The 56,175-nt window shown below is 50.7% G+C and carries 58 protein-coding genes and 1 pseudogene (2 of these 59 only partly in view); 44 read left to right on the top strand and 15 right to left on the bottom strand.

Annotated elements, in window-relative coordinates; all coding sequences use genetic code 11:
• Positions 1-308, top strand: the end of a protein-coding gene (gene argH, locus ABIE48_RS26715; RefSeq protein WP_192717111.1) for an argininosuccinate lyase. The gene continues 1,204 nt to the left of window position 1, outside the view; the window shows 308 of its 1,512 coding nt (coding positions 1,205-1,512); its start codon lies beyond the left edge, outside the window; it ends in the stop codon at positions 306-308.
• Complete coding sequence (locus ABIE48_RS26710; RefSeq protein ID WP_192717110.1) at positions 305-1,351, top strand: N-acetylglucosamine kinase; 1,047 nt, start codon at positions 305-307, stop codon at positions 1,349-1,351. The genes argH and ABIE48_RS26710 overlap by 4 nt, the downstream gene beginning before the upstream one ends.
• 248 nt (positions 1,352-1,599) lie before the next feature.
• Here the strand turns inward: ABIE48_RS26710 and ABIE48_RS26705 are convergent, their stop codons facing one another.
• Positions 1,600-1,983, bottom strand: coding sequence for a RidA family protein (locus ABIE48_RS26705; protein WP_145028532.1), 384 nt, complete (start codon positions 1,981-1,983; stop codon positions 1,600-1,602).
• Positions 1,984-2,088: 105 nt separating this feature from the next.
• Here ABIE48_RS26705 and ABIE48_RS26700 point away from each other — a divergent pair, with 105 nt between their 5' ends.
• The 6 genes from ABIE48_RS26700 to ABIE48_RS26675 all read left to right on the top strand — a co-directional run bounded on the left by ABIE48_RS26700 (position 2,089) and on the right by ABIE48_RS26675 (position 7,319).
• The gene (locus ABIE48_RS26700; protein WP_192717224.1) at positions 2,089-2,433 is read left to right on the top strand and encodes a winged helix-turn-helix transcriptional regulator; all 345 of its coding nucleotides are present in this window, start codon (positions 2,089-2,091) and stop codon (positions 2,431-2,433) included.
• A gap of 85 nt (positions 2,434-2,518) precedes the next feature.
• Complete coding sequence (locus ABIE48_RS26695; protein WP_354519978.1) at positions 2,519-3,439, top strand: GNAT family N-acetyltransferase; 921 nt, start codon at positions 2,519-2,521, stop codon at positions 3,437-3,439.
• Between the two features lie 177 nt (positions 3,440-3,616).
• Complete coding sequence (locus tag ABIE48_RS26690) at positions 3,617-4,192, top strand: dihydrofolate reductase family protein (protein WP_145028539.1); 576 nt, start codon at positions 3,617-3,619, stop codon at positions 4,190-4,192.
• A gap of 213 nt (positions 4,193-4,405) precedes the next feature.
• Positions 4,406-4,780, top strand: coding sequence for a hypothetical protein (locus ABIE48_RS26685; protein ID WP_354519976.1), 375 nt, complete (start codon positions 4,406-4,408; stop codon positions 4,778-4,780).
• Between the two features lie 200 nt (positions 4,781-4,980).
• The gene (locus ABIE48_RS26680) at positions 4,981-6,201 is read left to right on the top strand and encodes a multidrug effflux MFS transporter (RefSeq protein WP_145141166.1); all 1,221 of its coding nucleotides are present in this window, start codon (positions 4,981-4,983) and stop codon (positions 6,199-6,201) included.
• Between the two features lie 215 nt (positions 6,202-6,416).
• Positions 6,417-7,319 carry a helix-turn-helix domain-containing protein gene (locus ABIE48_RS26675; protein ID WP_192717107.1) on the top strand — a complete coding sequence of 301 codons (903 nt, stop codon included), beginning with the start codon at positions 6,417-6,419 and terminating at the stop codon, positions 7,317-7,319.
• Between the two features lie 73 nt (positions 7,320-7,392).
• Here ABIE48_RS26675 and ABIE48_RS26670 read toward each other — a convergent pair whose 3' ends face one another.
• Complete coding sequence (locus ABIE48_RS26670; protein WP_192717106.1) at positions 7,393-8,346, bottom strand: SDR family NAD(P)-dependent oxidoreductase; 954 nt, start codon at positions 8,344-8,346, stop codon at positions 7,393-7,395.
• A gap of 207 nt (positions 8,347-8,553) precedes the next feature.
• Between ABIE48_RS26670 and ABIE48_RS26665 the strand changes: the two genes are divergently transcribed.
• A complete protein-coding gene (locus tag ABIE48_RS26665) occupies positions 8,554-9,531 on the top strand; it encodes an AraC family transcriptional regulator (protein WP_354519973.1) in 978 nt (325 codons plus the stop codon).
• Positions 9,532-9,586: 55 nt separating this feature from the next.
• Entirely contained in the window at positions 9,587-10,132 is a 546-nt protein-coding gene (locus tag ABIE48_RS26660; RefSeq protein ID WP_192717105.1) for an HAD-IIIA family hydrolase, read from the top strand.
• Between the two features lie 151 nt (positions 10,133-10,283).
• Here the strand turns inward: ABIE48_RS26660 and ABIE48_RS26655 are convergent, their stop codons facing one another.
• On the bottom strand, positions 10,284-11,129 hold the full coding sequence (locus ABIE48_RS26655; protein WP_192717104.1) for an alpha/beta hydrolase: 846 nt from the start codon (positions 11,127-11,129) through the stop codon (positions 10,284-10,286).
• Positions 11,130-11,312: 183 nt separating this feature from the next.
• Here ABIE48_RS26655 and ABIE48_RS26650 point away from each other — a divergent pair, with 183 nt between their 5' ends.
• The 6 genes from ABIE48_RS26650 (at position 11,313) to ABIE48_RS26625 (ending at position 15,402) form a co-directional block, all read left to right on the top strand.
• Positions 11,313-11,534 (top strand): AbrB/MazE/SpoVT family DNA-binding domain-containing protein, encoded by a 222-nt coding sequence (locus ABIE48_RS26650; RefSeq protein WP_192717103.1) that lies wholly within the window; start codon positions 11,313-11,315, stop codon positions 11,532-11,534.
• Between the two features lie 462 nt (positions 11,535-11,996).
• Complete coding sequence (locus ABIE48_RS26645; protein WP_152399066.1) at positions 11,997-12,308, top strand: rhodanese-like domain-containing protein; 312 nt, start codon at positions 11,997-11,999, stop codon at positions 12,306-12,308.
• 126 nt (positions 12,309-12,434) lie between these two features.
• Entirely contained in the window at positions 12,435-12,818 is a 384-nt protein-coding gene (locus ABIE48_RS26640) for a rhodanese-like domain-containing protein (protein WP_192717102.1), read from the top strand.
• A gap of 59 nt (positions 12,819-12,877) precedes the next feature.
• A complete protein-coding gene (locus tag ABIE48_RS26635) occupies positions 12,878-13,261 on the top strand; it encodes a DUF302 domain-containing protein (RefSeq protein ID WP_105444174.1) in 384 nt (127 codons plus the stop codon).
• Positions 13,262-13,477: 216 nt separating this feature from the next.
• A complete protein-coding gene (locus ABIE48_RS26630) occupies positions 13,478-14,560 on the top strand; it encodes a Gfo/Idh/MocA family protein (RefSeq protein ID WP_145164888.1) in 1,083 nt (360 codons plus the stop codon).
• Complete coding sequence (locus ABIE48_RS26625; RefSeq protein ID WP_145028555.1) at positions 14,557-15,402, top strand: Gfo/Idh/MocA family oxidoreductase; 846 nt, start codon at positions 14,557-14,559, stop codon at positions 15,400-15,402. The genes ABIE48_RS26630 and ABIE48_RS26625 overlap by 4 nt, the downstream gene beginning before the upstream one ends.
• 417 nt (positions 15,403-15,819) lie before the next feature.
• Here ABIE48_RS26625 and ABIE48_RS26620 read toward each other — a convergent pair whose 3' ends face one another.
• On the bottom strand, positions 15,820-17,016 hold the full coding sequence (locus ABIE48_RS26620; RefSeq protein WP_192717101.1) for an acyltransferase family protein: 1,197 nt from the start codon (positions 17,014-17,016) through the stop codon (positions 15,820-15,822).
• 94 nt (positions 17,017-17,110) lie between these two features.
• Here ABIE48_RS26620 and ABIE48_RS26615 point away from each other — a divergent pair, with 94 nt between their 5' ends.
• The 8 genes from ABIE48_RS26615 to sigJ all read left to right on the top strand — a co-directional run bounded on the left by ABIE48_RS26615 (position 17,111) and on the right by sigJ (position 26,530).
• Positions 17,111-18,037 (top strand): helix-turn-helix transcriptional regulator, encoded by a 927-nt coding sequence (locus ABIE48_RS26615; RefSeq protein WP_145028559.1) that lies wholly within the window; start codon positions 17,111-17,113, stop codon positions 18,035-18,037.
• Between the two features lie 134 nt (positions 18,038-18,171).
• On the top strand, positions 18,172-19,485 hold the full coding sequence (locus ABIE48_RS26610; RefSeq protein ID WP_145028561.1) for an ABC transporter substrate-binding protein: 1,314 nt from the start codon (positions 18,172-18,174) through the stop codon (positions 19,483-19,485).
• Positions 19,486-19,561: 76 nt separating this feature from the next.
• The gene (locus ABIE48_RS26605; RefSeq protein WP_145028563.1) at positions 19,562-20,512 is read left to right on the top strand and encodes a carbohydrate ABC transporter permease; all 951 of its coding nucleotides are present in this window, start codon (positions 19,562-19,564) and stop codon (positions 20,510-20,512) included.
• Between the two features lie 3 nt (positions 20,513-20,515).
• Positions 20,516-21,349, top strand: a complete 834-nt coding sequence (locus tag ABIE48_RS26600) for a carbohydrate ABC transporter permease (protein ID WP_145028565.1) — start codon at positions 20,516-20,518, stop codon at positions 21,347-21,349.
• Positions 21,350-21,524: 175 nt separating this feature from the next.
• A complete protein-coding gene (locus ABIE48_RS26595) occupies positions 21,525-23,246 on the top strand; it encodes an outer membrane protein assembly factor BamB family protein (protein ID WP_192717100.1) in 1,722 nt (573 codons plus the stop codon).
• 197 nt (positions 23,247-23,443) lie between these two features.
• The gene (locus ABIE48_RS26590; protein WP_145028569.1) at positions 23,444-24,136 is read left to right on the top strand and encodes an aspartate/glutamate racemase family protein; all 693 of its coding nucleotides are present in this window, start codon (positions 23,444-23,446) and stop codon (positions 24,134-24,136) included.
• 200 nt (positions 24,137-24,336) lie between these two features.
• A complete protein-coding gene (locus ABIE48_RS26585) occupies positions 24,337-25,647 on the top strand; it encodes a phytoene desaturase family protein (RefSeq protein ID WP_483312669.1) in 1,311 nt (436 codons plus the stop codon).
• Positions 25,622-26,530, top strand: coding sequence for an RNA polymerase sigma factor SigJ (gene sigJ, locus ABIE48_RS26580; protein WP_192717098.1), 909 nt, complete (start codon positions 25,622-25,624; stop codon positions 26,528-26,530). Before ABIE48_RS26585 ends, sigJ begins: the two co-directional genes overlap by 26 nt.
• A 188-nt stretch (positions 26,531-26,718) precedes the next feature.
• On the opposite strand, the gene ABIE48_RS26575 is transcribed toward sigJ, so the two are convergent.
• Entirely contained in the window at positions 26,719-27,357 is a 639-nt protein-coding gene (locus ABIE48_RS26575; RefSeq protein ID WP_145028576.1) for a TetR/AcrR family transcriptional regulator, read from the bottom strand.
• A gap of 184 nt (positions 27,358-27,541) precedes the next feature.
• On the opposite strand from ABIE48_RS26575, the gene ABIE48_RS26570 reads away from it, so the two are divergent.
• The 6 genes from ABIE48_RS26570 (at position 27,542) to ABIE48_RS26545 (ending at position 32,686) form a co-directional block, all read left to right on the top strand.
• Complete coding sequence (locus ABIE48_RS26570) at positions 27,542-28,300, top strand: glucose 1-dehydrogenase (protein ID WP_145948460.1); 759 nt, start codon at positions 27,542-27,544, stop codon at positions 28,298-28,300.
• 89 nt (positions 28,301-28,389) lie between these two features.
• Positions 28,390-29,274 carry an SDR family oxidoreductase gene (locus tag ABIE48_RS26565; protein WP_192717222.1) on the top strand — a complete coding sequence of 295 codons (885 nt, stop codon included), beginning with the start codon at positions 28,390-28,392 and terminating at the stop codon, positions 29,272-29,274.
• Positions 29,275-29,562: 288 nt separating this feature from the next.
• Positions 29,563-29,742, top strand: coding sequence for a hypothetical protein (locus ABIE48_RS26560; RefSeq protein WP_192717097.1), 180 nt, complete (start codon positions 29,563-29,565; stop codon positions 29,740-29,742).
• Positions 29,735-30,334, top strand: a complete 600-nt coding sequence (locus ABIE48_RS26555; protein ID WP_192717096.1) for an ATPase — start codon at positions 29,735-29,737, stop codon at positions 30,332-30,334. Before ABIE48_RS26560 ends, ABIE48_RS26555 begins: the two co-directional genes overlap by 8 nt.
• A 62-nt stretch (positions 30,335-30,396) precedes the next feature.
• Positions 30,397-30,912 carry a DUF4241 domain-containing protein gene (locus tag ABIE48_RS26550; RefSeq protein ID WP_192717095.1) on the top strand — a complete coding sequence of 172 codons (516 nt, stop codon included), beginning with the start codon at positions 30,397-30,399 and terminating at the stop codon, positions 30,910-30,912.
• Between the two features lie 355 nt (positions 30,913-31,267).
• Positions 31,268-32,686: an N-acetylmuramoyl-L-alanine amidase family protein gene (locus ABIE48_RS26545; RefSeq protein ID WP_192717094.1), complete on the top strand. Its 1,419-nt coding sequence runs from the start codon at positions 31,268-31,270 to the stop codon at positions 32,684-32,686.
• A 322-nt stretch (positions 32,687-33,008) separates the two neighbouring features.
• Here the strand turns inward: ABIE48_RS26545 and ABIE48_RS26540 are convergent, their stop codons facing one another.
• Positions 33,009-33,539 (bottom strand): GNAT family N-acetyltransferase, encoded by a 531-nt coding sequence (locus ABIE48_RS26540; RefSeq protein ID WP_186326142.1) that lies wholly within the window; start codon positions 33,537-33,539, stop codon positions 33,009-33,011.
• 531 nt (positions 33,540-34,070) lie between these two features.
• Between ABIE48_RS26540 and ABIE48_RS26535 the strand changes: the two genes are divergently transcribed.
• Positions 34,071-35,198, top strand: a complete 1,128-nt coding sequence (locus tag ABIE48_RS26535; protein ID WP_192717093.1) for a beta-ketoacyl-ACP synthase III — start codon at positions 34,071-34,073, stop codon at positions 35,196-35,198.
• A gap of 118 nt (positions 35,199-35,316) precedes the next feature.
• On the opposite strand, the gene ABIE48_RS26530 is transcribed toward ABIE48_RS26535, so the two are convergent.
• The 3 genes from ABIE48_RS26530 to ABIE48_RS26520 all read right to left on the bottom strand — a co-directional run bounded on the left by ABIE48_RS26530 (position 35,317) and on the right by ABIE48_RS26520 (position 42,052).
• Positions 35,317-39,810: a glycosyl hydrolase gene (locus ABIE48_RS26530; RefSeq protein ID WP_192717092.1), complete on the bottom strand. Its 4,494-nt coding sequence runs from the start codon at positions 39,808-39,810 to the stop codon at positions 35,317-35,319.
• Between the two features lie 362 nt (positions 39,811-40,172).
• Positions 40,173-41,123, bottom strand: a complete 951-nt coding sequence (locus tag ABIE48_RS26525; protein WP_145028604.1) for an aldo/keto reductase — start codon at positions 41,121-41,123, stop codon at positions 40,173-40,175.
• Between the two features lie 107 nt (positions 41,124-41,230).
• The gene (locus tag ABIE48_RS26520) at positions 41,231-42,052 is read right to left on the bottom strand and encodes a helix-turn-helix transcriptional regulator (RefSeq protein WP_192717091.1); all 822 of its coding nucleotides are present in this window, start codon (positions 42,050-42,052) and stop codon (positions 41,231-41,233) included.
• A gap of 170 nt (positions 42,053-42,222) precedes the next feature.
• On the opposite strand from ABIE48_RS26520, the gene ABIE48_RS26515 reads away from it, so the two are divergent.
• Complete coding sequence (locus ABIE48_RS26515) at positions 42,223-42,639, top strand: hypothetical protein (RefSeq protein ID WP_192717090.1); 417 nt, start codon at positions 42,223-42,225, stop codon at positions 42,637-42,639.
• A 122-nt stretch (positions 42,640-42,761) separates the two neighbouring features.
• Positions 42,762-43,274, top strand: coding sequence for an EVE domain-containing protein (locus tag ABIE48_RS26510; RefSeq protein ID WP_354519962.1), 513 nt, complete (start codon positions 42,762-42,764; stop codon positions 43,272-43,274).
• Between the two features lie 73 nt (positions 43,275-43,347).
• On the opposite strand, the gene ABIE48_RS26505 is transcribed toward ABIE48_RS26510, so the two are convergent.
• The 3 genes from ABIE48_RS26505 to ABIE48_RS26495 all read right to left on the bottom strand — a co-directional run bounded on the left by ABIE48_RS26505 (position 43,348) and on the right by ABIE48_RS26495 (position 45,246).
• Positions 43,348-43,797 (bottom strand): VOC family protein, encoded by a 450-nt coding sequence (locus ABIE48_RS26505; RefSeq protein WP_192717089.1) that lies wholly within the window; start codon positions 43,795-43,797, stop codon positions 43,348-43,350.
• 22 nt (positions 43,798-43,819) lie between these two features.
• Positions 43,820-44,146 (bottom strand): helix-turn-helix domain-containing protein, encoded by a 327-nt coding sequence (locus ABIE48_RS26500; RefSeq protein WP_354519959.1) that lies wholly within the window; start codon positions 44,144-44,146, stop codon positions 43,820-43,822.
• Positions 44,147-44,673: 527 nt separating this feature from the next.
• Complete coding sequence (locus ABIE48_RS26495; RefSeq protein WP_192717087.1) at positions 44,674-45,246, bottom strand: TetR/AcrR family transcriptional regulator; 573 nt, start codon at positions 45,244-45,246, stop codon at positions 44,674-44,676.
• 291 nt (positions 45,247-45,537) lie between these two features.
• On the opposite strand from ABIE48_RS26495, the gene ABIE48_RS26490 reads away from it, so the two are divergent.
• Positions 45,538-46,314, top strand: coding sequence for an SDR family NAD(P)-dependent oxidoreductase (locus ABIE48_RS26490; protein ID WP_145028615.1), 777 nt, complete (start codon positions 45,538-45,540; stop codon positions 46,312-46,314).
• 234 nt (positions 46,315-46,548) lie between these two features.
• Here ABIE48_RS26490 and ABIE48_RS26485 read toward each other — a convergent pair.
• Positions 46,549-46,766: pseudogene (locus ABIE48_RS26485) on the bottom strand (transposase domain-containing protein); the annotation flags it as partial.
• A gap of 159 nt (positions 46,767-46,925) precedes the next feature.
• Between ABIE48_RS26485 and ABIE48_RS26480 the strand changes: the two are divergent.
• Genes ABIE48_RS26480 through ABIE48_RS26470 form a run of 3 tightly spaced genes read left to right on the top strand, consistent with a single transcriptional unit; the run spans position 46,926 to position 48,253 of the window.
• Positions 46,926-47,486 (top strand): TetR/AcrR family transcriptional regulator, encoded by a 561-nt coding sequence (locus ABIE48_RS26480; RefSeq protein ID WP_192717085.1) that lies wholly within the window; start codon positions 46,926-46,928, stop codon positions 47,484-47,486.
• Positions 47,487-47,493: 7 nt separating this feature from the next.
• Positions 47,494-47,817, top strand: coding sequence for a DMT family transporter (locus tag ABIE48_RS26475; protein ID WP_145028619.1), 324 nt, complete (start codon positions 47,494-47,496; stop codon positions 47,815-47,817).
• 1 nt (position 47,818) lies between these two features.
• Positions 47,819-48,253, top strand: a complete 435-nt coding sequence (locus ABIE48_RS26470; RefSeq protein WP_192717084.1) for a YvaD family protein — start codon at positions 47,819-47,821, stop codon at positions 48,251-48,253.
• A gap of 16 nt (positions 48,254-48,269) precedes the next feature.
• On the opposite strand, the gene ABIE48_RS26465 is transcribed toward ABIE48_RS26470, so the two are convergent.
• Positions 48,270-48,596 (bottom strand): GNAT family N-acetyltransferase, encoded by a 327-nt coding sequence (locus tag ABIE48_RS26465; protein ID WP_354520712.1) that lies wholly within the window; start codon positions 48,594-48,596, stop codon positions 48,270-48,272.
• A 347-nt stretch (positions 48,597-48,943) separates the two neighbouring features.
• Here ABIE48_RS26465 and ABIE48_RS26460 point away from each other — a divergent pair, with 347 nt between their 5' ends.
• From ABIE48_RS26460 to ABIE48_RS26445, 4 genes are all read left to right on the top strand, one after another.
• The gene (locus ABIE48_RS26460; RefSeq protein WP_145141097.1) at positions 48,944-49,447 is read left to right on the top strand and encodes a GNAT family N-acetyltransferase; all 504 of its coding nucleotides are present in this window, start codon (positions 48,944-48,946) and stop codon (positions 49,445-49,447) included.
• A 188-nt stretch (positions 49,448-49,635) separates the two neighbouring features.
• The gene (locus tag ABIE48_RS26455; protein ID WP_105444201.1) at positions 49,636-49,914 is read left to right on the top strand and encodes an ArsR/SmtB family transcription factor; all 279 of its coding nucleotides are present in this window, start codon (positions 49,636-49,638) and stop codon (positions 49,912-49,914) included.
• 93 nt (positions 49,915-50,007) lie between these two features.
• Positions 50,008-51,084 carry an LLM class flavin-dependent oxidoreductase gene (locus tag ABIE48_RS26450; RefSeq protein WP_192717083.1) on the top strand — a complete coding sequence of 359 codons (1,077 nt, stop codon included), beginning with the start codon at positions 50,008-50,010 and terminating at the stop codon, positions 51,082-51,084.
• A 105-nt stretch (positions 51,085-51,189) separates the two neighbouring features.
• The gene (locus tag ABIE48_RS26445; RefSeq protein ID WP_192717082.1) at positions 51,190-52,338 is read left to right on the top strand and encodes an MFS transporter; all 1,149 of its coding nucleotides are present in this window, start codon (positions 51,190-51,192) and stop codon (positions 52,336-52,338) included.
• Positions 52,339-52,435: 97 nt separating this feature from the next.
• Here ABIE48_RS26445 and ABIE48_RS26440 read toward each other — a convergent pair whose 3' ends face one another.
• Complete coding sequence (locus tag ABIE48_RS26440; protein ID WP_192717081.1) at positions 52,436-52,603, bottom strand: hypothetical protein; 168 nt, start codon at positions 52,601-52,603, stop codon at positions 52,436-52,438.
• A 265-nt stretch (positions 52,604-52,868) separates the two neighbouring features.
• Here ABIE48_RS26440 and ABIE48_RS26435 point away from each other — a divergent pair, with 265 nt between their 5' ends.
• The 3 genes in view from ABIE48_RS26435 to ABIE48_RS26425 are tightly spaced (at most 28 nt apart) and all read left to right on the top strand, a layout consistent with a single transcriptional unit that may run on beyond the window.
• The gene (locus ABIE48_RS26435; protein ID WP_076174015.1) at positions 52,869-53,597 is read left to right on the top strand and encodes a hypothetical protein; all 729 of its coding nucleotides are present in this window, start codon (positions 52,869-52,871) and stop codon (positions 53,595-53,597) included.
• Positions 53,598-53,607: 10 nt separating this feature from the next.
• The gene (locus ABIE48_RS26430) at positions 53,608-55,293 is read left to right on the top strand and encodes a vWA domain-containing protein (RefSeq protein ID WP_192717080.1); all 1,686 of its coding nucleotides are present in this window, start codon (positions 53,608-53,610) and stop codon (positions 55,291-55,293) included.
• 28 nt (positions 55,294-55,321) lie between these two features.
• Positions 55,322-56,175, top strand: the 5' portion of a protein-coding gene (locus tag ABIE48_RS26425; RefSeq protein WP_192717079.1) for a toxic anion resistance protein. Its footprint extends 286 nt past the window's final position; only the first 854 of its 1,140 coding nucleotides appear in the window; its start codon is at positions 55,322-55,324; its stop codon lies off the right edge, out of view.

The raw sequence follows: 56,175 nt of genomic DNA, 5'->3' as shown, positions 1-56,175 counted from the left end.
CCGTCGCCGATGGACTTGCCGCGAACCAAATTACGCTGGATCTGGTCAATGAAATCGCGCTGCAGGTCATCGGTCGGAAGCTCTTGCTGACGGAGGAGCAGCTGCGAATGGCGCTGGATCCGGTTCATTTCGTGGATATCCGTACACTCCCCGGTGGGCCGGCTCCTTCGGAAATTCAAAGCGTGATCACGAAGCGGAAAGGGGCCCAGCAGACTCAGGAGCAATGGCTGAACGCAGCCCGCAAACAGGCGGAAGGAGCCTTGAAGAACCTGGATGACATCCTGGCCGGCTGGAGCGGCAGCCGATGAACATGGCAACCATTCCTCTGCTGGCCGTAGACGGCGGGGGGACGAAGTGTTTGGCCGTGCTTGCGGATGCCGAGGGCCGGGTGCTGGCGAGCGGGCGTGCGGGATCATGCAACTACCAGGGAGTAGGGCGCGAAGCCGCGGCGCTTGAGCTTACACGTGCGATCAAGAAAGCCAAGAGGCAGCTGGCGGATCTGGATGTTCAAGGGATTACGCGGTCTGCGTTTGACGGAGATGCTGCTCCTCTCCCTTCTCAGGCCGAAGATCCTTCACCTGCCGTAACAGTAGAGTCACCGCTGCATGTTGCCTGCGCGGTGTTCGGCCTCGCCGGCCTGGATACTGACTATGACCGTCAGGTGATTGAGGAGCTTGTCCATGAAGCGCTTCGAAACACGCAGGTGCAGGCCGACCGCATCATCGTGGAGAATGATGGCGTGGCCGCTCTACTAGGTGCCACGGGCGGCGCCCCCGGCATCCTGATCATCGCCGGTACCGGCTCAATCGTGTACGGGATCAATGCGAGCGGGGAAAGCGCCCGTGCCGGCGGCTGGGGCCACCGTGTCGGCGATGAAGGCAGCGGCTATTGGATCGGTAAGCAGGCCATCACCGCCGCACTGCGTGGATATGACGGAAGGAGTGGCGCCACGGCGCTGACGGGTAAGCTGCTGCATCATCTGAAGCTGCATACGGAAGAAGAACTGTTCAACTGGGCCTATTCCGCTGAATACAGCGTGGAGAAAACAGCCGGGCTCAGCAAGCTCGTGAGTGAAGCGGAGCAAGAGGGAGACGCGTCTGCACGCATCATTCTCGAGGCTGCTGCCGACGAGTTGTTTCTAGGGGCCCGGGCCGTGATCGAAAGAATCGGATTGGCTGAAGCGGAAGAGCCATTTGCCCTGATTTTGCAGGGAGGCGTGCTGCAGAATATTCCGCTTGTGCGAAGCCGATTGGCGGAACGAATCCGTTCCATTTCGCCTCTGGCCAGCGTTGACGAGGCAAAGATGGAGCCGATTTACGGGGTGATTGCGCAGGGGATGCGGCTGCTCTAGACAGCCGGGGAACGATCTGTCCCCTACCCTTCAATAAAAACCAATGGCTTAGCTTGAAGCGCCTTTGCTAATGCAGTCACTGTTAGCATAGAAGGCGCTTTTTCCCCGTCTCTAGTTCACCGACGCTCCGCTTACTGCAATCCATACTTTGTCGATCGTCAATAAAAGACTGAGGCCCGGAATAGAGCGTTCAGTCTTTTTTCGTAAATGCTGCGCCCCTCGCAGTCGGGCCAACCACGTTAGCCGAGTTAGTCCGTGTGTGCGACGGCTCTGATTTCGATCAGCTGCTCGGGAGAAGCCAGATATGTTACGCCGATGCAGCTGCCGGCCGGCCTGTGTTGTCCGATGTATTCCTTGAACAGCCGAATGCAAAGGTCGAAGTGCTCTTGCGCGTTTGTCAGATAGATCTCAACATAAGCCAGGTTCGACTTTGTGACACCGAATCCCGCCAGTACTCGATCCAGATTTTCCAGCGTCTGCCGGGTCTGTGCCTCGATATCTCCCTCGCCAACAAACGCTCCCTCTGTATCGTGGGAAAATTGTCCCGAAATGTAAATCGTGCCGTTGACGCTATAGCCCTGGGTGATGCCGTGATCCCAAAGATCGTGATTGTAGGTTTTCACTGTAGTCATTTTTTTCTCTCCTTTACTTCAAAGTAAGGCAAGTATAAGATGAGAAAAAATAAAAATATAGTACGCACTTTATTGATAGGTACTATCAGAAAGGGTAGTGCAAATATGAGTATGGCTGAGTATAAAGGCAAAGTTAAAAATGTTCAGGATACACCTTTTGGATACACATTATCTGTTATTGGCGGCAAATGGAAAATGGTGATTATCTACCTCCTGGCAGAAAATCAACCGGTTCGCTTTAATGATCTGAAGAGACAGATCGGGGCGATTACTTTTAAAACATTGAGTTCACAACTTAAAGAATTAGAAGCGGATGGGATGGTGAAACGGAAAGAGTATCCTCAGGTTCCTCCAAAAGTCGAGTACAGTCTTACAGAGAAAGCGGAGACACTCTTACCCGTTTTGGAAGGGTTATGCGAGTGGGGAGTAAAAAACCAACCGAAGACATGAGCGGCTTTCAATTAACGGGAAACGTTAGTTCAACGCCGGCAGCATTGTTATAAATCGTAAATATCCATTGGAGGAAAAATACGGAATGAAGCTTTCGGATGATGATTTGGTAATTCGCCTGCATGAACGGTCTGATACAGCAAACATTGTATCCATGATCAATCGTGACCCATTTCATATGTTGAACGGGCTAACGGCCGAAGCGTTTGAGCAGGATTTAGATGAACCCGGGGAACGAATTCGGGATAACACGTTCGTTGTTGAGCTTGGACAGACAACCGTCGGTTATTTTTCATTATGTTTCGTGGAACGGACTACACACATTTCCGTGTATTGTTACGGGACGGTGGACGTGGATTGGCGCAGGCGAGGCATTGGTACGGCAATGTTTAAGTTCATTTTCGCTCGACTGGAAGCAATCGCAAGGCAAGAGGCAAAACAAATCCACTTTATTCATCGTGCACTCACGAGCATTTCTGGAGAAACCACTCTTGGTTCCAATTTTGGAATGCAGGAGCAAAACAGCCTGGGTATTTTGTGCTTAAACGACCTAAACCACATCAAAGTTTCGAGCCCTCCATCAGAATTTGAATTCCGTCCCCCTACGCTAGAAAATGCTCCAATTTGGGCAGAGATATATAACAATGCATTTGGTGGTAGCAAAACGGTCGAGAGTGTCATTCACGAATTTCAGGGAACTGGTTTTTTACAAAACCTGTATATGCTATGTGAAAATAAAACGGGGACAGCGGTTGGCCTCCTCTGCGCTACACTTCGAGAAATTCACGCCAGAATACCGACCCTTGCAGTAAAGCGTGAATGGCACAGACGGGGCATTGGGGAAGCGATGCTATCCGAAATACTGCAAAGGCTTCAGGTTTCAGGTGCAGTTGATGTTCGGTTAAGCGTAGACAGTAGAAACGATGCGGCTAAAGGGCTCTATACAAAATTTGGTTTTCAGGAGGAATATCAAAGAATTCATTATGAAGCGATCTTCTCACCGTAGCAGATTACCCGTCACGGTCAAGGAGTGGAGGACGCGCCTCCACCGCTTAACCAAAGAATAGGTGCAGCATTATCCTTGGATGGCTTAAATTAGCAATCCATAATAAACGGACTGAATTGAAATGCTGTAAAGTGTAGTCAATGGAAGCACATCACATCAACAATAGGAGAACTGAAAATGAGAAAACTTGTTTTATTTTTGCATTCATCGCTTGACGGATTTGTAGAAGGGCCAAACGGCGAAATGGACATTGGCTGGGTTTCCTACGATGCTGATTTGGAGAAACTCGCGAAAGAAATTCTGAGTACTGCCGACACTGTCATTTGGGGACGTGGGACTTATCAGATGATGCACAGTTACTGGCCATCCGTGCCATCGAACCCATCAGCTTCGCAGCATGAACTGGATCATGCCGAGTGGATCGAAAAGACAAATAAAATCGTTTTTTCCACAACGCTGGAGAAAGTCGAGTGGAACAATTCCAGACTGGTGAAAAATAATGTAAAAGAAGAGATCATGAACCTTAAACAGCAGCCAGGAAGAGATATGGTCATCCTCGGCAGCCCTAGGTTCGCGCATTACCTTATGGAGCTTGATTTAATTGATGAGTATAAGATTACGGTTTCTCCAGTCCTGATCGGCAGCGGGTTACCGTTATTCCAAGGCATCAAAGAGAAGATCAATCTTAAACTTATCGAAAACAAAACTTTTGATTCTGGGGCCATTGGTCTCTTTTACCAGGCGGTTAGATGACGTTGCTTTCGCAGATTAGAATGCGTAGATGAAGAAAATAGCTCAATCAGACAGAACGGCAGCCGGCGAAATTGCTCGGCTGCCGTCGTTCCATAAACGGGCAGTTAAACATGAATAAAACAGGCACCATGAGTGCATGTTTGCCTATTCTGAACGAACTAAACATGTAGAGTTATGTGTCATTGATTATTATGAAAAACCGAGGTGATGATTGTGGAAGAGTTACTTTCACGAATGAAACATATACACGGAAGGATGATTGACGGAAGGCATCATTTCTGGGACGTGGAGAAACTATGGGAGTTATCCAAGAACTTACCCGTTCATACAATCAAGATTGATTCAATAAAGGAACTGGATCAGGATTGTTGGTTTAAAGATAGCAGGAGGACCCCAATTCCAACGATACGCAATGTTGCGCTTCATTGTCAGCGGATTATCAACGCCAACATGGAGTACCCCATATTATTATGTTCAGACGGACAATTAATTGATGGGGGACATCGAATTGCAAAAGCATTATTGGATGAAAAAAGTGAAATTGACGCCGTGTATATTACATTGCCGGCGGCGGACGTGATTCAATGAAGAAATTCTATAAGCGAAAATCCTTGACCTACAGTTAACTCTAGGCCTTATACTTCAACTAAACATGAAAAGAATCGCAGAAGATCTAACGAAGACTAGGAAAGGAGACTGGAGAAAAAGATGTGAGATGCATCATCGGCATGTCTGGAAAATGATCTTAGAAAATAGAAACCATACTAGAATTGGAGATTCAATTCATAATGAGCAAAAATAATGCAGGGAATGTTTTCGGCCTGGCTTTGCTGCTGGGTTTATTTTCGACGTTAGGCCCGTTTACGATTGATATGTATTTACCGGCATTTCCTGAAATCGCACAGAATTTCAATACGAGCGCGTCACTCGTCCAGTTTAGCCTGACGGCTTGTTTGCTTGGATTAGGCATAGGTCAGCTCGTTATGGGCTCGCTAAGCGATGTGTATGGCCGGCGGAATCCGCTGCTGATTTCCATGGCCGTGTATATCATCTCCTCGTTGGCTTGCGCATTCGCGCCCAATATTGGCTTGCTAATCCTGTTCCGATTCGCCCAAGGGTTTTCCGCTTCCGCGGGAATCGTCATCTCGCGAGCCATAGCCCGCGACCTGTACAGCGGTCACGAACTTACTAAATTTTTCTCTTTGCTGCTGCTCGTAGGTAATTTGGGTCCGCTTGCTGCACCGATTGCAGGCAGCGGCATTCTTTCGTTCACAACGTGGATCGGCGTGTTCATCGCGCTGTCTTTGCTGGGTATTTACTTGTGGGCGATGACAAAGTGGCGCTTGAAAGAGACGCTCCCAACGGAAAGACGCGAGAAACCCAACTTCGCGAACCAGCTGCGCAGCTACGGAATGCTCTTGCGTGACCGCCAGTTCGTCGGCTACATGCTGGCACAGGGAATTATGATCGCGGGTGTCTTTGCTTATGTTTCAGGAACACCTTTTATTTATCAAAATATTTATGGCGTCACACCGGCCGTTTTCGCTTTGCTTTTCGGATCCAATGGCATCAGCTTGATTATAGGCTCACAATTGGTCGGGCGGATGGCGCATCGCATATCTGAACAGGCTTTTCTGCTGTTTGGCCTATGGGTAGCCTTATCGGCGAGCATCGTCGTTTTAGTGGTCGCTGTATTCCATGGTCCGCTGTTCGCCTTGGTCATCCCGCTGTTTTTCTTTGTTTGCTCCATAGGCATTACATCCACTGCGGCATTTCCGCTTGCCATGGAAAGACAGGCCAATATGGCGGGCAGTGCTGCCGCACTTCTGGGGGTCATCCCTTTTCTGTTAGGTGCGGTGGTTGCTCCTATGGTTGGGATTGCCGGTGAAAATACCGCCGTTCCGCTAGGCCTGATTATTTTAGCGACGAGCACGGCAGCCATGCTCGCTTATTTCGGACTGGTAAGAAAAGCTCCGCGTGCATCACAACAAGCTCAAATCCGAGCCTGATTTTTAGATCAGACTTAGTTAGTAAAGCTAACGGAGAACAATAGCTCACAAACAACACAACAGCAGCCGGCAATTAGCCGGCTGCTGTATTTGTACTTTAAGACCAACCGCGGAGAACCTTATCACAAGTAACGCCAGGTTTTTATTGTGCAACTCGAATCAAATATACGAAGATCGCCGGTGCTATGATCGAAGGGAAAGGAGGGAGGACTTCCATGTACGAATGGAACGAAATGGTCCAGCTTATGGTGGATTGGATCGAAGCCAATATAACGGAGAGTTCGTCTTTATTGAAGATGTCGGAGCAGTTAGGCTATTCCCCTTATTATTGTTCCAGGCAGTTCAACCAATTGACCGGGACAACACTACGGGATTACGTCTGGACTCGAAGAATCAGTCGAGCCGCCTTGGAGCTCCGTGACACGGACCAGCGGGTTCTGGATATTGCTTTAAAGTACGGGTTTTCATCACAAGAGGCGTTCACACGTGCGTTCAACAAAGCTTTTCAGCTCACCCCCGCAGCCTACCAAAAAGCTCCCCGCCCTATTAAGCTGGCTATTCGTCAGGAGGTATTCTCGCCTTACCATTATTTGATCAAGGAGCGGGATAAGATGAGCAAGGTGCATTTGCAACCAGCGGAGATCAAAGTCGAGTTCATTCCGGCGCACAAATTTATCGGGATTTGGGACCTTTCCGCAGCAAATTTTGGGGAATTCTGGGAAAGGGGACATTCTTGTGACGAGATCAGCGGTACGCTGGAGAGTATGTCCAATCACACCCTCCCTGGACAACAGGGTCAGACGGCGGGATGGTTTTACCAAAATGGTCAAAAGGGGTACCTATATGGAATCCCTGTTTCACTGGAGTACGAGGGGCCCATTCCGGAAGGGATGGAGTGCAGGGAAATTCCGGAATCGGAGTATTTGGTCTTTTTTCACCCGCCTTTCGACTATTTGAAGGATAATGGCGCTGTGATGAGAACCGTTGAAGAAGTGGCGTGGAACTTCGACCCCACAGGTATGGGCTACGAATGGGATGAAGGGATCAAACAGGACTACCAACGGCATTACCCAGAGGGATATGGTTATGCTGTGCTGCGGCCGGTAAAAAAGGTATAGCCGATTATGTAATAACGTAGCGTAAGACCCCTCGTAAAGGGGTTTTTTTTGTATGAAATAGGCTAGTGACTCATTAGCTATTAATCCATTCCATAGACACATTCCACAATTCATCAGCGGCGTCTGGATCCATTGCGTAAGAGGCGAGCCCCGACTGAGTCTCTCCAACACGAGGTCCGACCTCGTTGCAGTTTTCAAAATATCGGCCGCCGATACCGTTTAACAAGGGAGACGTTGCCAATAGCGCGGAAGTAGCGGCTCCCTGTTGAGGGGTCTTCCAGATGATTTCCGGATAGCCTGTTCTAGTCTCGTTTAGCTTTTCGATCTGCTCGGGAGTGATCTGTATACGGTCAACTCCCGGAGTTCGCACACCGCCAGGCATCAAAGCATTTGCTGTGATACCCTCATTGATCCAACGTTTTGAAGCTTCCACGGCGAATAGTATGTTAGCTGTTTTGGATTGTCCGTAGGCAAGAAACGGGTCATAGGGACGGCGCAGGAAGTGAATATCATCGAACACCACCGGCGAGCGGAGATGCCCCGCGGAACTAACTGAGACCACGCGAGCGCCGTCTGCTGCAGCTAGAGCATCGTGAAGTCCGGTGGCTAGAGCGAAATGTCCCAAATGATTGGTAGCGAATTGAAGCTCCCAGCCTTCAGGAGTTCGCGTCTCGGGCGTTGCCATGATACCAGCGTTGTTGATCAAAATGTGCAGCGGCCCTCTCCATGAAGCGACGAATGAGGCTATCGAGGATCGATCGGTAAGATCTAATGGCATTACCTTAACGAGTGGATTACCCGTAGTTACAGCAATATCTTCGGCTGCGAGCTTTCCTGCATTGGGATTGCGAACAGCTAGTGTCACTTCGGCGCCCCCTTCAGCCAAAGCCCGGGCCGTTTCAAGGCCGATTCCGGATGTGGCTCCCGTCACGACAGCTCTGCGACCCGCAAGATTGATCCCTGCAACGACCTCGCTTGCTGTCGATTCGGAATGAAACGGGGTTGTAATCAATGAGGACTCCGACATTGTGATTTCCTTCTTTCTTGATTTTCTAATCTCAAGGTCATTATGACTTGAATGGATATATGGAAATAGTTTGTTTCTGCTTAAAACTTGCTCAAAACTGCAAATGATAGAAACCGTTCTTTGCCTTTATCCAAAATTAAGTTACGATTACAAGAAAGGTTTCCAACGAGCATCTGAGGAACGATCAAAGTAAAGTTGGTGAGTATTGTGGGAGAGCGGCAAATCAAGTACTACCATTTATATACGGAAAGCCCCCAATCCAAAATGTATTTGGATCAAATGCTGGAAATTGCGAAACGGATTACCCTTGTGGAGGGTCGTACCCAGACGATAATTCCGTTTCTAACGACGATGCGGTATAGTCGGCAGACTTCGGAAATTTCTGGTGTTTTGACTCCATCGATTTGTCTGATTCTACAGGGTGCCAAAAAACTTCATCTTGGCCAAGAGGTCATTGATTATCATGCTGGAGATTACTTGGTATCTGTTATTGATATTCCGGCATCCGCAGAAATTATTGGGGCTACCAAACAATCACCCTATTTCGGTCTGCGCGTTGAATTTACGATGGAAGAGATCGCTTCTGTGGTTATGGAGGCTGGCCTTGATTTTAAACCAAGAAATAAAAGGTTGAATACCGGAGCATACGTCGGAACAGCCGACGAAGGTTTGGTGGAAACTTTTTACCGTCTGCTCAAGTTAATTGAGAAACCGGATGCGAATCGTTACTTGTCTTCTCTGATGAAACGCGAGATGATCTTTCGGTTACTCTCTGGGGATTCAGGTCATATTTTTTTTCAACAAGTCATGATGGATCAGCAAGACGAGGGGATCGGCAAAGCCATCGCATGGATCAAAGAGAATTATGCTCAATCGATTACCGTAAAGGAACTAGCAAAATTATCGAACATGAGCGTATCCGGGCTGCATCATAGATTTAAGGCCGTAACAACATTAGGACCTATACAATATCAAAAGCAGCTTCGGCTCTATGAAGCCAGGCGTCTTATGCTGGGTGGCGCAATTCATGTGACTGCAGCAGCTATGGAAGTCGGTTATGAAAATGTCTCGCAATTTAGCCGGGAATATCGCAGGCTTTTTGGATCTTCACCATCTAAAGATATCAAAGCTTTCAGAAATAGCCCCGGATTAGAGAAAAAACATAGTCAAAAAACTCACAACTGAGCTATAAAATAATAACTGAGAAGAGAACTATTAAGAACAATTTGGTGGTGACCGCATGTCAACTTCGAGGAGAATTCAGGCTGTATTTATTGACAGGGATGGGACTATTGGTGGTTCTGAAGAGGTTATATACCCCGGTACTTTTAAATTATTTCCTTTCTCCAAACAATCGTTTGAAGTCCTTGTGAGTGCTGGGATACCAATTTACGCTTTTACAAATCAACCAGGTATATCTCGTGGAGATGCAACGATTGGCGACTTTCAGGACGAACTAACTTCCTTTGGCTTTGATCATGTATACTTATGCCCGCACCAACATCAGGAGCGCTGTTCTTGCCGCAAACCCTCATCGGCTTTGCTTATTCAAGCAGCAGTAGATAACGATCTGGAGTTGAAGAATTGTGCTGTTATTGGAGATAGGTGGACCGATATGATTGCTGCCCAAAGAGCAGGGTGTATCAAGGTATTAGTAAAAACAGGTTCTGGCGAGAAGGATTTGGCCAAATATCGCAATAATCAATTTTTTGGAGAATGGCTTGAAGCTGCTCCCGATTTTGTAGCTGAAAATGTACTAGAGGCTGTTAACTGGCTCTTAAAATAGCTATTCAGTTAGTCCAACGTTGGCGCAGCTACCAAAGTTATTGTCGCTGACATTCATCTGTTTTTATGAGATATGCGAAAAGCCAAGAGGGAGAACATCACCTTCTTGGCTTTTCTTGCGTAGTGGCGGTAGAGGGCGGGCTTAAAATACACTATCCTAGTGAGCTCAAAACGTCTTTCAGCCGCTCGGCAAACGGTTTTGGCTGCACTTGGAAGCCAATGTGATTTTCCGGGAACTCGGCAATGTTTACCCCCAAACGTTCTGCCAATCCTTCGGCGGAGTGGGCGGGAAAGTAATGTCTGGAAGTACTGCCTACAGCGGGGCGGACTTGTGCCGTAGAATGAGATAGCGCAGTTTGGAGCTGCTCCAGCTTGAAAGCATATCCGAGCACGCCCGGAACTTCATTCGCCATAAAGTATTCCATATTTGCAATCATGCGTTCCTTTTGCTCATCGCTCGGCGGCGAAGAAGGGCTGGGGCCGTCATCATCTCGAAGTCCAATGGATGAAGTGAACTTGAAGAAAGCTGGAAATAAGCCCGACTTACGGTGATCTGCGATCAGGTCCTCCATTATCGTCTTGGCCTGTAATCGTTCATCGCCGTGTAAAAGATCCAGCAAAGGCGGTTCATGCGGAATCAACACACGCACTTGTCCGGGATAGCGCATCGTCAGATCAAGTCCAATGACTGCGCCGGAACTGCTTCCGAAAACGTATGCCGGCTCATCGGTTAACGCGGTCAAGAGGCGGTGAGCATCGTCACTGTGCGTCTCGATCCGGTAATCTTCAGCCTGATTGGTGAGTTTGCTGCGGGAGTGGCCCCGGCGGTCGTAAGTGACGACCGTATACTGATCGGCAAGCTGGTCCGCAATCTCCAGAAATACATCGGCATCACCGCAACCCCCATGGATCATCAGGAGTACAGGCCCTGCCCCGCGCACCTCATAGTGGATGTTTGCGCCAGGTACAGATAACATATCCGTCTTTATCCTAATCATTTCATCTCCTCCTTATAGGAAGATCATAAGGCAGCTTTATGAACTGAATATGAATCCAACCCAATGGATGAATTGGTCATAGGTACAGGACTTGATAACACTTCTGGATAACTAACCCACGTTGTGACTTGTCACGAAACAAAGTATATACTTTTTATATACAAGCATAGGAGGCGGTTTTCCATGTTTCAGGTTCAAAAATGGGGGGACAGTTTGGGTATTCGCATACCGAAATCCCTTGCTTTAAAGGTAGGTCTGGAGGAAGGCTCCAAGGTAGATCTTTACGTAGAAAACGGACATCTGATCATCAAGCCGAAGCCGTCTTCGTTAGAGGAGCTCCTTAACCAAGTTACACCCGAGAATATTCATAAAGAGGTCTTCACGGGGGATCCGGAAGGCTGGTAAGTAGGTTGCCAGCGAGTATGTACCAGACCGTGGCGACTTGGTGTGGCTGCAGTTTAATTCGCAAGCTGGTCATGAACGAGCAGGTAAGCTGCCGGCAATCGTTCCACAGACGACCTTGTCGGAGGTTATCTCCAAACTGAACTTACTGATCCAATAACGATATATAGAATGAACTAAAGAAATGAATGTTATAAGCCCCGAGGACGACGATCCCGGGCTTTTTGTTGTCTTGTCCAGATTACCACTAAGCATTGCGTACCCGATTAATTGTAAAGGAGGTGATTGAAAGTGGCGTATGGTTCCCCTTAAAAAGGCCAGCTCAATTGATGAGCTGGCCTTGATTTTGCTTCCTAGGGACTGGTAATTCCCTCATAGGGACGGACCACAGTTGACAAAGGGGAAAATCACAATTACTATACCCATAGGGGTATATGTATAAAATCGAAAAGGAGTGAAACAGCAATGGCATTCAAATTTCCAAAAGCAACGACACCGCAGGAAGTGGCATTAAGACTCAATCGTGGTGAGAAGTTGTATATGCTGGATGTTCGCGAGCCCGAGGAATGGGCTGCGGGTCACTTAGAAGGCGCCAAGCATATTCCGCTCGGACAGCTTTCCGGACGTCTGCATGAGCTTGATAAGTCGAAGGAGATTATCGTGATTTGCCGCAGCGGCAATCGCAGCGGCCTTGCCTGTGAATTGCTGAGTGAAAAAGGATTCGACGTGGTGAATATGACGGGAGGCATGAACAACTGGAATGATGTTGTCCGCTGACCTCCGGCAAAACCATATAAATGGCCCGTATTCAGCATAAGTGTGGGTTCCGGCAGCTGTTAACGGTACAAGCTCATTATGCTTTTCTGAAACAAGCGAAAGCTAAAGGATGTGAAAACTTTGTAAATGGGAACAATCATTAATTTCGTTATAATCGTGCTCTTTGGATGGTTTGTATTTTCGAGGTTAAAACCCGTTAGGGGACTCCGGAACCTAAACGCCCAGGAGTTTAGTGACGAAATGAAAAAGCCGGGTAAACCCCTGCTGATCGATGTCCGTGAACCGGGTGAATTTAAGGGAGGATTTATTGCCGGGGCGCAAAACATGCCACTGTCCCAACTGCCCGGATTGCTCACTGAAATCCCGAAGGATCAACCGGTGCTCCTTTACTGCCGCAGCGGTATGCGCAGTAAAAGCGCGGCGAAGATGCTGCTTAAAAACGGGTACAAGGAGCTGGGACATCTAAAGGGTGGTCTAGGCGCCTGGAACGGTAAACTGACACGTAAGTAATATTCGTGATTATGTTTGGTTAATCTATGGCGAGATCAAATACGGGAGGCTGACATGCGATGTTTCATTACACGGTTGAAACGACCAAAACGATTGAACAAGCGATTGAAGCTCTGACGGAAAACCTGAAGGCGGAAAAGTTCGGCGTCCTTTGGCGGTTGGACATGAAGGAGAAGCTTCACGAAAAGGGTGTTGAGTTCGATATGCCGTATGAGATCCTGGAGGTTTGTAATCCGGTTGAAGCTAAACGGGTATTGTCTGAAGATGCATTGGTCGGATATTTCCTGCCGTGCAAGCTGGCTGTGTACGTGGAGAACGGAACAACCAAGATCGGCATGCCGAAACCAACGGCATTGATCGGGTTGGCAGAGAATGACGCTTTGATGAGCATTGCATCGGATATCGAAAAGCGCCTGACGGCATGTGTGGATAAGAGTATATAAACGGATACGATAATCCTATTTTCCCATACGATAGTAAAATCAACTAAACCGCTTACATGATAACATGTCGGTAAGTTGGCCGTGAACGATAGACAAATGAAATGCTGTCAGCTGAGAAGGCTGATGGCATTTTTTTATTAATCGTATATCGGTCAAACTATTCTCTGCAATCCGGATCTGCCTAACCGGGTTCAGGACCATCGGAGGGAACAGATTATGTCAAAAACGATTGTAGCCGTGATCGGCTGCGGGACCATTGCCAACAATGCGCACATCCCGGCGTACATGGCGATCAAGGATGCCGAGATCAAGTATTTCTGCGACATTCGCAAGGAGCGGGCTGAGAAAGCCGTCGAGCAGTACGCTTGCGGCATGGCGGTGGAGGATTATCAGGTCATTTTGGAGGACCCAGACGTGGTGGCGGTATCGATCTGCACGCCGAACAACGTTCATGCTCAGATCGCGATCGACTGCATGCGCGCAGGCAAGCATGTGCTGTGCGAAAAGCCGGCGGCGCGGACGTACCGGGAGGCGCTGGAGATGCAGAAGGTGCAGCATGAAACCGGCATGACGCTGAACATCGGCGTCGTCAACCGCTTCAATAATGGCGTCAACATCATCAAGCGAATGATCGAAGACGGCGAGCTTGGTGAGCTGTACCATGTCGTGGTCAGCTTCCGGGCGCATCGCTCTATTCCCGGACTGGGCGGTGATTTTACGACCAAGGCGGTGGCCGGTGGCGGGGCTCTGATTGACTGGGGTGTTCATTACCTGGATATCGTCATGTACTGCGCGGGCGATCCGCGGCCGAAGACGGTGACGGGGCAGGCGTACTCCAAGCTGGGCAAAGACATGCAAAATTACGCTTATCTGAACATGTGGGCGGGTCCTCCAAACTATGAGGGCAGCTATGACGTCGACGACTTCGTGACGGCGATGATTCGGACTGAAGGCCCGTCGATTTCGGTCAACGGCGCCTGGGCGCAAAACATCGGCGTGGAAGAAACGTACATTGATTTCCTCGGCGACAAGGCGGGCATTCGCCTTCAGTACGGTCAAGAGTTTAAGCTGTATTCGGCGAAGCACGGCGCATTGATTGAAAGCACGCCGAACTATCCGAAGACCAATGCGTTCCAGGAAGAGATCGACGGCTTTATCGCGGGTATCCATTCCGGTGAAAAGCTGCCGTCGCACATTGACACAGTGATTTTGACTGCGCAAATGATCGAGGCCATTTACCAATCCTCTGAAGAAAGCCGCGAGATTTCCTTAACGGAAGCTGGAGTGGCACCGGCATGAAGAAAATCGGCTTTATCGACTATTACCTGGACGAATGGCACGCCAACCAATATCCCGGATGGATCAAGGACGCCTCAGGCGGGGCGATGGAGGTCGCCTTTGCGTATGCGGTCAAGGACGCGGAGCATGGGCTCACCAATTGGGAATGGTGTGCAAAGCATGGCGTGATGTGGTGCGACACGATCGAAGAGGTGATCGCCCAAAGCGACTACTTGATCGTACTGTCCCCTGACAACCCGGAGCAGCATGAGGCGCTGGCGGAGCTGCCGCTCGCCTCGGGGAAACCGACGTACGTGGACAAGACGTTTGCCCCGGACCGGGCAGCCGCCTTGCGCCTGTTCGAGCGGGCTGCGCAGCATCACACACCGCTGTATTCCTCTTCCGCGCTTCGTTATGCCGACGAATTCGGGGAGATTGAGCGCGCGGGGATTCGGGTGATTGCGAGCCTTGGCCCGGGCTCGTTTGAGAACTACTCGATCCACCAGATCGAGCCGGTTGTCGCGCTTATGGGTACAGACGTGAAGCGCATCATGTTCATCGGCACGGAGGCTGCGCCGGCACTGCTAATCGAGTTCGCGGGCGGCCGGCAGGCCACGATCCAGCAGCCGGGTCCGGGCTGTCCGTTCATGATGGCCGTCAACTACGATTCCGGTACCTGCCGCGTCGTGCAGCCGGTTTCGGATTATTTTCAGCGCTTCATTCAGGATTTGGTGGCGTTTTTCGAGACCGGACAGGTGAGCGTGCCACCTGCCGAGACGGTCGCCATCATGTCGATCATCGAAAACGGCCGGATCGCCGCCAAGGAGCCGTATCGCTGGATCGATCTGCCGGAGAGCCGGTAAGCGGCAGGAACAGAACAAAGCAGCCATTTTCGCGGAGAACGGGGAATGGCTGCTTTGCGTTGCGCCTGAACATTCATATAGGGCGCAGTATTCAATCTCCATGGAGACCCGTTGTTAGCACACAGCGGCGCGTTGACAACGAGTCTCAGGAGATTTTTTTGCATTGGGACGGGTTGGCCAGCGAACGATCACGGGCTTTGGCAGTCTTGGTAAGCAAAAGCAGTGGAGGGGACGGAATCGATCTGTAGAAGCGGTAGCGTTCGCCTTTGTCTGCGAATTTCTACCTTTTGGTGATATAAAATCAAGAAATTTGGAGACAACAGCGATCGGAAGAACGATCCGTAACCGCAGCGGCCAGTTTGCACAATGTTAAGAATTTTGTTCCCTTTTTCCGTCGCATAAACGCCAGAGCTAATGTTATATCCCCTTCGATTTTTCAACCGGCATGCCGCCGGACTTTTTGCGCACCAGCCGATCCATGACCCGCCTGCTCCACGGACTAAGTGTCGCCAGCGTGGGAGCATCGACGAACCGGCAGAAAAGATGGGCTAATGCAAAGATAAAAGGAGTTGTTAGGATAACGGTGAGGACTGTGCTAAGGCCGTAAGAGAACAGGAGGTGGAACTGATAGAACAGATAGGAACCCAGCGAGCAAATGATGGTGAAGTGAACCAGGTATAAAGAGAAGGATATCGTGCCGAGGTAGAGGAAGGGCTGCCGGCCGAACAGCGACTTGAGGCGGGGCGAGATGAGCAGGGCTGTTAAGGTCAGGCAAGCGCCCAGCGTATGGTAGAACACGAAGAACGAAAAGGTGGATGAGCCTTTCCATACCAGGATGGAGTAAATAGTGTTCTGGGTTCCCACGTAAGGGAAAGAGCCGAGATACAGCCCGGCACCCAGAAACAGGGGAGCGCTCCAAGGCGGAAGAACGGCGGTCAGGCGGTTGCGGCCGCTGTACGTCAGGTCGCTGAGCGCCATGCCGAATACGAATCCGAGATAATAGGAATCAGCGAGGAGCACCGCAAGAACGGCGTAACCGATGATCCGCAGCCTGAAACGACCGAGGACCAGCAGAAACCCGAAAATGAGGAAGGAACCCAGCAATTCGTAGGTCATGGTCCATAACACGGGATTGTAAGCGGATCCATAAGTGAAGAAGGTGTGGTACAGCGCCTCCCGGATCATGTCGAGTACACGGGGGCTGGCCGTGAAGGGATCGGGCATCGACGATTGGGTCGTTTGGCGGATGTCGTCATAAAATCCCAAGCCCAGCCGCATGACCGCGAAAGCGAGGCAAACGGACAGCGAAGCCGGAATGGCGAGCCGGAAAAACCTGCGCAGCGCGGACGCGTAAATATGCATCTTGTCCTTCGTGAGAAAATAGCGCCAGCTCAGCACGTATCCGCTCAGTACGAAAAAGACACAAACCGAGAAGTTGCCGTTGAACATCAGGTTCAGCGGCGTTCGCGCGGCCAAGCCTTCAAAGGGAAAGTGGGCGATCTCCGGTTTTCCTTCGAAGACGGAAGGCGCGAAGACCTGAAAAAAGTGGGAAACCACGACCACGCAGGCCGCCAGTCCTCTTAAACCATCCAGATAAGCGATTTTAGTCTTCATGCAAGTGCAAGCCTCCCTATTTTTGAATCCCATTCTAGGCGATTCGCGAGGGGAAAGATTGTACTTCCGTATCAAATGAGAGGAGTCGTGCCGAATGAAAAAGCTCGATATCGATCGATTGACCCGCGCCGGAGTCATCTATTTCAACTCAAAGCTCGAGATGCTGGAGAATTTGCACTGCAAGATGTACCGGATGAACACCCTCGTCAGCTTGTCCACCCATTTCCATGACTATTATCAGATCTGGTACGTATCCAAAGGCGAGTTCGTGCACACGATCTCCAATCGGCAGTACCGGATCCGGCAAGGCGATTTGTTCCTCGTTCCCCCCTTTACGCTGCACCGCGTGCAGGCCTTCGAGACAGAGGGGGAGATCCTCGGCTGCGAATTTATGCCGTCCTTCATTAACGAGCGCTTCGCGGATCCTTCGGGAGAGCGGAGGTTTTTCGACGCTGAGTATTTGAAGCATTTTTCGCAGTCGGATTGTACGCCGCACTCGCAGATCGCCTTCGACGGCGTTACGGACGGCAGAATCCGCGGCCTGCTTCAGGATATGCTCGGGGAATACGAGGAGCGGACGCCCTTTTTTGAAATCGTGCTGAAGGCCAGCCTCCTGCAGCTGCTGTCGATCATCATCCGCCAAGTGAACGGGGAGCTGGTGAAGGCCGGGTTTCAAAAGATCGAAAGGTATCGTGACACGATGAACAAGGTCGTCGAATACATCGACCGGAATGCGCATGAGGACATCAAGCTGGAGCATATCTGCGCCATATCCAACATGTCGAAGCCGACGATTTGCCGGCTGTTCAAGGAGTGGACAGGCAAAACCTTCAACCGCTACCTCGTCGATTTACGGATATCCAACGCGCTCGTCCTGCTGCAGCGGCCGTCCATGTCCATCACGGACGTGTGCTATGCGACAGGGTTCAACGAGCTCGCGTATTTTTGCCGGATTTTCAAAAAATACACGGGCATTTCCCCGAACCAGTTCCGAAAACAGGTGATGGGCAAGCCATTTTAAGTTTTAACGATAATCCAATTACTAGAGACAATAGTGAAATTAACTAAAACGCTTACATGGTAACATGTGGGTAGTTGACGGCGGCAAGCGCGCATTGGCGGCGCTGCCGCCCCAAGATTAAGGAGGGAAGAGACATGATGCGAAAAGGGAGTACATGGGGGCTCATGATGGTTTTCCTGCTGGTCGCGGTCCTGTCGGGCTGCGGCGGCAAAGATGCGGCAAGCGGTGGCCAGGAAGGCGGCGAAGCGAAGGGCGGCGATGCCCCGAAAGAAAAAGTGCAGCTGAGCTTCTGGTACGGCTGGACCGGCATCGAGGCGGAAGCCCTCGAGAAATTGATCAAGAAATGGAATGACGTGAGCCCGGACATTCAGGTAAAGGGGCTGTCCCAGAGCGATTACCAGAAACAGCTGACGGCGATTACCGGAGGTAACCCGCCGGATGTCGCATCCAACTTCGGTCAGGATGTCGTGCCGTGGGGCGAACGCGGGGCCATGATGCCGCTGGACGATTTTATCAAGAAAGACAACGTCGACCTCGGCGACTTCGTGCCTGCTGCACTGAGCTCTTCCCAGTCGAATGGAAAAACGTACGCTTTACCGATTGCGATGCACGTCTCCATGCTTTTCTATAACAAGGAGCTGCTCGAGAAGGCAGGCTTTAGCGGTCCACCGGAGACGATGGGCCAGCTCAAGGAATACATCGCGAAGCTGAGCGTCAAAGAGGATGGAGGCAAACTGCAGCAGCTGGGCCTGTGGCCGGGCGTCGATGCCTATACGTTCAGCTACGCCTATGGCGGATCCTATTACGATGCGGATAAGAAGCAGGTCACGCCGGACGATGCGGGGGTCAAGAAGGCCGTGGAATTCGGAAAAGGAATCTGGGACCAATTCGGATCGAAGGAGCTCGATCGCTTCGCGTCCGGCTTGGGGCAGTACATGTCGCCGCAGAATCCATTCTTTACAGGCAAATACGCGATGACGATCGACGGCGAATGGCTGCCGACGTTCATTAAGCAGTACGCCCCGAACCTGAAATACGGCATTGCGCCCATTCCCTACGATGAAAGCAACCCGAGCTTGAAGGACCCGGGTAACGTCTCGACCAGCGTATTTTACATTCCGAAAGGTGTGAAGCATCCGGAAGAATCGTGGCAGTTCCTGAAATGGATGACCGAGCCGGAGCAGATGGCGGAATTCACTGCGGCCATCGGCAATCTGCCGACCCGAACCTCACTGCAGACACATGAAATTTACAAGGAAGTACCGGGCTTCCAGGAGTTTTTACAGTATTCCTCCAGCCCGAACCTGCATTCCTTCCCGGCCACGTCCTTTTCGACGGAGTACATGACCGAATTCTCGAACCAGTATAACGCAATCCTGCGCGGGGAAGTCGGCTTGGACGAGGGGTTGAAACGGGTGAAGGACAAGATCCAGCCCTTAGTCAAATAATCCGGTTCTTTACATCCGGGCTCGGTCCGCTCCTAGGCCGGGCCCGCATTCCAACAATCACGAGGAGGACGTGCAGATGATTGAAACGATATCTTCAGCGGCGCCTAGGCGGAGAAAGGGCTGGACGAGGAAGGAGTGGCATTATTTTTGGCTGGGGCTGATCTTTGCTTCCCCATGGATCATCGGGTTTCTGATTTTTACCGTGTATCCTTTCTTCAGCTCCCTCTATTTCAGCCTGACGGAATACGATCTGTTCAATCCGCCAAAATGGGTGGGCGTGGACAATTACGCGGCGATCATGAAAGACCGGAGCTTCTATAAATCGATCAGCAACACGCTGTTCATGGCGTTCATATCCGTTCCTGTAACGCTGTTTAGCTCGCTGCTCATTGCGCTGCTGCTGAACTTCAAGGTGAAGGGCATCCGTTACTACCGCACGATCTTTTATCTTCCGGCCGTTATTCCCGGCGTGGCGAGTGCACTGCTCTGGACCTGGATGCTGAATCCGGACTTCGGCCTGGTCAACATTTTTTTGCGCTGGGTGCATCTTCCCGATCCGGCCTGGCTGCTTGATCCCCGGTTCACCAAGCCTTCCCTGATCCTGATGGGACTATGGGGCTCCGGCGCGGGGGCGCTCATTTTTCTCGCGGCGCTGCAAGGGGTTCCGCAAACCTACTACGAAGCGGCTCAGGTCGATGGCGCCAACTGGTGGTACCGGTTCTGGAGAATCACGGTACCGGCGCTGTCGCCGATCATTTTGTTCCAGCTGATCATGGGACTCATCGGGGCTTTTCAAATTTTCACGGAATCCTACATTCTGGCGGGTGGCAAGTCAAGCGGGGGCGCTCTCGGCGGGCCGGGGCAGTCGTTATTGTTCTATGCCGTCAATTTGTACCAGGAAGCCTTTATCAATCTGAAAATGGGATACGCCTCGGCGCTGGCCTGGATCCTGTTCGTGATCGTCATGCTGATTACGCTGCTGGTCCTGAAAACGTCCAAACGCTGGGTCTACTACGGGGGTGAATAGCGGATGAGCGCTGGCAAGCTGTTTCGCACGAAAATTTTTCCGCATACGATGCTGATTTTGTTCGCATTCTTTTTTCTCTTTCCGTTCGTTTGGCTCGTGTTCACTTCGCTCAAGTCGTCGAACGAAATTTTTGAACTGCCGCCGCGCATCCTGCCGGAATCGTTTCAATGGTCGAATTACAAGGCCGCGTTCGAAACGGTGCCGTTCGGGCACTATATGCTGAACACCCTGGTTATCTGCGTCGTTTGCATTATCGGGCAATTGTTTGCCTCCCCGCTGGTGGCCTATTCGATCTCCCGGATTCCGTGGGTGGGGAGCAAGATCATTTTCGCGATCGTCCTGGCAACGATGATCCTGCCCTCACAGGTGCAGCTGATTCCGCAGTACATCATTTTCGCCAAGCTGGGCTGGGTCAACACCATCCTGCCCCTGACGATCGGGGCCTTTTTCGGCGCACCATTCTACATTTTCTTACTGAGGCAATTTCTCTTAGGCATCCCCAAGGAGCTGTCCGAAGCCGCGAAAATGGATGGGGCCTCAGAGTTCCGCATCTACTCGCAAATTATTATGCCGACCTTGAAGCCGGCGCTGGCGACGGTGGCGTTGTTTACCTTCGTGGGTGCTTATACGGACTTTATGGGACCGCTCATTTACTTGAACGATGCCGCCAAGTGGACGCTGACGCTCGGTCTGCAGGGATTCCAGCAGGATCATGGGGCGCAATGGGAAAAGCTGATGGCCGCGTCGACGATCATGGCGATTCCGATGATTTTGCTCTATTTTTTCGGGCAGAAGTACTATATGCAATCCGGATCTGCTTTTACGGGGTTCAAATGATTCATGCACCTCTTGGCGATCTCAAAGGGAAGGCAAGTTTGTGCCCCATATATAAAGGCTGGTTGGAAACCCCAATCAGCCTTTTTTCGGTTGTTCAACCTTGTAACTTTGCCGCGGCTCGCAGCGTCCATAAGACAGTAGGTAATTTTCGTTAAAAGCTGGGAGGATATCGATTATGCGAAAATGGACTATGGCCGCTGCTGGGCTGCTGCTCGCCGGGACGCTCGGGAGTGCCTGGACAGGCCCGTCCGTGTGGGCTCAAACCTCCGGACCGAACGCAAGTTATTCGAGCCCGGGCTCGGAATTTTATTTGACGAATCCGATACCGCTCGCCAAGCCGAAATGGACGGCGGCGCTCGATGCGCCGAAGGACTCGTCCGCCTCCAATCCTTCCGTAGTTATAGCGGGGCAGGGGAAGGTCTACTACATCGCGGGCGGCAAGCTGATCGCGAAGGAGGCCGCCACCGGGAAGACGTTGTGGTCGTTCGGGACGAAACTTGGCAATGCAACCGTCTTGAGTAAGGACGGAACGAAACTCTATGTCGGCGCCAAAGACGGCTCGGTTTACCGGGTCGATAAGGCGACCGGCAAGGGCACACGCATCTACCGTGCTCCATCGGGGCATGCGCCCGAGATATCCGTGGACGGTGGAACCTTGTACGTCTTTGCCGGCGGTTCACTCATATCGGTCGATCCTGCTACAGGCAAGGAGAAATGGCGAAATCAGGACGGTAAGTCCCTGCCTCAGCGCGTCGGCGGAACGCTGCTCTCGGGCGCCGTGGAATCGGGAGCGATTACCGTCTATACAACTTACGGGATCGATCCAGCCACAGGCAAAACGCTGTGGCGGCTGCCGGGTGATCATACGGGGCTTCTCAAGTCGGAAGGGAATATCCTTTACTTCCAGGACCAGTGGCCGGATGCTGATTATGTGGAGACTGCGGCGAACATCGACGAGGTGGATGTGAAGACCGGCAAGATTACGGCAAGCAAGAAGTTTGTTGCTTTAAAGGCTGACGATAACCCGGTCTATCCCCCATATAAAGTGGTGATGAATGGCAATGACGTCTATGCGGCCGTTGCCGGCGAGGGTGTCTTCCGCTTTAATTACGACGCCGATCCCACTGTTGTGAAGCCGGAATTGATAGCGGATCGGGGTGAGTATATCGCGGGCCCCTATAACGGCAAGCTGTTTTTCCTCGATGATGACAGCCGCGGGATTCATGCGCGCAAAATCGTGGATCGATCGTATGTTAATTATAACGGCCCCGACAATCCGGCCAGCCGCGTCGATATGATCCAATCCGGCTTGTACGTAGGGCAGAGTGACGGTACCGTCTATGCGCTGAACGTCTCGACAGGTAAGGCTTTGTTCCGTGCGCAGACGAAGGCGCGCAGTTACGGAGCTTTTCAGGTTGAGGGCGGCATGCTGCTCGTCCAGGCGGAGAGCCAGCTGTATGCGTACCCGCTGCCTTCCGAATTGGCGAAGCCCGCTGCTGGGGGCAGTGCGGCGGGAGCCTTCGCGAAGTCGGATGCCAAGGTCACGCTGGATGGGAAGGCACTTCCGCTGCGGGTTGGAGCGGGCGTCATGTCGGCAGACAACCGGATGTTCATCCCGTTCCGGTCGCTGACGGAAGCGCTCGGAGCCAAGGTTGCTTACGACGCCAAGACGAAGCGAACGACCGTGACCTACGGAACGCGCGTTTTCTCGATCGCCGACGGCTCTCCTTTTGCTCTCACAGACGGGAAGCAAGCCGCACTGTCTTACTCCCCGGCGACGCTGAACGGCTCGCTCTACGTGCCGATCAAGGACTTCGGCGATCTGCTGGGTGTGCAGGTGAAATGGAACGCCGGCAAGCGTACGGTGGAGGTAACTAAGGGGGCCGCCGGGAAATGAGGCTGGCGAATCCTTGCGGTTAGAGCAGGAGTAAGGGACACAGAACGAATGGAAAAAGTCCTATTGTCCTTAATCAGCCTAATGTATACTGAAAACGGCGGGATGACCGCTGTTTTTCCACATTCACTTTACAGAATTGAAGGTTAATCGGAGCTGATTTTTAAAGACAAACCAAGGACAATGGAGATGAGCATAAAATGAAAGTAATCGGTCTTATTGGCGGAATGAGCTGGGAATCTTCTGCTTTGTACTATCGAATGATCAATGAAGAAGTAAGAAGTAGGCTAGGCGGACTGCACTCTGCGAAATGCCTGTTATATAGTGTTGATTTTGAAGAAATTGAACGTTACCAAGCGGAAGGAGCCTGGGATAAGGCGGGGGAAGTGCTAGGCCAAACCGCACGCGCTTTGGAGAAAGGGGGCGCTGACTTTATCGTCATTTGCACCAATACAATGCATAAAGTTGTCGATGATATTCAGTCCAAGATCAACATCCCCATTTTGCATATAGCGGATGCTACAGCAGCCCAAATCAAAGAAAGCCAGATTCAGACGATTGGGCTGCTTGGCACGAAGTACACTATGGAACAGGATTTTTATAAATCACGCCTGGAGCTGAACGGGATTCAGGTAATCGTTCCAGGTCGGGATGACAGAGAGGCCGTAAACAAGATCATCTACGAAGAGTTATGCCTGGGCAAGATTCATCAGGAATCCAGAGATTATTATAAAAAGGTTATTCAAGGCTTGATCGAATCTGGAGCCGAAGGGATTATATTAGGCTGTACAGAAATTGGACTATTGGTGAAGCCGGAAGACGCAGAAGTTCCTCTGTTTGACACAACCTACATCCATGCTTGCGAAGCCGTAAATATGTCTTTGAGAGCTTGAAATTGGAGCTGAATCCCGTACGGACCAATTAAAATAGGAGTCCAACGCAGCGCGCCCGCCAGGGCGCGTTTTTTAAATGATGTAGGGTTTGGAGTTCGCCAGTACGCCAGAAAATATTTATAAAATTTCCCGGCAGATGTTGTCACATTCCATCCTCACTCCCCGTCATACGGGTAAAATCACCGAAAGGGATGATCGAGATGGAGATGGAATACGATTATGATGTGGCGGTAGTTGGCGGGGGCATAGCAGGTCTGACGGCAGCGGTGTATGCGGCGAAGGCGGGGAAGCGGACGATTCTGATCGAGAAGCAGGAGCGCCTCGGCGGGCGAGCCATCACGGTGAAAAAGAAGGGAGCATACTTCAATCTGGGCGGGCACGCCCTGTATCACGGCGATGCGTTTGCGACCTTCCGCGAGCTGGGGCTAAGTTTGCAGGGAGGTCAGCCTTCCACCGATGCACTCGGCATTTGGAACGGGAAGCTGGTGACCATGCCGATGGGGGTCAAATCGCTCTTTACCACGCCGCTGCTGTCCTGGAAAGGGAAGGTGGAGTTGGCCTCCTGGCTGGGGAAGCTTGGCAAACTGGATACGCTCCGGTACGAGCGGGTCAGTCTCCGGGAATGGCTGGAGGGGAATATCAAGGACCCCATGCTGCGGCATTTGTTTTATTCGCTTTTTCGCACGGCAAGCTACGTGGTAGCGCCGGATCTGCAGGCGGCGGGTCCAGTACTGCGGCAGCTGCAGAACTCCCTGAAGGGCGTGCTGTATCTGGACCGGGGCTGGGGCGCGATGGTCGACGAGTTAGGCAAGCTGGCTGAGGATGGCGGCGTGAAGCTGCTCTCGAAGAGCAATGCCGTGTCCATTGGGCACGCTGAAGGCTCCGTACGGCATGTGCTCTGCGAAGATGGAACGACAATCAAGGCGAATTCCGTCATCGTCGCCGCATCGCCCACGATCGCTCACCAGCTGGTACCCGGAGCTGAAACGACCGCCCTTCATACCTGGAAGGAGCAGGCGGTCGAAATTACGGCTGCGTGCCTGGATGTCGCGCTCCGTCGCCTGCCGAAGCCGGATCAGCAATTCGTGTACGGCATCGACAGGACGGTCTTTCTTTCCAACCAGTCGCGTGCTGCTGATCTTAGCGACGATGGATACCAGGTCGTTTCCGTGATGAAATACAAGGGGCTGGAAAGCGATCCCAAACGGGATTTGCAAGACCTCGAACAAACGCTGGATCTCGTGCAGCCAGGCTGGAGGGATGAGCTGGTCGTCCGGCAGTATTTGCCGAAAATTACGGTGTGCCACGATTTTATACACCTGAACCGTCAGGAGAACCCGGGGCCCGCCGTCCCGGAAATCAAGGGGCTGTATGTGGCAGGAGATTGGGCTTCGCACGGGGAATTACTAACCGACGCCGCGACGGCGAGCGCGAAAAGGGCCGTGCGGCATATTCTCTCCCTGGAGAGTGAGGGAAGGGGGACCCATGGGCAGCATAGAAGAATTGTATGAAACCTATAGAAAACCGCTGATATCTTATGCCTACCGAATGCTGGGCAGCGTTATGGACGCGGAGGATATCGTGCAGGATGCCTTTATAAGCTATGGACGGCTTGAGGAGCCTGATGCGATACGGAATGAGCGATCCTTTTTGTACAAAATCGTCACCAACCGCTGCCTGGATCTGCTCCGTTCCTCGGCGAAGAAACGGGAGCTCTATGTCGGTCCCTGGCTTCCTGAACCTCTGATCGGTTCGCTGGATGCTGCCGAATCCGATCCGTCCGAGATTTACTTGCGGCGCGAATCCATATCGACGGCGTACCTCTTGCTCCTGCAGCAGCTTAGTGCCGTCGAGAGGGCCGTTTTTCTTCTCCGCGAAATTTTTCATTATTCGTTCGACGAGATTGCCGGGATGGTTGGCAAGAGCACCGCGAACTGCCGGCAAATTTTCCACCGGGCCAAAAAGAGCATTCAAGCCGATCCTGAGCAAACTCTCCCGGCTCACATTGCTGAAGAGAAGCTGAAGGATTTCGTTAGTTCCCTTCTACAAGGGAATACAAGCCGATTATTGGAGCTGGTCAGCGAGGGCGCTGCCATGATCTCCGACGGCGGCGGCAAGGTCACGGCGGCACGGGTGCCTGTCATCGGATTCGAGCGGGTCATCAAGCTGCTGCTTAATTTGCTCAAAATGCATGAGGGTAAATTTGCGTATTCGTTCGTTTCTGTCAACGGCATACCGGGATTCCGGCTTGCGATGGATAATGGGGATCAGTACGTTTATTCTTTTTCTTTTAAGGATGACAAGATTCAATCGATCTACGCCGTAGGAAATCCGGAGAAGATAAGGCACCTGCCAGCATTCGAGCAGCGGGATGATGAACTTGGCACGCCGTGACAGTCACGGATAACAAACCAGACGATTACTCAACCGCGATTATCGTTAACCTAGAGAACAACAGAAGAGCAGCATATGTGAAAAAGACCCTGCCGGCGCGTAGCCAGCGGGGTTTTGGCGTTCATGGATCAGGCCAAGCTTCAAACTTTATCGTAAAGACGCTTGGACGGGAACAATGAACTGGATGACTATATGGTTTGCAAAATTCTAACGACCTGATCCTCAATCTGGGAATCGTCAACCGTATCCCAATGCTCAGGGCGAATCATTTGATACTTTTTCATTCGGTAAAACTCCATCACGGCTTGTTTCAAGGTGAGGTCATACCACTGGATGCTGAACGTCGGCTCCATAATCCGCCGCAGCGTAGCGTCGTCTTGAACCAAAGACAGCACCGCATTCATCCGGTTAAAAATTCCCTGATCCATCCCGGCTTCAAAAAAGCTCTCCAGCTTTTTATTCCGATTCTGCTGGGCAATGACCAGGCCTTCAAATAACCGGGGATAGAATTCCTTGAGGTCCTCCAGGAACAAATCGGATATATAAATGACGCAGATCAGCGATTGCAGGAACGTTTGCTGAAAACGCTCGATATAAGAAACGGTTTCGTCGTTCACAACGACATCGGCCTGCTGCAAATAGTTCATCTCATACTCTACGACCTGCTGAATAATGTCATCTTTGGATGAGAAGTGCTTGTACAGTGTCACCTTGCTGATATCCATATATTTGGCGATATCGTCTATTTTAAGTTGGCTGAATTTGTTCTTTCGGATGACCGGTTTTATTTTCTCGATGTAATGATCGGCGCTTACCGCTTTTCTCACGAAATGAAGCCTCCTTTGTGCTTATACAACATATTATAACGATTTCGCTGGGTTCACAAACACTTTTTACGAAAATTAATAAATTAACTTTTTTTATTAAATTTGTTTACTTAATTAATTTATGGAGTTATAATCGGTCTTGCAAAAATAAATAAGCTTCTAGGCCAAGGGAGGAAGTGAAAAGATGAGTATTGTGGAAAAAGGGAAATACGAGGGCAAACGGGTCGTCATTACAGGAGGAAGCAGCGGTTTTGGCCTGGAGACAGCGAAGATGCTGGTGGATGAAGGAGCGCGTGTATTGATCACCGGCCGCACCCAGTCCACGCTCGATTCGGCTCTAAAACAATTGGGGAACAACGCTATCGCTGTCGTGAGTGACGCCTCGTCGTTGAGGGATATCAACGCCCTGGCCGACCGGGTGAAAGCTGAGTTGGGCACGATCGACGCTTTGTTCGTAAATGCTGGCGTGACGCGCTTCGTTCCATTTGAGTCCGTTACCGAAGAGGTGTACGACGAAGTTCTAACCATCAATACCAAGGGTCCGTACTTCACCGTGCAGAAGCTCGTCCCGCTGCTTAACGAGGGGAGTGGCGTGGTTCTCACGACTTCGGTCGCGAACGTGCTTGGAATTCCGATGATCAGCGCATACGCTGCCAGCAAGGCAGCGCTCCGCTCCATGACGCGCAGTCTTGCCCGCGAGCTGCTGCCTCGGAAGATCCGTGTGAACGCGGTCAGCCCCGGTCCGATCGACACAGGCATTCTGGACAGATCGATGCCGGCCGAAGCTGCGGCACAGACCAAGGCGGAGATGAGACAGCAGATCCCAATGCTGCGTTTTGGGGAGCCCCGCGAGGTGGCCCAAGCCGTCCTGTTCCTCGCTTTCGATGCGACCTATACCACGGGGGCTGAGTTCCCCGTAGACGGAGGCGGCTCACAAATCTAAGTACGTCTAAAACCGCCGTTTGCTGACCATCCGATTTTAATAAACGAACCAAGGAAGGGATAGTGATCAATATGGAAAATGCAAAAAATATGCGAGTCTTTGTAACAGGCGCAACGGGGTTTGTCGGCTCCGCTGTTGTTCGCGAACTCATTGCCGCAGGACATCAAGTCGTCGGGCTCGCCCGCTCGGATAAGTCTGCCGCATCGCTGACGGCTGCCGGAGCTGAGGTGCAACGCGGTTCCCTCGAAGACCTCAACAGCCTGCAGGAAGGCGCCGCCGCAGCGGACGGCGTGATTCATCTGGCTTTTAAACACGACTTCGCGGATTTTGCGGCAGCCGCCGAGGCGGACAGCAAGGCGATCGAGGCGATCGGGGAGGCACTCAAGGGTACTGGGAAGCCATTCGTGGCGACCTCGGGAACGCTGATGCTTACACCGGGGCGGCTCGGAACGGAAGAAGACAAGTCGACCCAATCTACGCCGCGCCGCTCCGAGGAGGCTGCGCTCGCACTGGCTGGACGCGGAGTGAGAACTTCGGTCGTCCGCCTGTCACCGTCCGTGCATGGCCCGGGTGAGCAGGGCTTTGTTCCGACTCTGATCGGCATCGCGCGGGAGAAAGGTTTTGCGGCGTATGTGGATGAGGGGCTTAACCACTGGCCGGCGGTTCACCAGCTTGATGCGGCGCGCCTGTTCAGACTGGCGTTGGAAAAAGGTCCCGCAGGCGCCGTGTACCACGGGGTTGGCGATGAGGGCGTGCCTTTCCGGGAGATCGCTGAGATCATCGGCCGCCACCTGAACCTGCCGGTGCGCAGCATTTCCCGCGAAGAGGCAGACGCTTACTTCGGTTGGCTCGCCTTCGCCGCGTCGACCGACAATCTGGCGTCGAGCGCCCTGACCCAGGAACGCTTGGGATGGCAGCCCGTGAACCCTGGTTTGATCGCGGATCTGGAACAGGGGCACTACTTCAACCGTTAAAGTTGATGGATTGAGTGAATGAAGAGGTTTTTTAAAGGTTAACCAATGAAATCGTCTGATCATAACATTTATGAATAAAAATGTCTTGGCTTGCGACTCGGTACCTTCTTCGTGGAAGTATCGGGCACAGGTCAAGACTTTTTTGGTAGGGAAACGATTAGTTTAAGCCGGTCGGTGGAAATTCGTGTTACTACAGATCGGTGGGGGGAGAAGATGAAGAAAGGTCTTGAATTCGTTGGTGTGATATAATATCGATTAGATAAATGACTGAAGCAAAGGAGATATAATATGGATATTTTCCAGGATCTTCAAAAGTTAATTAAGCTTACAGGTGATCGTGCAAAATTAGATGCTAAAGCCAATGGGACTTATATTGTATACAAGACGGAAAGCGGCCGGATTGTTAAAGAATTTGCAAATGGTGATATTCAGACAATAACCAACCCGGGATCTCCTTCCCATGAATGAACTTTCTCCAATCTTATATGTATTTGCTGGAAACAATGGAAGCGGTAAAAGTACGATACGTAATTTGATCATAGATCGACTAGGCATTAGCGTAAATATTGATCCGGATGCATTAGCACGCAGTATTGATGCCGATCAACCGGAGAGTCGAAAAATTTCGGCGGGTAAAAAAGCGATTAAGCTTGCTAGAGATTGTATAGAAAATAAGAGGGATTTCTCTGTTGAGACAACGCTGGCTGGTGGAAATGCAATACGTCTTATGAAGGAAGCCAAAAATAAGGGATTTGAGGTCACCATGTTTTATGTCGGACTTGGGGATTATCGTCTCAATATTGAGCGTGTGGCTGCAAGAGTCCGAAATGGGGGACATCATATTCCTACAGAAGACATTATAAGAAGGCACTCAACTTCTATAAAGAATCTGCATTTAAATCTTATATTGATCGATTATTTGATTGTCATAGACAATAGCGAAGCATCTGGAGAAATTGTGTTACAGGCCAAAAACAACGTTATCACTCATGAAGTTTCTCATCTTCCAGCTTGGGCTAAAAGCATTAAAGAAACTATCAACAAGTTTGCCTCGATTTAATCTCCCACCACCACACATGTTACAATAAACCCAAATCATCACAGTTATTGGAGGTATCCTCAGTGGTCATTCAACTAGGCAATTTTGAAGTGAATTCCGGGCAATTGGTCGTAGCGGATCCTTGTTACGAATTGGATCGGGATACGATTATTATGGGCGTATTGGAATCCGCCTTAGCTGGCACATGGGTAGGAGAAGTAGAGAAGATCGAGGTTCGCGACTGGGGCGAAGCCAACGCCAAGCTGACGGCTTACCATCATTCCGTGGCGGAACAGGCAGCGTCGCTGGAATGGATCAAGTGCTCTTTTGTGGCCGGGGTGGACAGCGGGCAGGCCGGGATTTTTGATATCGACAAGCACCGGATTCCGGATGCGGATGCCCCTGACGGTAAGCAGGACCAAGATACCGAATGGTATTTCGCCTGCTGTGATCTCACCGAGAGCGGGGAGGAAGCAGGCGTCCTGGAAGGCGGCGTCGTATCGCGGACAGGCATGGGCGACGGGGCCTATGGGGTGTACAAGGCTGTAAATGCGGACAATCAGGTAGTTGGCGTGAAGATTGTGTTTATTAAGGGTTAGTTAGTTCAGAAGTAGATATCATTACGGTGACTAGAATTTTTAATTAAAATCCGCGGTATTAAAAAAACGAACTTTACAGCTGGCAGATGACTCTCTCTAGGGTCATCTTTTTTTTAGAGATCAGAAAGTATAAGTTTCGAAGCTTCCGCTTCCTGATCTCGCAAGAAAAACTTCCTCTAGACGCGGTCTGTCTACTTTGAAGGTACGTCGATCGACGTTTTTCTTAAGATTAGATAGACTTCATTTTCACTTCAAGCGCAACTATTTTCCGTTTTTATTGTTATATATTGTAAATGGTATTTTGTCGCTTTTACTAGAATCCGATAGAAAGTTCAAACGATAACAGAGGTGCATAATGAAGAAATTTTTGTCTCTGCTGTTCCTGTCTTTGTTTCTGCTGATCCTTCTCCCCAATTCAATCAATGCCGCATCCAAGCCATCCAAGATTGTATTAGACGGCCGTGAACTGGTCCTGCCGGCTGATGTGAAGGTCTCGATCATTGATCAATCCATGATGATTCCACTTCGGGTGGTGGCGGAAAATTTAAAGTTTCAGGTGAACTGGGATCAACGGTCCCACAGCGTTACAATCCAGCAAAACGCCAAAGCCATGTTGTTAACCGTCGGCAAAAAAGAGGCGAAGGTCGCGGACCAGCTAGTACGGCTGGATACGGCTCCCCGGAATATGAATCAAAGCGTGGTCGTTCCGATCCGGTTCGTCACCGAACAAATGGGACTGGCTGTCAATTGGGACAACCGCAGTAAAACGGTATACCTGACAAGCCCGCCTCAAAACCCGGATCAAAGCAAAGATCCGAACTCCGAATCCGAAGCAGACAATACAGAGCCGTTGACGCATGTGAGTCAGATCAATTATTTAAACCGACAGCTCGTTATTAGTATGGATGGCCAAGTGACACCCAAGATTTCAACTTTAGCCAACCCCGCCCGAATCGTTGTTGACTTACCTAATACGACCTTCGGGGCTCTGACTCAGCCGCTGGATTCGGCCATGATGGGGAAATTGGACGTGAGCGGACAGCCGGATGTATCCGAAGTCAGATATTCTCTATTTAGCAGGGACCCCGAGCAAGTCCGGGTCGTGGTGGAGTTAAGCCAGGATAACCCGGCTTCCTATCATCAGGAGTTTATCGGCGATCAGCTCATTATAGATCTATCTGGGACGGGCAGCGATCCCCAGACTCCAGTGTCTTCAGGCGACGAGAATGAAAGAAAAATCGTAGTCATTGATGCGGGACACGGTGGCAGCGATCCGGGAACGACGAGCATCAGCAACAAACACGAAAAAGACTTTAACCTCGCGCTTGCTCTGAAAGTGCAGGAACTTCTTCTTAAGGAACCCGAAATTGAAGTCATCATGACCCGTGACAGCGACGTGTACCCTACCCGGACAGAACGCGTGCAGCTGGCCAATTCATTAAATGCGGACGTTTTTGTATCGATCCATGGCAACAGCGTACTGGAATCGCCGCAAGCAACCGGTACAGAGACCCATTATTATCAGCGGAGCAGCAGCAAACAGCTCGCCGATGCGATCCACAAGCGTTTGGTCCAGGCGATGGGTCTGAAAGACCGCGGCGTTAAAAACACCAGCCTGCAGGTGATTCGTGAGACCCATATGGCTGCGGTTCTATTAGAGGTCGGATTTCTAAGCAATGTCTCGGATGAACAAGCCATGCTGTCTGACACCGTTCAGTATAAGGCAGCTCAAGCGATTGTTGATGGCATCAAAGAGTACTTAAGCATTACATAGGGAGAACATCGCAGGGAGAGAGAGAAACAAAAAAAGAACGCTCGAAGAGCGTTCTTTCAGAGAGAATTAATAGAATTTCCAATGATCATGCCGATGTTTTTTCTTTTTCTTACAGATGACTACAGCTTTTTGACCGGGGTGCAGCTTTACGACGATTACTTTTTTTCGATTACAACACATAATGATCACCTCCTATATTAACAATCTATGCTTTTACGAATAGATTTGACTGGACAAACAGGCACAATTTGATAGGTTATGAGATCAGTCTATAGAAAAGCCCCCCACGTCCTTGGCTGGAATGGGGGGACTTTTCGTCTGATCAATAGACTAGTGGTTTTTGCATAAAAATAACAATATCGGAGCGGGTGCTTGTTCCGTGCTTATCATGGTATTCCCAACTGATCTGAAATTCACCGTAACCCCAGTCGATATAACCCAGGTGTTCATATAGCCTTCTTGCCTCGGGATTGTCTTTGCTGCTCACTTCCAAACCGATATGAGTGCAGCCTCTTTCGCTTGCTAATTTCTCAGCCTCACGAATGATCGCCGTCGCTACACCTTTTTTGCGGTAGCCCTCTTTCGTGAGTCCTCCCTCCAGAAAGGCACTGTGAGTCACATCGATATATTGAGTTACACGCGGATCCTCAGGGCCACTCCATCGCAGTAAGAAATGTCCAATCGGTTGATTTGTATGCCATGCGATCAGAAATACGCCCTCACCTTTCCTCTGTACTTCGAATCGGCGATGCTGGGGATACGTCAGATTCCCGGGGCTGAACACTTCCTCAAGCAAATTCAATTGAGAATCCTCGGCTGGTTTGACCACAATAACAAACTCGTGTTGATTCATCATTCATCACTCCTACCGGTTTGTTATGAATATAGTAATCGAGAGCTTTGCTCCCTAATCGAACACGAATCGTACTTATCAACTGAATATGCGTGTCCTATTCCTTCCTCGTAAGCATGATTATGTAAATAAATATCTAGGCAGATTTATGACTATAACATGATGCGTGAAATAAAGCAAATACACCGATCGTCCCTTCTTCTTCCGATCCAGCATACAACCAACTTTATTAAATCCCGCTTTTACCCAACACGCATGAACGCTTTTCCAATAAGATATGGTATGCCATTCTTGATTGAGCCTTTCTGGATTATCTCCATTGTCTGCGCTGCATTCGAACTGGCTTCCTTCATCCCGTGACTGCAACGGTAAAAGAGTGGATCGCAGAGGCTGCCGCTGCCTGAATAAAGCGGTTTTTTTGTTGTTTGAGAACACGTCTGAAGAGCATTTGAATCTACTAATTTTTCATCTACTTTACAATTAGTGGGATTAATATCATAATTAGTAATCATATCTTTAGTGAGGTGTTATATGAAATCCGTTTATATCACAAGCATGGGGAAGTTCCTTCCCGGCGCCCCGGTGGGCAATGAGGAAATGGAAGATTACCTTGGCAAAATCGGAGGCAGATCCTCCAAGACGAAGCGTATCATTTTGGAAAAGAATCAGATCAAGCAGCGATATTACGCGATGGACAAGGAGCAGAAGAGCTTGTACACCAACGCGGAGATGGCGGCCCTGGCCATACGCGAGGCGTTGGAACGCAGCGCCGGTGTCCGCCCGGAGGACGTCGAGTTTTTGGCGACCGGTACGACACGAGCGGACCTGCTGCTGCCGGGTTTTGCGAGTATGGTGCACGCCGAGACGGGACTGCCGGTGATGGAGATTTCTTCGCACTCGGGGTTATGTGCGAGCGGGATGCATGCGCTGAAGAACGCCTTTTTACATATCAAGTCAGGAGAGCACCGGACGGCCATCGCTTGTTCCAGCGAGTTTCTGAGCCGCGAGTTCAAACATACGAAATTCGAGGCGCAGAGCATTTACAGCAACGGGCGGGTGCCGTTCGACACGGATTTTCTACGATTCATGCTGTCGGACGGAGCGGGGGCAGCCCTATTGCAAAATGAACCCTCTGCACAGGGGCTCACCCTGCGCATCGAGTGGATCGACAACAAGTCGTATGCCAATGAGTACGAGACCTGCATGTATTCCGGCATGAGCAAGGAGGATGGCGGCCGTTCGTGGCTGGACTACGCCTCTATTCATGAAGCGGCCGATCACGGCGCGCTGAATTTGAAGCAGGACGTCCGGCTGGTGAATGAAATTACGAAGGTCGGGACGCGGCGGTTTTTGGAGCTGGTGGAAGAAGGTCGGATTGACCCGGACGCGGTCGATTGGATGGTGGTCCATTATTCGTCGCATGTGTTCAGGGAAGAGATCTTCCAGCTGCTGGAGCAGGGCGGTGTGACGATCCCTGAGGAAAAATGGTTTACAAATCTGTACACAAAAGGGAATACGGCGGCGGCTTCGATTTACATTATGCTGGAGGAGCTGCTGTATTCCGGACGCCTCTCCGCGGGGCAGCAGATCGTGTGTGTCGTTCCGGAAAGCGGCCGCTTTCAGGCATCGACGATGCTCTTGACGGTGGTTGGGGCTTGATAGCCTTCTTTATAACAATCGAGTATCGATTACGATTTCCATAACTCGTTATAAAAGGACCCTCAGCGGAGGGTCCTTTTTGTATCGTTGATTAAGGAGAATTTAGTAATGAAGATGGTTACAGGCTTTCATTCATCGTCCCCTCATTCTCGCCACCTTCAACCACAATTTCTTGACTGTTAGTACCTTCACCAGTGGCGTTACCGGCTTCGCTGGAATCTGCGACGTCACTTCCTGTGTCGCTGTCAGCGCCATCCCCACTGACCTCAGCGTCGCCATTGACCACGGCATCCAGTGTTTTCTCATCCAGCGTCACGTCATCCACATACACGGTCATTGTTCCTTCACCGCTTGGTGAAGCGATCTGCAGCCCGATGGCCTTGATCAGCGTCTTGTCGATGGCGTCGCCGTTGATGTCCTTGCCGTTCAGGTTCAGCTTGATCCACTGGTATTTGCCGGTCAGCTCCACTTCATCAGTGGAAGCCCAGGCCCAGTTCGACCCGGTCTTGATAAACAGCTTCGCTTTGGCCGTGCCGCCGGCCACTCGGGCGCGGACCATCAGTGTGCTGCCTTGGCTGAGGTCCTGGTCGCTCATGTAGGCGAGCTCCAAGTGCTTGTCGGCTGCGCCCGCAGACGGAAAGTCCGCGCTGAGCACCTTACTGCCGCCATCCTCCGGATTGGCGAGGTCGCCGGCTCCGAGCGTGTCGTCGTTCAGCGACCAGCCGGTGATGGAGCTGTTGAAGTCGAACAGCACGCCGGGTGCGGTACCGCCGCCTGCGCTGCCGTTGGGCACGGTGCCAGCGTTCGGATCGAGCAGGGCATGGATGTCGTCAAAATACATCGACGACGTCAGCCGGTTGCCGTCCGGTACCGCGTTCGTATAGATGGAGAACGCCTGGACGTTCATCAGGTTCGTCTTCGTCAACGTGCCGGTCGCCCCGTTGGCGGGCTTGAACTCGTTGAACGGAGCGGTGATCAGCGCCGGTTCTGTCGTCTTGGTGTCCGGGTAGTACTCGTACGTCTTGCCGTCCGCGTTGATCTGCATCACCAGCTTTTGGCCCTGGCCGTCCGGCTGGTACCAGAACTGCAGGGCGTTGAAGCTGGACCAATCCGCGCCGTTCATCGCCTTGGTGATGCCGGCGTAGCCGCTGCCTGCCAGCGTGTACGTGTATTTCAGCCCGTAGCTGCCGCCGTGCTTGTGCGTCCCGTCCAGCGCAGCGCCGGCCGGGTCGCCGCCGGCGTGCACGAACTTGCTGGCCAGGGCGTCGCTGCTGCCCAGGTAGCTCTCGAAGTCGTCGACGACGGACGGGTCGCCCGACGATTCGGCATAGGCGCTGTAGAGCCGGATGTTATCGACGTAGACCGGAAGCGTATCTCCATCCGATTGCAGCGCGCTGCCCACGATGGACAAGGCGATGTCGTCGGCAGCCGCCAGCGCATCCGCGTTCGTAAAATCGATCGTCGGGCTGAATTTAACGTAATCCACGCCACCGATCGTTTCTTTGGGCAGGGATGCAAACGGCGAATACGTTGTGTCCATGCCGTACTTATTAGTCCAGTCCGGTGGGAGCTGCCCGACCGCGCGCAGGCTGGCCTGCTCGCTGGATGCCCCGGCTGCAGCGGGGACCCACACGTCCATTTTGACCCGTTGGATACCCGCGAGCGAGCCGGCGCCGGCTTTAGCCTTGGCGTTCTTTAACTCCAGCTTCAGCTCCTGCCATGAATCGGTTCCGTTCAAATGCGGCGCACTGATCTTCAGGGATCCGCCGTTAAAATCGCTGTACGTCGCGCTGCCGTCATTCGTTCCTCCCGCCGAGCTGGTGTATTCGCCGTTGTATTGGATGCCTTCCGCGTCAGCGGCGGTATCGAAAGTGTAGGCACCGGCCAGCACCTCGCCGATCTTCACGAACACCGTGTTCGTCTGTTCATGCAGCACGGCCCCGCTGCTGCCATACACTTTGACGGTGATGTCCGCGGTTTTGCCGTTATGCTCCGCCGCCGGCGTCCACTGCGCCTCGTAGTAGCCGCTGTCCGGGTTCAGGGTCATCGGATACTCGGTATCCGAACCTTGTACGCTGTAGACGACGCGATCCGGCGTTTCGTTCAGGACGCGGACGCGAATGGTCGTTGAAGCCTCCTTGATGGTGCTTTGGCCCGTCGGAGAGGCGATATGCATGAAGCCCTGTTCGGAGGCGGTGGTGACCTTTTTATCATAGGCGCCAATGACCCCGTCGCTGAACAGCGTGTACGCATCCTGGTAGTACTTTTTAAAATCCGGCAGCATTTCATGCTCCTGATTTGGATCGCCGGTTGGGTAAGGGACGTAGATGGAGTCCGGTCCAAAGTTGGCCCAGGTCAGCATGAACGCCATCTTTTTCGCGTCCGGATCGGATTTGAGCGTGTTTGCCAGCTTCGTGTAGAAGTCGGGCGTCGTATTGCCAGTGACCTTCATTTTCTGGTAGCCGAATTCGGTAAAGGCAGCGACTTTTCCGCGGTTGTCCGCGATGTTGGACACGGTTTTGGCTTCCGTCTTGACGCCGTTAAACCAGGAGTCGCCCTCGCCGTTGTAGTAGCTGTCGAACCCGAGGATGTCGACGAAGTCGTCGCCCGGGTAGGTTTTTAAGTAGGTATCCACGGAGTCGCCAAAACCGCCGCCCGGCGAGTAGGCGTAGAGGAAGTTGTGGACGCCTTTCTTGTCGCGGAGATACTCGACCGTGTAGCGGTAGATTTCCTTATATTCGTCGGTCGTTGTAAAAGCGGCCCCCCACCAGAACCAGCTTCCGCTCTGCTCATGGAACGGCCGGAAGATGACCGGAATCGGCCTGCCGTCATCGGTTTTGAGGTGCAGGGCGAAGTCGGCGATCTGATCGAGAAAATCGTTATACGCTGCATTCTTGTCCCCGCCAGGCAGGATGTGGGACACGACGTTGCCCTTGGTGTCGTAAAAATCCCCGCCGGTGACGAAGTTCGGCATATGGGAGCTGAGTGTCAGCACGCCGCCGTCGGCGTAGGCTTTCTTCATGACGGCGACGAGGTTATCGCGGCTCTGCTCGGCATTGCCGGCCACGCCTGGCTTTTCTTTGCCTTCCAAGCTCAGCGTATCCCAGCCGAACAGCCCCGGATAGGCACCGACGCTGTTGAAAGTGTCGGACTGGGTTCCGTCCTTAGCCGTGATGGACATTCCTTCGGTCGTGGCATGCTGCTGGCCGAACAGGATGTTCTTGCCGCGGAGCTGGTTCAAATAGACGAACAGGGATTTGGTGCGGTCGGTTGCCGCTGCGTCCGTCAGGTTGACGGTCGTGACGTTTTCCACCGGACCGCTGCCATTGCCGCCGCCGCTGCCGTTTCCGTTCCCGCCGGAACTGGAACCGCCGCCTGTGCTGCCCGAGGAGCTGCCGCCTGCGCCTGAACTACCGGACGGTGCCGAACCTGTACCGGCTGCTCCCCTGGAGATGCTGGTCGTTCCAGGCGGAAGCGCCTTGCCGTTCAGCGTGACGCCGCTGCCCTGGATCACCGCCTGCTTGATGCTGCCCGTGCCCGTGATTGCGGTGCCTGCGGCTGACGAGTTCACGGTCAGGGAAGCGAGGGAAGCGCCGGCGGCGAGGCCCAGCTGCACCGGCTGATTGAACTCGGCGCTGTCGATGATCGAGCTGTCACCCGCGTCCAGTTGGGACGGGCTGTTTGCCGTCAGCTGCCCGATATGGGTCGTACCGGACAGCTGTACATGCACCTGGCCGTCGCGGCGGTTGACGAGAACGCTGCCGAGGTCAGAGTCCTTCACGATGACCGTATGGGCGCCGCCGCCTTCGATGAAAGTGGTGCCCTGGACCGTGACATGATCCAAGGTAACCTCGCCGTCGCCGATCCCTGGCGCCAGATACAAATTACCTTGGATGACGGCGTCCTTCAGGACGACACCCCCGTGGTTCACCACGGCGCTGCTTTGAATCTTCCCGGCGGTATAAGTACCGGCAGCCGGATAGTACGCGCTGACCAGCTTGTCGATCAAGGTAACAATTTCCGCGCGGGTAATAGGTTCCTCGGGACGGAAGGTCCCGTTCGGGTAGCCTTGGAAGTTACCGGAGAGCGCCCGGACCGCTTCGCGGGCGTACGCCCCGATATTCTCTTGATCTGAGTAGGGAAGGGAGGAGGCTGTTTCGTTTCCGCTGAATTCAAACGCCCGTGCAAGCAGCACCGCAGCGTCCTGACGGGTTAGCGGTTCGCCGGGCTTGGCCGCGTTGCCGGGATATCCGGTGTAGTAGCCGGCTTCCCTGGCAATGGAGAAAGCGCTTGCAAACCAGGAATCGGCGGGGACATCCGCATAAGCTTCCTTCGACTGGGCTGTAAAGCCGAACAAATGATTTAAGAGCGAGATGAATTCTGCACGCGTGATTTCTGCATTGGGGCGGAAGGTGTGATCCGGATAGCCCTGGATCAGCCCGCTGCTCAGCCATTTTTGCACGCTGGCCTGTGCCCAGTGCCCCGTAAGGTCCTTGGCGGTCATGCGGCTGCGGTCCGTTTGGACAGCCGCCGATCCGTAGGCAGGAGACAATAGTGAAGCGATCAATACCGCCGATAGCGTAGTACCCAGCCATTTGGATGACTTTTTCATGAAAACTCCCCTTGATTGATAGAAGATAAAGGGCTAACAAAGCGGCTGTTAAGCTAACAGGAAATCATATTGAAGAAATATGTAACCGCTTTATTTATCCCTTTTCGAGTCAATATACTATCATAACGGGGTGTGACTGACAATAATTTAGTTATACTAATTTGCTAATAAAATAATAACAAATATAAAATGGTTATCTTTTGCCTGGATCATCGTTCAAAGGAAAAAGCCACCACATTCGAAAAGAATGAGGAGGCCGAGGGGTTATGTGTTTTTCAATGGAGGGGAGGGAGCGAGAATGAGCCCTGTTGGGTGCTCTTCATGTACTGGAAGAGTCATATTCTCCCCGGTTTTTATATGGGTCAGGCTTGACGAAAGCGGCTGCCGGAGGCAATGCCCTTAGGTGAGATTCGCTCGATCTCCGCCAAATCGTCGGCCGTTAGTTTTGCATTCAGCGCGCCAAGGTTTTCCTGCACACGGTCGAGCCGTTTTGTTCCGGGGATCGGAACGATCTGCTCACCCTGCGCAAGGAGCCATGCCAGGCTTAGTTGGGCGGGGGTGCAGCCTTTTTGCGCGGCTAACTTCTCGACCAAGGAGGCAACCTCAACGTTCTTGACGAAATTCTCGCCTTGAAACCTTGGGAAACGGTGCCGGTAATCGTCCGCCGGCAAGTCCTCAGACTTCTTGATCTGACCGGTTAGAAAGCCGCGGCCAAGCGGGCTGTACGGGACAAGGCCGATACCCAGCTCCTTAAGAACAGGGAGGACTTCATCCTCCACTTCCCGGCTCCATAGCGAATATTCGGTTTCGACTGCGGTGATAGGGTGGACGGCATGGGCTCGCCGGATGATGTCCGCGGGTGCCTCCGATAACCCGATGTAGCGGATCTTTCCTTGCTGAACGAGATCGGCCAAGGTTCCGACCGTTTCTTCGATGGGAGTGTTGGGATCGGGCCGGTGTTGGTAATAGAGGTCGATGTAATCGAGGCCCAGGCTGTAGAGGCTGGCATCGACGGATTTTTTAATATAGGCGGGGTCGCCTTTCGGGCCTTGGCCGTGTGTGATCCCGAATTTGGTAGCGATTATCGCCTCGTCGCGTCTGCCTTTCAGGGCGCGTCCGACAAGCTTCTCGTTTTCACCGAACCGGCGGAATTCCGGGTCGCCGTAAAAATCGGCCGTATCGAACATCGTTACGCCCAGATCCAACGCTCCCTGGATCGTGCGGACGGATTCCTCGTTATTCGGCATCGTCATCGTGCCGAGACTGATGGCCGACACTTCAAGTTCTTTACCTAGTTTTCTTTTCTGTACCATAGAGATTCCCTCGTTTCCTTCGTTAGTATCGCTCGAACATGAACCAATTCTAAGCGATCCAACTTGAGGCAACCACACAGCGTTTTTACTAGTAAAAATATTACCCGTCAGTCTTTCTTATCCACTGCAGCCGGCATATAGACGCAGATGTGCAGATCCGGGCTGTCGGACAGATTCGCGAGCGGCCGGATGTCATAAGCCACAGGGGGATCAGAGGCCGAGGGCTGCAAAATAACCCGGTCTAATTTCTTGAGTCGAATCTCGTACGGCTTCCACAAGCGGCTAAATTCCTCGCTGCTTTGGATCAGATGCTGCACCGTCGCCTCAAACCAGAGATCGTCCCGATGCTTATCGTAATGGGCTCTGAATACCGCAACCCCATAACTCGCGAATTCATCGATATTCACGATCCGTCGGCGCAATTCTTCATTTTCAAATGCCAACCGAATTAATGAACGTTCTTCGGCCGGTACAGAAGCAAAATCGGTTAACATCCGACCGGCGGCTTCGTTCCATGCGAGAACTTCAGTTCTTTTATTGGTGATATATGAGGGGAAGGAAACTTGATCGATGATCTTTTGCAGCTGGGGATCCACGGCAGCCGGAGGCGCCGAACCCGCAGCATTGGAATTGGGCTCATAAGGATTCCACAGCTGAAGCAAATGGCCTCTCTCATCCGGAGACAGTTGAAGCGCATTGGCAATGCTCTCGATGACTTCCCTGGAGGCGGATAGCTCTCTTCCTTGCTCCAGCCAAGTATAATAAGTAGCGCTTACGCCTGCCAGGATGGCTACCTCCTCCCGCCGAAGGCCGGGTGTTTTGCGCTGACCGCTGGAGAAGTTTAATCCCGCATCCTCTGGCGAGAGACGTTCCCTGCGCGATTTGAGGAACGCTCCCATCGTTTTGGCCCTGCTGTTATGTACCGTCATTAATGTCGATCACCACCTGTTGGTTTAGGTTTCGTTCAAGGTATCAGCATGATCGTTGAGGCTGATTTACGATACAAGTATACCATAGGGACCTGTGACGATAGGAAGGGTATAGACTGAATCAAGTAGCCGTCACTCAGGTGTAAGTTCCGTTTTGAAAGGAGCCTAACATGAACATCGATTTTTTAAAACAACTTCAAAGAATCCTAAGATTAAAGGACTTGGAAGCATGGGATGTTGCCATAAACGGTAAAGATTGCCGGATTATCATTGTGGATGAGGGGCGGCCAAGCCATGATGAGGATTTTCCATGGCTTAAGGATGGAATAGGAGAGGACAAAAGAGAAAATCATATCACGACGCATGTATTTTCATCTACAAGTTTGGAGAAAAGTGAAGAACGCATGTTGTACCACATCGCCGAACATCTGACGGATCATGTTGCACTAGCACACTGCCATGTCACGGTACTCTTTCAGCAAGAGGATGATTATGATCTTGCTTTAAGCCGCTTGCTGCAAGCCAAGGGATATCCGGAGGTTCACACCATGCCTCTTAGCAGGTTTTTTCGTTTTTCTCAGGATTAGCGAGGACCATTTAGAAGTCATATCATTGGTTTGTACCCGAATGCTAAAACGCTACTGACAGACCGTTGTCAGCAGCGTTTTTATATAGTCATAGGAGATGATTTATTAAGGAGGCACCCATATTGGAAAAGAAATACGAAGATCAAACCATTCCTGTTACCGCAGATGAGCAAAACAGCCGCTACTGGATCGGCGTTGTATCCGCTTCTCACGTGAAGCGGGGGGTTCAAGGCGGATTTGCCCAGCTCTGTCATGGAAAAGCAGCGCCTTTGCGCCGGATGAGTCCCGGCGATTGGCTTATATACTACTCTCCACGAACCGACATGTCGAAAGGGGAGCCGCTTCAAGCGTTTACCGCCATTGGGCAGGTGACCGGTGACAGGGTCTACGAGTATCCGATGTCCGAATCCTTTGTGCCTTTTCGCCGGGATATCCGTTACCTTCCATGCCGTGAAGTGAAGATCGCCCCTCTATTGGACCAGCTTACCTTTACCCGAGGGAAGCGCAGCTGGGGATATGCTTTCCGTTATGGGCAATTTGAGATCGGATATGAGGATTTCCAGACGATTGCCGGCATCATGTTAGGTGAAGTAGCGTGGGACAATGCCAGCCGAAGCGTGCTTATTGATCTTTAGCGCGAAAAGTCACAGTCACGATCCGTGGCTGTGACTTTTTTGTTTTTAAAGGCAGAAAAACGACCAAAGCTCTTCACGAAGAGACATGTTCGCCTTTGGGCCAAGTGACTTCTAAACATAGACCATTGTTGTCAAAAAACACAAATGTCCCCAGTTCGGGAATCTCTGTGACGGAAACATGAGCATGGCTCAAACGCTCGCGCAAGGCTTGTACTGCATTCCCGTTCGGGAGCCGCAGGGCCACATGGGGGACTAAACTCTGTGGATGGGTATCTGAAGCGCCCAGCGTTGTCCTTGCTATCGGTCGTTCAAAGAAATGGAAGCCCCATACGTTGTCGTCGTTGGGTTTAACCAAAATAAGACAATGCCTGCCGCGACCTTCTTGGGACGGGGCGATATCACTGGCTTGCATCCCCAACACGTCCCGGTAGAAGCGAATCGTTGCGTCCAGATCCGCTGTATTCAAGGCAATGTGATGAATACTTTGCCAAGGAATTTGAAAAGATTGCTCTGTGTGAGACATCCTACATCAGCTCCTTCTTTTTCTAGACGATATATAAGGGAATAGGGGCACTACGAGGGTCGGGGACAATAGGCTTTTGCATCATCCGCTGTTTTGCCCGTGCGAGAAACGCCGTTGGCGTGCAGCCTGCCCATGTCTTGAATTCATGGATGACATGGGCTTGATCATGATAGCCAAGATGGGATGAGACGTCAGCGAGAGAAGTGGCTGGCCCTTGGATCAATGAGGTAAGCAGCGCCTCGAAGCGAAGGAGACGTGCGAACACCTTGGGCGATACGCCTATGCACTGCTTAAATCGCCGTTCAAATTGGCGCAATGAAAGATCGCACTCCGCGGCAAGGGTACTCATACGGATCTGTCCCTTAGTATTGTAAAGCAGCTCAAGTGCAGATTGCAGAAAAGTCAAATCGGCAAGAGTCCAGCGCGTTCATGCGGCGTTAAATTGCTGTGAGCAAAGGATTTGCTTGGCATAAGAACTGCGGCGTACCGTTCCTTCCAATGTGAGGGCAAGGCGGAGCCAAATTCCATCACGTGGGACATAGAGCGGCATAGTCTCCTGATCAAGCAATGACATCTGTTTTGGATAAATAGGGCTGACGATTGTAAAGGCAATAGTGGAGAGGTTATGGCATTAATGCTGCTTATAGCGGGAGTATGTGATGGAATGAGTGGCACATTTACAGATGGTTTCAGAATGGTTATGGGGGAAAACGCTGATTTTCGTTGGCTGATTTTCCTTAGTGTTAACTGGACTTGTTGCAGACTAAGTGTGCAGTCCGTCAGGACAAAAATTCAGAACGGGTATGTAGCCACAAATTTGAATTGACGATGGGGCGGAACATTCTGGCCAGCCAGGGGCATCCCCAACGTTACCTTTTAGGCGTATCCGATTTTAGGAAAAGTTATTTGAATGTTCAGTTTATATAATAGCTGCTTAACTTGCATAGCTACAATTTCAATATCGCTATCTACTTCATCAAGTATATAAGATTCCAATACTCCTATTATTGCCGTTCCTAGAAACTTCAAAAAAATATGCTTATCGGTAATGGGATACGAATCCTCATTAATCTTTTTATTGATCTCCCCCGTCGTAAAAGACGATAGCTTTTTGCGAAATGATGAAGCATCTCTGCTTTTAAACAATGCGGCAAAAAATGATTTATGCTGCTCAAAATAAGTAAACCATGAAACAGAATCTTCTATAAGTCCTATGTCTTTTTTTTGATAACATATTTCTCGCAATTGTGCTATATGGTCATCCACAATCTTATCTAATAGATCATACTTATCCATATAATGTAGGTAAAACGTTTTTCGACTAATGTTGGCTTTCTCTGTCATGTTTCTAACCGTAATCTCGTCAAACCCTTCCTTAACTAACATTTGCAAAAAGGTCGATTGAATAGCCTGTCGAGACTTTAATATTCTTCTATCTATTTTATTCATAGAGCAGTCCCCCATTATTTTGTACACAATGATAACAATATGTGTATTAATACGCAAATTGCGTATTGTGGTTATAGAATCAATCGAACCTTTATTATAGTGTGAATATACACAAAGCAAATAACACGCACAAGTGTATTTTAAAGATGAAAGTAGTTTTAACTGTGAGGGTTGAGACACGGGCATTTATGCGGAGAAACTTGCTGAGCTAGTATTGAACGGGCCTATGGAGGCACTTCAGCCGAGGGTACAACCCGTGGGCAGTTATTTTATATGTTTAGGAGGGTTACAGTGAAGCGATTAGAGAGAAAAACAGCAGTGATTACAGGAGGAAGCGATGGGATCGGCTTTGCCATTGCTTCGGCATTTGCCGAAAATGGCGCAAACCTTGTCCTAGTCGCTCGAAATCAAGAAAAACTGTTCCATGCAAAGCAAATTTTACAGACAAAAGGTGTCTCAGTTGAGACAGTCTCTGCCGATCTTAAAGATCTTGCAAGCATTCCACATGTGACAGCAACACTGCTTGAGCGAACACACGGCCAAATACATGTGTTAGTCAACAATGTTGGGGTGGCCCATTTTAAACCTCTTCCTGACCTTTCCTTGGGCCTCTTAGATGAAATGGTGAACCTCAATATCAAGGTTCCATTTCTTCTCATTCAACACTTGCTGCCAGCACTGACCGCAACGAGAGGGAATATTCTCAATATTTCAACCTATTGGTCTCAAAAAATGATTGCGGGACGGCCATCATCAGCCTACTCGATGACACGTGGCGCGATCAATACGCTCACCAAAGCGCTCGCTAACGAGTTGGGTGAACTCCAGATCCGCACTAACGCTATCGCTCCTGGTTCTATTGACACATCGACTTTCCGGAAGTGGCTTGATACAAAGAATCAAGAAGAGCTTCTCGAATATCAGAACTACGTTACAAGCGCGTACCCGCTGGGGCACATTGGAAATGAAGAAGATGTGGCGAATGCCGCTGTCTATCTGGCCTCTGACGAAGCAAAGTGGGTCACTGGAACCATTCTCAATATCGATGGTGGTTTGACTGTACGGTGAGGGTGAAGTCGTCCCATTCAATCCCATATCTCCCACCAAATCAACTCAACTACTCATCTAGTAATTGACGACAACATTCAAGAGATCGAATATAGCAGACGCAACTAGAAGTTATTTGATTTGCTAAAGAACTTGTCAGAAGAAACGAAAGTGAAGTTTGTATGGCTGGTCAAATATTCTTAAGCGTCAAATAGCTCTCATCTTGTTTCTAAGATGAGGGCTATTTCAAGTTATCTATTCATTTTTAAATATGCGATAAGCGAGAGGGAGCAATGGCGACCAAGGCAGCAGATTATCGAGCGCGTCGGGATCATTGGATCAGACAACTGGGGCAGCTGCTCGAACAAATATTGAAGGTACTTGAACGGATTCAAGCCATCCTTTACCGTCTCAATCACGCTGTAGATCGTCGCACTAGCCTTTGCTCCGCGCGGCGTATTGGCAAACAACAACACCATCAGGAGTATTGTGAAAAATCGACGGCTCTGTACTTTTCTTCTTTGGTGAATCAGGGGGCATTGTAAGTTGACGAAAGGAAGGGGATGTATTATATTGAATAAAACCAGGAAAATATTATATTTTTATTATTTTCCGCAACAGGAGTGAAATGAATGAATGATCGAATTATGGAAGTGGTAAGACACGAAATCAAGCGAAGAGGTCTCCGTTTCACCATGGCGGAACTTGCGAAGCTTTCGGGGATGAGTACGAAAACACTCTATGGAATATTCTCTTCAAAAGAGGAACTCATTACTGCCATTCTCGATGATACGATGAATGAATTGAAAGAGAAGGAGAAGGTAATTCTTGAAGACAATGAACTGAGTACACTGACTAAATTGAAAAAGTGTTTAGTTCTTGTTCCTGCAGATTTTCAGTTTGTAGATATGAACCTTATAACGGACCTCCAACGTTTCTATCCATTGCAGTGGAAGCTGCTGGATCAATTTCTGAATCAACAATGGGACAGCATCCATAGCTTGTTTAATGAAGGCATCAGCGAAGGGATTCTTCGCTCTTTTGACACTGAATTATTTATTGACCTGTATGTCGGCGGATTCTATCGGCTAATAGAAGACCCCTCATCACGTAAGAGTAACAAAGGTCTGCAGGAAAGCTTAGAAGACATGGTGGACATTCTATTGTCCGGCATTGTACAGAAAGAAGGTTAGGAATGGTATGCACTGGATATTATTAACGTTGGCTATCCTTGCGGAAGTAGCGGGAACGACAACAATGAAATTGTCGGAAGGCTTCAGCAGGCTTACTCCTTCTTTGCTGCTTTTTGTTTTTTACGCTTCCAGTTTAACCTTTTTGAATTTTGCATTAAAAGGAATCGAGGTGAGCATTGCGTATGCGATTTGGTCCGGTCTAGGAACAGCTATTGTTGTTATTATCGGTATACTCATTTTTTCTGAACCATTGACTCTATTGAAGACCATCTCGATCATACTTATCATTGCCGGCGTCATCGGTTTAAATCTTGGCGGGGGGAGAGCGTGATTTGAGTAAGAAATTGAGAGTGCTGTTCTTGTTTACAGATATCGGATTTATGGTGTATTGGATCGTTACGATCTTTGCGCTTATTCCCAAAGCTTACCTATACCCGGATTATAGCAACGAGTTATTAGTCATCTGGAATTGGTCCTTTTTTCCGTTAGATATTTTCATTTCGATAACAGGAATATACAGTCTATATTTACATAAACGCCATGATCTCAGATGGAGCCAGATGGCTTTGATCTCTCTTACCCTAACCTTCTGTTCGGGTTTGCAGGCGATAGCGTTCTGGATCATTAAAGCGGACTACGACCTGATGTGGTGGATACCCAATCTGTATTTACTGATTTATCCTCTATTTTTTATTCCAAAGCTTCTTAAAGCTCCTCCCCCCACGAGTGCACTAAGTAAATCAGGCATAAAAAAGGAGCTGCTCTAGGCAGCCCCTTCTCCGTTTATATGTTGAGTTTCTCGTTTTGCTTTTGAATAAACTCATCTTTAGTTAAACCATACAAAATAAAATCCATGTATTTGCCATTGATATAAACTACCTGTCTTCGCACCCCTTCTTGAACACAGCCGAGTTTTTGCATCATCCTCGAAGAACCTACATTTCCTTCCAGAACGGAATCATTGAATTTATGAAGCCTTCGTTCCAAAAAAGCATACCTTAAGAGGATTTCCATTGCCCGCGTACCATAACCCTTACCACGATGCTCTTTATCGATGACGATCCCGATACTAAACGTTCCGTTTCTCTCGTCAATGCTGTTTAAATTGATGAATGTTTTTAATTTTTTATAATATCAGAGAGTATAAACTCCAGAGCCATTGCTTCCTGATATTGCAAGAAAAATTACCTTTAAACGTGGTCTGTCTTCTTTGAAGGTACGTCGATAGAAGTTTTTCTTATTATCGTTATAAAAATAAAAAACCGGCACAACAATGCGCCGGTTCACGAAATGCCATATAGACATATTCCTAAAAATGCCATGGATACAGAATAGTCTATAAAAAAATTCAATATAAGTCTATTACTTTTTTTGCATAGATTGTATGTTATTAAAGCGACCGCGGCGCAAAAACGAATCGGTGATCTTGCCGAAGATAAGGAAGGGAGAAATCCTGCATGATTACACTCAGAAAAATCACGCTCGAAAACAGACGCGAAATATTTAAACTAGAGGTTTCGGAAGATCAGCGCCGCTTCGTTGCGTCCAATTTGTCCAGCGTAGCTTCATGTTATGTTCTTGCCACCAATGGTGGGCATCCTTTTCCGTTTGCCATTTACGCGGATGAGCAGCCTGTCGGCTTTGTGATGATCACGTATAAAATTACCGGTTACGATACCCCGTCCATCGCAGATGACGGCTATTGTATACTGCGGCTGATGATGGATCAGCGACACCAAAACAAGGGCTATGGCCGGGAAGCCATGAAAAAGGTGCTGGAGTTTATACGCACTTTTCCGGCAGGTCCTGCACAATACTGCTGGATTTCTTACAAGGCTGATAACGCGCCCGCCAAAAAGCTGTATGAGAGCTTCGGCTTCCGTGACAGTGGTGAAGTGATCGGAGACGAGCAAATCACGGTATTGCGGCTCAACTCGCCACCTTCTATTATTTGTGTCTAAGGATGCGCCAAACGCAAAACCAAACCTAAAACCAAGCAGCAGCCGGCCCAAGGACCGGCTGCCTTTCATTGATCTAGCAGACCATTTGCAGCTCCTAGGTGAAGCCCTTTACTTTCCAACGGCATCATGTTAAACTGGATTTCGATAGTTATAGAACTGCGGAATAGATGGAGGAGGTGAGCATCATCATGGGTGATCATCAAACAGATCTGCAGGCCGTTAAGGTATATAAAGCTCTGGGGGAACCAACCCGGCTGAAGATCGCCTTGCTGCTCTCGAAAGAAAGTGATTTATGCTTCACGGCCATCGGTGAAAAGCTTGAATCAGTTGCGGGTTCGACGCTGTCGCATCATCTGAAGCAGCTGACGGATTCCGGTCTGATTGATTCACGGAAAAGCGGATCGTATATTCACTATAACGTCAATCGGGAAGTGGCGGAAAAATTTGCGCCTTATTTAATGGCGTAATTTTTTTAACCAACATTTCGATAGTTCTAGAACTGAGGAATTGATGGTTGTACAAGTTATCCTCTATACCCTATGAAGAAGGAGTGCACTCTTATGAGCGACAAAGCAAATACGATGGAGATTGGAATCAGTACGTTTCTTCATGCAGATCCCGAAAAAGGGGGTGTCTCACATGCCGAGCGTCTGCGTCAAGCGATCGAGGAGATCCAATTGGCCGATCAAGTCGGCCTTGACGTCTTTGCCATCGGCGAGCATCACCGTATCGACTATACAAGCTCGTCGCCAGCCGTCATATTGGCTGCCGCTGCGGCGACTACGAAAAAGATCCGGCTCTCGAGCGCGGTGACGGTGTTGTCTTCGGATGATCCGGTGCGGGTATATCAGAGCTTTGCGACGCTTGACGGACTGTCGAACGGGAGGGCTGAGATCATGGCCGGACGAGGCTCGTTCATCGAATCGTTCCCGCTGTTCGGCTATGACCTGAAGGATTACGAGGAATTGTTCGAAGATAAGCTGGAACTGCTGCTCAAGATCCGCGCTTCAGAGCGGGTGACATGGCGCGGCGGACATCGTCCTGCGATTGACAATATGGGCATCTATCCTCGTGCTGTGCAGCAGCCTTTACCGGTCTGGATCGGCACGGGCGGCAGCCCGGAATCGGCCATACGGGCCGGCTTGCTGGGACTTCCGATCGTCTTCTCAATCCTTGGCGGACCTCCGCAGCGATTCGCACCCTTGGTGGAGCTCTATAAGGAAGCGGCTGTCAAAGCCGGGCATGATCCAAATCAGCTGCAGATTGCTACGCACTCGCATGGCTTTATATCCGATACGACACAAGAGGCGTCAGAGCGGTATTACCCTGTGATGGCGGCCCAAATGAACCGGATCGGACGGGAACGCGGTTGGTCTCCTTATACACGTGATTCATACGATGCATCCTGCAGCCTTCATGGCGCTCTTTATGTCGGGGACCCTGAATATGTGGCGGAGAAAATCTTACTGCTGCACAAGAATCTGGGCCTGACCCGATTTCTCATGTACGTAGATTTCAGCACGCTCCCTCATCGCGAATTGCTGCGAACGATTGAGCTGCTCGGCACCAAGGTAACACCGATAGTCCGTCAAGAGCTCGACCGTCAAGCATCAAGCGGTAATGATGGAGCGCAGTGACCCGATCGGGGCGTTAGATGCCTAAGGATGGGGGCAATATTTTTTTTAGTAATGATTTCTACAGATTTAGAACTGTAAAATTGATGGGAAGAGGAGAGATACGATATGAGATGGAAAATTTATATATTGGCGATTGCGAGCTTTTTAGTCGGAACCTCTGAGTTTGTGATTGCCGGCATACTGGATATGCTTGCAAAGGACGTTGGCGTGTCGGTAGCGGCGGCCGGCCAGCTGATTACCGTCTACTCGCTTGCCTATGCGATCGGTACTCCGATTCTGGTTGCGCTCACGGCAAGGATGGATCGGAAGAAGCTTATGCTGTTGGCTTTGAGTTTGTTTTTCATAGGTAACCTGATCACCATCACATCTACCGGCTACGGCATGCTGATGGGAGCAAGAATCATACTGGCGATCAGCACCGGGGTATTCATGGTTGTCGCCCTTACCGTAGCGGCCAAGATGGCAAGTCCCGGTAAGCAGGGTGGTTCGATCGCCACCGTTCTCTTGGGCTTTAATCTCGCGCTCATTCTGGGGGTTCCTCTGGGAAGGGTCGTTGCGGGCTCGTATGACTGGAAGGTCATTTTCACGGGGATCGGGGTGCTCAGCCTGCTCGCCATGTTGGTTCTTCTGCTGGCGATTCCCAAATCAGAGGGAGAGGCTCCCGTTCCCATTCGGGAACAGCTCGCCTTGTTCAAAACGCCCCGGATCTTCGCTGCGCTGTCCATCAGCTTTTTCTGGATAATGGGATATACGATTCTGTATACCTATATCACACCGTTTCTTCTGACCATTACGGGGATGAGCGAACGGATGGTAAGCATCGGGCTGTTTGCATTTGGGCTGGCAAGTCTCTTGGGCTCCCAAGTTGGCGGCTACGGTGTAGATAAATGGGGGATCCCCCGCACGATGGTGGGGAGTCTGCTTTTTCACTCGGGTATTTTATTCTTGCTGGCGGCGTTTGCCCATCACTCCATGCTTGTACTGCCTCTACTGATGTTGTGGTCCTTCTTTGCTTGGTCGACGGGCCCGGTTCAACAAGTGTACTTAATCGGTATGGCTCCACAGGCTTCGGGGATCATCTTAAGCTTGAACACCTCCATTGTGCAGTTGGGGATGGCTGTAGGGGCTGTTATCGGAGGCGTTATTGTGGACAGCATCTCTCTGACAGCAGCCGGCTGGCTGGGTGGAATAGGGGTCGCCCTTGGGCTGATCCCGGCCGTGTATTCTTTGACAATGCGCCGCCAGGCTGCATGAGAAGAGCTGGAAGCACTGGCTTTGACTTTCGGATTTCTCCCTTAAGAAGGCTCTATACATTAAGAAATCCGAAAACAAGAGCGGTCGCAGGAACATTTTACGTACTTGCCCCCATTATCCACTTGAGTGATTCATCATCTAGCGTAAGTGCAATAGCTCCGTCCAAAATGAAGGCAGCCGGCTTGTTGAGCGGCTGTCTTTTTGCGACCAGCGAAACATGCTGCCCCTGCTTTCTTTGCCAGTCTATCTCCTTCCATTCGTTCATACTGCCACCTTGCCGAGCATAAGGAAAATAAGTAGCTCCTTAATATAAATGAACTAAAGAATGAACGTGTTATAGGCCTCTAGTGAGCTGCTGTAAAAGGAAGCTCAATGCAAACCTTTAGTTCAATCTATATAAATGAAGCCAAAACGGAGATCGAACCGTATTAAAAATAAATCGTTACAAAAAATGACATCCCAAAACATCATCATGTAGAATATGGTAAAGGATGAGATTAGTGATGAAGGAGGTGCGAACCTAATTGGGAATGAAATACATAAAACTGCTGGGTATCACTCTGGGGGTCATCGTCGTGAACATCGTTCTGTTCTCCCCGGGGTTTATCGGTCTTAACCTCGGCGGCAGCGCCTTTTCGACGGCATTCGGGATTACCTTCCTTCTGGCGAGTGTTCTGGTCCTCATTTATTCGGTTTACAGTGTTAACGCCAAGACTCCGGCTGCCGTGCCGGTCAAACAGATCCAGACGCATGATGACTACGTAAATGCCTTGCAGTACTACAAGAAAGTCAAAGCGTTAGAAGCGGATATATCCCTTGCTTTAAATCAGCTCGACCGCATCGCACGCAAGAAGTACAAATTGGTCGGCGTGTTGACACAGCGTTTCGATCCGAGCGAGCTTAGCTACAAAAAATTCATGTCGACGGTCCAGGCGGTAGAAAACGTATTTTACCTCAACCTCAAAAGCATCCTGAACCGGCTGGGCGCATTCGACGAATCCGAGTTTAAAAGTCTTAGTGGATCTAAAGCCTCTCATCTACCTCCAGAATTACTCCAAGAAAGAAAGCAGATCTACAACGAGTATTTAACATTCACCAAGAACTCCCTGGCGACCAATGAAGAGATCCTGCTCAAGCTGGATAAGCTCCTGCTGGAAATATCCCGCCTGGACAGCTTCGAAGCCGGCGACATCGAGAAGATGCCGTGCATGCAGGAAATCGATCTGTTAATTAATCAAACCAAATATTATAAGAATTAGAGGTGTTTATGTGAAGAAGGGCAGGTTTATTCTGACTTCAGTGATCGTGTTGATTTTTGTATTTGCGCTCGTGTACGGGGGAATTACGGTAACCTCGAATCTCGGGAAATCGAAAGACCAGGTGACCGCGGAAGACGCAGCCAAACGGCTGGATAAACTGTATTCGAAGATTTCACCCGCAACGGCAACGCCTGTAAAAGGACAAATTGACCTGGACCCGGTGGATGTGGCCTCATCCCTTCCGGATATCAGCAAATTTCCGATTACGGTGCCGAACACGAATGATCATTATGTCGAGATCTTCTCATCGACCGAGAAGTCGGGAAGCGGCGTGGACGGCTGGCTCACGGAGGCGGCGACCGAGTTCAATAAAGCGAATGTGGCTGTAAACGGAACTCCCGTATCGGTTAAGGTCCGCAACATCGCTTCCGGCACGGCAGCAGACTATATCATGTCAGGTAAATATGTACCGGATGCCTTTACGCCATCCAACGAATTATGGGGAGAGATGGTCAAGTCCAGCGGCGTCAAAACCCAATTGGTGTCTAAGCGCCTCGTGGGCAACGTTCCAGGGATCGTCATCAAGAAGTCCAAATATGATGCACTCGTCGAAAAGTACGGTTCCATCAATGTCAAAACGGTAACGGATGCGATCGCAAGCAACGAGCTTGTCATGGGTTATACGGATCCTTTTGCCAGTTCGACCGGTCTGAATTTTCTGGTGACCTCGCTGAATACGTTCGACAGCTCCAATATTTTAAGCGATAAAGCGGTTCAAGGGTTCGAGAAATTCCAAGCCAACGTACCGTTCATTGCCTCGACGACGATCCAAATGCGGGATGCGGCCACATCGGGCTCCCTCGACGGGTTCATTCTGGAGTACCAGACGTTCGTCAACGCACCTGACCTGAAAAGCGGTTATGTCTTCACGCCTTTTGGCGTTCGTCACGACAGCCCGCTCTACGCGCTTGGCGATACTACGCCGGAGAAGCTGGCCATTTTGAAAAAGTTCGCAGAATTCGTAACCCAGGATAAGTACGTTAAAGCAGCGAAAGACAAAGGCTTCAACGGGCTTGAGGATTACAAATCCGAGATGGCCCCGATTGACGGGAAGCTGCTGACATCCGCCCAGAAGGTATGGAAAGAGAAGAAGAACGGAAGCAAGCCGATTGTAGCCGTATTTGTGGCGGACACGTCAGGCAGCATGGATGGTGAACCGCTGAACCGCCTGAAGGAATCACTGATCAAGGGCCAAAAATATTTGGGCAAAGACAACAGCATCGGCATGGTTTCTTATGCCGACGACGTGACCATCCAGCTCCCGATCGGAAAATACGACGTCAATCAGCAGTCGATGTTTGTGGGCGCCGTGAACAGCCTTCAGGCCAGCGGCCAGACCGCGACGTTTGACGGCATCGTGGTTGCGCTCAAAATGCTGCAGGACCAGCTGGCGGCCGATCCGAACATGAAACCCGTTATTTTCGTACTAAGCGACGGTGAAACGAACAAAGGCAATTCGCTCAGCGATATCAAAGGACTGATTGAGAACTATAAGGTTCCGATTTATACCATTGGCTATAACGCCAACATCAAGGCTTTGCAAAGCATCTCCAGCATTAACGAAGCCGCCAGCATCAATGCGGATACCGATGACGTCGTGTACAAGATCGGAAATCTGTTCAACGTTCAAATGTAAGGGTGAAGTCAAAGGGGGAGGATGAGATATGGCGTTTACGATGAGTGTCTCAAGTGCGGAGCAGATCCAGGCTGTGATCGAGGAGGAAGTCAAGCCGGTACCGGAAGAGGTAGCGAAGCTGAAAGAAATCGCCGATGCGAATGTGGCTTCCATTATGGAGCTGGATGTGGAGTCGCTGGACAAACGCAAGGAGATTCTGCAATCGATCGACAGCTTCGGGCTGGATACGATGAAGCTTTCTTCCGAGAAGAACAACCTGCTGCAGGTGTCTGTCGGCAATCTTTCCAAAGGCGGGGACGAAGGGGGAGCCGTTGCCAAAGGGCTGACGGAACTGCATACGCAGCTGAAGGATCTGGACCCCAGTCTGATCGACTTTGCCAAAAAGGGATTCCTTGGCAAGCTGTTCAACCCGCTGCGGGCATACTTTTTGAAGTTTGAGAAGGCAGACGACGTCATTGCTGACATTGTCGTATCCCTCGACAAAGGGAAAACGACGCTCAAAAACGACAACACGACGCTGGAGCTGGAGCAGCAAACGATCCGGGAGCTGACGAAGACGCTGAAGAAAGAAATTCAGCTGGGGACGATGATGGACGAATCGATCGAGGCGCAGATTGAAGCGGCCAAGCAAAGGGGAGAAGATCCGGAAAAAGTCCGTTTTATTACGGAGGAAGTCCTCTTTCCGATGCGGCAGCGCGTGATGGATCTTCAGCAGATGCTGGTGGTCAACCAGCAGGGCATCATGGCCTATGAAGTGGTCATCCGCAACAACCGCGAGCTGATCCGTGGCGTGGACCGGGCCAAAACCGTCACGATCTCGGCGCTGAAAATCGCGGTGACCGTGGCCAGCGCGCTGTACAATCAAGGCATTGTGCTCAAGAA

Origin of the sequence: Paenibacillus sp. OAE614 (assembly GCF_040546645.1) — a bacterium.
Lineage (GTDB): Bacteria > Bacillota > Bacilli > Paenibacillales > Paenibacillaceae > Paenibacillus_AQ > Paenibacillus_AQ favisporus.
The sequence above is the reverse complement of the archived record's forward strand: the minus strand, read 5'-3'. Positions and strand labels throughout refer to the sequence as shown.

What these genes read in the sequence shown, in the direction of transcription:
- ABIE48_RS26710 (WP_192717110.1), top strand. Translation starts at nt 305, where the DNA reads ATGAACATGGCAACCATTCCTCTGCTGGCCGTAGACGGCGGGGGGACG.
- ABIE48_RS26705 (WP_145028532.1), bottom strand. Translation starts at nt 1,983, where the DNA reads ATGACTACAGTGAAAACCTACAATCACGATCTTTGGGATCACGGCATC.
- ABIE48_RS26700 (WP_192717224.1), top strand. Translation starts at nt 2,089, where the DNA reads ATGAGTATGGCTGAGTATAAAGGCAAAGTTAAAAATGTTCAGGATACA.
- ABIE48_RS26695 (WP_354519978.1), top strand. Translation starts at nt 2,519, where the DNA reads ATGAAGCTTTCGGATGATGATTTGGTAATTCGCCTGCATGAACGGTCT.
- ABIE48_RS26690 (WP_145028539.1), top strand. Translation starts at nt 3,617, where the DNA reads ATGAGAAAACTTGTTTTATTTTTGCATTCATCGCTTGACGGATTTGTA.
- ABIE48_RS26680 (WP_145141166.1), top strand. Translation starts at nt 4,981, where the DNA reads ATGAGCAAAAATAATGCAGGGAATGTTTTCGGCCTGGCTTTGCTGCTG.
- ABIE48_RS26675 (WP_192717107.1), top strand. Translation starts at nt 6,417, where the DNA reads ATGTACGAATGGAACGAAATGGTCCAGCTTATGGTGGATTGGATCGAA.
- ABIE48_RS26670 (WP_192717106.1), bottom strand. Translation starts at nt 8,346, where the DNA reads ATGTCGGAGTCCTCATTGATTACAACCCCGTTTCATTCCGAATCGACA.
- ABIE48_RS26660 (WP_192717105.1), top strand. Translation starts at nt 9,587, where the DNA reads ATGTCAACTTCGAGGAGAATTCAGGCTGTATTTATTGACAGGGATGGG.
- ABIE48_RS26655 (WP_192717104.1), bottom strand. Translation starts at nt 11,129, where the DNA reads ATGATTAGGATAAAGACGGATATGTTATCTGTACCTGGCGCAAACATC.
- ABIE48_RS26650 (WP_192717103.1), top strand. Translation starts at nt 11,313, where the DNA reads ATGTTTCAGGTTCAAAAATGGGGGGACAGTTTGGGTATTCGCATACCG.
- ABIE48_RS26645 (WP_152399066.1), top strand. Translation starts at nt 11,997, where the DNA reads ATGGCATTCAAATTTCCAAAAGCAACGACACCGCAGGAAGTGGCATTA.
- ABIE48_RS26640 (WP_192717102.1), top strand. Translation starts at nt 12,435, where the DNA reads ATGGGAACAATCATTAATTTCGTTATAATCGTGCTCTTTGGATGGTTT.
- ABIE48_RS26635 (WP_105444174.1), top strand. Translation starts at nt 12,878, where the DNA reads ATGTTTCATTACACGGTTGAAACGACCAAAACGATTGAACAAGCGATT.
- ABIE48_RS26630 (WP_145164888.1), top strand. Translation starts at nt 13,478, where the DNA reads ATGTCAAAAACGATTGTAGCCGTGATCGGCTGCGGGACCATTGCCAAC.
- ABIE48_RS26625 (WP_145028555.1), top strand. Translation starts at nt 14,557, where the DNA reads ATGAAGAAAATCGGCTTTATCGACTATTACCTGGACGAATGGCACGCC.
- ABIE48_RS26620 (WP_192717101.1), bottom strand. Translation starts at nt 17,016, where the DNA reads ATGAAGACTAAAATCGCTTATCTGGATGGTTTAAGAGGACTGGCGGCC.
- ABIE48_RS26615 (WP_145028559.1), top strand. Translation starts at nt 17,111, where the DNA reads ATGAAAAAGCTCGATATCGATCGATTGACCCGCGCCGGAGTCATCTAT.
- ABIE48_RS26610 (WP_145028561.1), top strand. Translation starts at nt 18,172, where the DNA reads ATGATGCGAAAAGGGAGTACATGGGGGCTCATGATGGTTTTCCTGCTG.
- ABIE48_RS26605 (WP_145028563.1), top strand. Translation starts at nt 19,562, where the DNA reads ATGATTGAAACGATATCTTCAGCGGCGCCTAGGCGGAGAAAGGGCTGG.
- ABIE48_RS26600 (WP_145028565.1), top strand. Translation starts at nt 20,516, where the DNA reads ATGAGCGCTGGCAAGCTGTTTCGCACGAAAATTTTTCCGCATACGATG.
- ABIE48_RS26595 (WP_192717100.1), top strand. Translation starts at nt 21,525, where the DNA reads ATGCGAAAATGGACTATGGCCGCTGCTGGGCTGCTGCTCGCCGGGACG.
- ABIE48_RS26590 (WP_145028569.1), top strand. Translation starts at nt 23,444, where the DNA reads ATGAAAGTAATCGGTCTTATTGGCGGAATGAGCTGGGAATCTTCTGCT.
- ABIE48_RS26585 (WP_483312669.1), top strand. Translation starts at nt 24,337, where the DNA reads ATGGAGATGGAATACGATTATGATGTGGCGGTAGTTGGCGGGGGCATA.
- sigJ (WP_192717098.1), top strand. Translation starts at nt 25,622, where the DNA reads ATGGGCAGCATAGAAGAATTGTATGAAACCTATAGAAAACCGCTGATA.
- ABIE48_RS26570 (WP_145948460.1), top strand. Translation starts at nt 27,542, where the DNA reads ATGAGTATTGTGGAAAAAGGGAAATACGAGGGCAAACGGGTCGTCATT.
- ABIE48_RS26565 (WP_192717222.1), top strand. Translation starts at nt 28,390, where the DNA reads ATGCGAGTCTTTGTAACAGGCGCAACGGGGTTTGTCGGCTCCGCTGTT.
- ABIE48_RS26560 (WP_192717097.1), top strand. Translation starts at nt 29,563, where the DNA reads ATGGATATTTTCCAGGATCTTCAAAAGTTAATTAAGCTTACAGGTGAT.
- ABIE48_RS26555 (WP_192717096.1), top strand. Translation starts at nt 29,735, where the DNA reads ATGAATGAACTTTCTCCAATCTTATATGTATTTGCTGGAAACAATGGA.
- ABIE48_RS26545 (WP_192717094.1), top strand. Translation starts at nt 31,268, where the DNA reads ATGAAGAAATTTTTGTCTCTGCTGTTCCTGTCTTTGTTTCTGCTGATC.
- ABIE48_RS26540 (WP_186326142.1), bottom strand. Translation starts at nt 33,539, where the DNA reads ATGAATCAACACGAGTTTGTTATTGTGGTCAAACCAGCCGAGGATTCT.
- ABIE48_RS26535 (WP_192717093.1), top strand. Translation starts at nt 34,071, where the DNA reads ATGAAATCCGTTTATATCACAAGCATGGGGAAGTTCCTTCCCGGCGCC.
- ABIE48_RS26530 (WP_192717092.1), bottom strand. Translation starts at nt 39,810, where the DNA reads ATGAAAAAGTCATCCAAATGGCTGGGTACTACGCTATCGGCGGTATTG.
- ABIE48_RS26525 (WP_145028604.1), bottom strand. Translation starts at nt 41,123, where the DNA reads ATGGTACAGAAAAGAAAACTAGGTAAAGAACTTGAAGTGTCGGCCATC.
- ABIE48_RS26520 (WP_192717091.1), bottom strand. Translation starts at nt 42,052, where the DNA reads ATGACGGTACATAACAGCAGGGCCAAAACGATGGGAGCGTTCCTCAAA.
- ABIE48_RS26515 (WP_192717090.1), top strand. Translation starts at nt 42,223, where the DNA reads ATGAACATCGATTTTTTAAAACAACTTCAAAGAATCCTAAGATTAAAG.
- ABIE48_RS26505 (WP_192717089.1), bottom strand. Translation starts at nt 43,797, where the DNA reads ATGTCTCACACAGAGCAATCTTTTCAAATTCCTTGGCAAAGTATTCAT.
- ABIE48_RS26500 (WP_354519959.1), bottom strand. Translation starts at nt 44,146, where the DNA reads ATGAGTACCCTTGCCGCGGAGTGCGATCTTTCATTGCGCCAATTTGAA.
- ABIE48_RS26495 (WP_192717087.1), bottom strand. Translation starts at nt 45,246, where the DNA reads ATGAATAAAATAGATAGAAGAATATTAAAGTCTCGACAGGCTATTCAA.
- ABIE48_RS26480 (WP_192717085.1), top strand. Translation starts at nt 46,926, where the DNA reads ATGAATGATCGAATTATGGAAGTGGTAAGACACGAAATCAAGCGAAGA.
- ABIE48_RS26475 (WP_145028619.1), top strand. Translation starts at nt 47,494, where the DNA reads ATGCACTGGATATTATTAACGTTGGCTATCCTTGCGGAAGTAGCGGGA.
- ABIE48_RS26460 (WP_145141097.1), top strand. Translation starts at nt 48,944, where the DNA reads ATGATTACACTCAGAAAAATCACGCTCGAAAACAGACGCGAAATATTT.
- ABIE48_RS26455 (WP_105444201.1), top strand. Translation starts at nt 49,636, where the DNA reads ATGGGTGATCATCAAACAGATCTGCAGGCCGTTAAGGTATATAAAGCT.
- ABIE48_RS26450 (WP_192717083.1), top strand. Translation starts at nt 50,008, where the DNA reads ATGAGCGACAAAGCAAATACGATGGAGATTGGAATCAGTACGTTTCTT.
- ABIE48_RS26445 (WP_192717082.1), top strand. Translation starts at nt 51,190, where the DNA reads ATGAGATGGAAAATTTATATATTGGCGATTGCGAGCTTTTTAGTCGGA.
- ABIE48_RS26440 (WP_192717081.1), bottom strand. Translation starts at nt 52,603, where the DNA reads ATGAACGAATGGAAGGAGATAGACTGGCAAAGAAAGCAGGGGCAGCAT.
- ABIE48_RS26435 (WP_076174015.1), top strand. Translation starts at nt 52,869, where the DNA reads ATGAAATACATAAAACTGCTGGGTATCACTCTGGGGGTCATCGTCGTG.